The organism is Aquabacterium sp. A7-Y (assembly GCF_026153205.1).
Lineage (GTDB): Bacteria > Pseudomonadota > Gammaproteobacteria > Burkholderiales > Burkholderiaceae_C > Caldimonas.
The window spans coordinates 1-57,671 of the sequence record NZ_JAPFBW010000011.1 but is presented as its reverse complement, the minus strand read 5'-3'; the positions used below and the strand labels follow the sequence as shown (position 1 = coordinate 57,671).

Here is a 57,671-nt window from a genome sequence, read left to right as displayed (position 1 = left end):
GCGTCGGTCGGTCTGGATGAGGCCGCTTGGCAACAGGCCCTCGGGGCGCTGTGGGCCGGCGGGCGCACGCTCGACTGGTCGGTGTATTTCGAACGCGACGGCTTCAGGCGGCAGGTGCTGCCGACCTATGCCTTCGAACACCGCGATTGCTCGCGGCCGCAGGGACTGGTCAAGGGCGAACGCTCGGTGAGTGGGCTCGTCGAGAGCCTGTCGACGTGATGAGCCGACGCGGCGTGCACAAGGGAGAGGAACAAGGCAGTGCCCAATTTTCTTGAGCAGATCGAAGGTCTTTCCAAGCCGCAACTGGTGCAGCTGGCGCTCGGCTTGCGCGAGGAGATCCTGCAGTTGCGGCCCGACGAGTTCGTCGGGGCGCCACCCGGGTCCGGCATCGAGGCATCGGTCTATGAGCGCGCTTGGCATCCCGTGCCGCTGGCGCGCCATGCCGGACGGCCGGTGCGGCTGCTGCTCGTCACCGAGGGCGACACGGCGCTGCCCGCCTTGCCGGGCGGTGTGTCGGTGCAGCTGAGCCGCCTGCCCGTGGAGGCCCGCGGCGGCTGGGCGCCCCAGGCGCTGGCCGAGCGCCTGCGCGAGCAGGGCAGCTTCGACGCGGTGGCCTATCTGCCGGCCAGCCAGGCGGCCACCGGGCCGGGCTGGCTCGATCGCTGGTGCACGGCCTTGGCGCTGGCCGCTGCGGTGATCCGCTTGCCGCAGCCGCCGCGCCTGTGGCTGATCACACGCCATGCGCAATGGCTGCCCGGCGATAGCGCGCCGCTCGATCTGGCGCAGGCGCCGCTGGCCGGGCTGGGCAAGTCGCTGTCGCTGGAGCAGGCGGCGGCCTGGGGCGGCTGCATCGACATCGATGCGCAACCCGGGGCGCTGCAGCAGGCGGTCGATGAGATCGTCCATGGCGCCGAGGATGAGGTGGCCTATCGCGGCGGCGTGCGCCACGTGCCGCTGCTGCAGCGTTTCACCGAAACGCTGCCGGCGCCGCTGCCCTTGCGTCCGGAGGCCACCTACCTGGTGACCGGCGGCATGGGGGGCATCGGCAGTGTGCTGGTCGAGCACCTGCTGAAGCGCGGCGTGGCGCGCGTCGGGGTGTTCGGGCGCCGTGCTGCGGCTGCGGCGCCGGCACGCGCGGAGCTGCTGGCACGCTGGCGCACGGCGTATCCGCGTTCCCGGGTCGAACTGGTCGAGGCCGATCTGGCCGACGCCGCCGCCGTGGCGCGCGGGCTGGAAGTGCTGGGGCAGGGCGGTCCGCAGTTGCGCGGCATCTTCCATGCGGCGGGATCCAATGAGCCGCTTGGGCTGCCGCAACTGGACCGCGCGAGCATCGAGCGCATCATCGGCGCCAAGGCGCTCGGCGCGCTGCACCTGGACCGCTTGACCTCAGGGCAGGCGCTGGACTTCCAGGTTTACTTTTCTTCCATCGCCGGCAGCTGGGGCACGGCGTCGATGGCGCCGTATGCCATGGCGAACCGCTTGCTCGATGCCCTCAGCGCCGAGCGCAACCGCCAGGGCCGGACCACCCGCAGCATCGCCTGGGGCCCCTGGGCGCGGGTCGGCATGATCGTCAAGCAGAACCAGGGTGCCTTTGCCGCCCTGGGCCTGAAGCTGATCGAGCCGGCGCAAGGCCTGCAGCTGCTCGAGCGCCTGATGGCGGTCGAGCGGGCGCAGCTGCAAGTGGTCGATGTCGACTGGCGGCGTTATGCGCAGAGCGTGACGCCGGACAAACACCTGCGCGGCTTCGGCGCCCTGACGGCCGCAATACCCCGCCAAGCCGAGAGCGGCAGGGTACCGGCCGCCGAAGGCGACTTCTCGAGCAGCGCCGCGACCCTGGCCTTGCTGCGCGATCTGGCCGGCGACCTGGTGGGCCAGCGCCTGCCGCAGGCCGCCGAGACGCGGCCGATGCCGGAACTGGGACTCAGCTCCCTGCTCAGCGTGGAGCTGAGCCAGAAGATCCGCCAGCGCCTGGGTGTGGCTTGCCGGCCGACCGTGGTCTTCGACCACCCGAGCCTGAAGGCGCTGGCGGAGGACCTGGCGGCCAAGTGGTCGCAGGCGCGTCCCAAGCCGGCGCTCGCCGAGGCCGAGCCCCTGCCCGACGACGGTGCGATTGCCATCATCGGCATGGCTTGCGCCCTGCCGGGCGCCGATTCGCCGCAGCAGCTCTGGGAGCGGCTGGAGCAGGCGGTGCGCAGCGGCAAGGACCAGATCGATCCCCAGCCCGCGCACCGCTTCGATCTGGACCGTTACTGGGCGCCCGACGACACGCCGGGCAAGGCCTACAGCCTGGCCGGCGGCTACCTGGGTGACATCGCGGCGTTCGATCCCGAGGTGTTCCGTCTGTCGCGCCGCGAGGCCGGCTTCATGGACCCGCAGCAGCGGCTGGCGCTGCAGACCACCTGGCGGGCCTTCGAGGATGCCGGCATCGATCCTTCGACACTGCTCGCCGGCGACACGGCCCAGGCCCAGGCCCAGGCCCAGGCCCAGGATGCTGCGGTGTTTTTCGGCATCGGCCAGAACGAATACGGGCCGCTGTGCCGCTCGGTGATGGACGGCGAGCACACCGGGCTGATGCCCACCGGCCAATCGATGAACATCATCCCGGGGCGGGTGGCGCATGTGTTCGGTCTGCAAGGGCCGGCGATCGCCTGCGACACCGCCTGCTCCTCCTCGCTGGTCGCGCTGGACGCGGCGGTGCAGCACCTGCGCAGCGGCCGCAACACCCTGGCCGTGGTGGGCGGTGTCAATGCCCTGGTGTCGCCCGACACCTTCGTGCTGCTCGCCAAGGCGCGTGCGCTGTCGCGGCAAGGGCGTTGCGCGGCCTTCGATGCGCGCGCCGATGGTTATGTGCGGGCCGAGGGCTGTGTGGTGCTGGTGCTGAAACGCCTGGCCGATGCCCGGGCCGACCAGGACACGGTGCATGCCGTCATCCGCGGCAGCGCGGTCAATCACGACGGCCGCAGCAGCGGTTTGACGGCGCCGAGCGGCCGCGCGCAGGAGGCCGTGATGCGCGCGGCGCTGCGCGATGCCGGTGTCGCGGCGGAACAGGTGGCGCTGGTCGAGGCGCACGGCACCGGGACGCCGCTGGGCGACCCGATCGAATACCACGCCTTGCGGGCCGTGTATGCCGATGGCGTGCCGCGCACCGCGCCGCTGCAGCTGGGCACCGTGAAAGCCTTCATCGGCCACACGGAAGCCGCCTCCGGCCTCGCCGGGCTGCTCAAGCTGGTGGCTTGCCTGCGCCGGCGCGCCGTGCCGGGGCAGCTTCACTTCAGCACGCTGAATCCATACATCGAGGCCAGCGAACACATCGAGATCGCTGCGGCGTCACGGCCGCTCGGCGGCACCGGTCGGCTGCTGGGGGCGGTCAGTTCCTTCGGCTTCAGCGGCACCAATGCCCACGTGATCGTCGAGCGCGGTGACGAGGGCCCGTCGCGCGCACTGGCGCCGCGGCGCTTCGAGCCGGTGTTCTGCTGGTACACCGAACGCCCGCTGGCCGACAGCACCGGCCTGGCCCAGGCCTTCGGTCCGCCCCGGCAGGCGGGACCGGCTTGCTACGTCCGGCGCTGGCAGGCGGCGTCGGCCGAGCCGGGCGCGCCCGTGCGGGAGGTCCTGCTGTTGCGCCAGGGCGAGGGCGGCGAGCTGCACCAGCGGCTGCGCGAGGCCTTGTTGACGCGCGGCGTGCGGCTGGTCGAGGCGGGCCTGGACCAGCTGGCCGGCCTGCCAGGGCGCTTCGAGCGCACCGTGCTGTGCCTGGAGCCGCTGCAGCCCTTGTCCGAAGGCGGCATGGCGGCCTGGCTGGACGGGCTGGCGCGGGCCTGGTCGGCGCTGGGGACGGCCACGCTGACCAGCGGGCACCTGCTGCTTGTCGGTGGCTCGGACGGTTTCGCCGGCGAGGCTTCCCCGCACTGGTCGGCGCTGCTGGCCTGCCTCGCCAAGGAGCGACCCGGCTTCAGCGCCACCCTGGTCGAGTGCCAGGCCGATGCCGCCGCGCTGTTGTCGCGCCATGTCGAAACGCTGCTGAACACCCGCGAGCCGGTGTGTGTGGTGTCGCGCGAGGGCGTGGCGGTGCCTCGGCTGGCGCGCCTGACGCCCTCGGCCGCAGGCACCGATTTCCGTCTCTCGCCCGGGCGCAGCTATCTCGTCAGCGGCGGGCTCGGCGGTGTGGGCCTGTCCCTGATCGGCTGGCTGCTGGAGCGCGGCGCGCGCCACATCGTCAACCTCAATCGGCGTGCGCCCGACGCCGCACAGGCGGCGCAGCTGCAGCGCCTGGGCCAGGCGCATGGCGCCCGCATCGACACGCTGAGCGTCGATGTCGCCGACCTGCAGAGCCTGCGCCAGGCGCTGGCCGCCGGCCTGTCCGCAGCGCCGCCGCTGGCCGGGGTGTTTCACTGCGCCGCCACGCTGGATGACGGCTTGTTCGGGCAGCAAGCCTGGGAGCGGGTGGAGCAGGTGCTGCGCGCCAAATTCGTCGGCGCCTGGAATTTGCACCTGGCGACCTCGCACCAGCCGCTGGAGCAGTTCGTGGTGTTTTCCTCGCTGTCGGCCCTGCTGGGCCAGGCGGGCCAGTCGGCTTATGCCTTGGCGAATGCCTTGGCGGAGCGCCTGGTCGCACACCGGCGTGCCTGCGGCCGGCCTGGCCTCGCCATCCAGTGGGGACCCTGGTCCGGCGCCGGCATGGCAAGCCGCGCCGGGAGCGGGCTGGCGTCCAGTTATCGGCAACTCGGCCTGTCGGTGTACGGGGCGGCGGACTACCTGCCGGTGCTCGGGACACTGCTGGCGATGGGCGCCGACGAGGCGGCCTTGCCTGCAACGGTCGGTGTGTTCGGCATGGCGTGGGATCGATACCTCAGCCACACCCCGCCCACGCCCCTGTGCGCCGGACTGGCGCCACCGGCGCAGGCCGCGCCGCCGGGTCCGCCCGGGGGGGCGCTGGCGCAGCGCTTGTCCGGGCTGGCACCGGAGCGCCGCCTGCGCCAGCTGCGCGACAGCCTCAAGCAGATGGTCGCCGAGTGCCTGGGGCGGGCCGATGCGGCCGCCTCGATCGCCGATGGCGACGGCTTTGCCGAGCTGGGCATCGATTCGCTGCATGCGACGGTGCTGCACAAGAAGCTCGAAGGCGAATTGCGCAGCCCGCTGCCGCCGACCATCGCCTTCGATCGCCCGACCGCCGCCGCGCTCGCCGACTGGCTGGCCGAAGGCCCGCTCAAGCGCTGCTTCGCCGCTGTGCCCGCGCCGGCGGAAGCGGACGACACCCCGCTGCGCCAGCGCAGCGAAGAAGACCTGGCGCGCCTCCTGGCCGCTGAAATTGAACGCGTGGACCGACTGGGAGCCACATCGTGACCGAAGCCAGCAAAGACCTGCTGCTGCAATCCATCAAGACCATCCGCCAATTGAGCGACAGGCTGGCGCTGCATGAGCAGCCGTGCGATATCGCCATCATCGGCATCGCCTGCCGCTTTCCCGGCCAGGTGGACGGTGTCGACGCCTACTGGGATCTGCTGCAGGCCGGCCGCAGCGGTGTCGTCGAAGTGGGGGCCGATCGCTGGAGCAAGCGGCAATTCGTCGATCCCGACTACAACGCCGTCGGCAAGCTGGTGACGCCCTATGCCGGCCTGCTGCAGCAGATCTACGACTTCGATGCCGAGTTTTTCGGCTTGTCGGCGCTGGAGGCGGAGAACCTCGATCCGCAACAGCGCCTGCTGCTCGAGCAGAGCTGGCTGGCCCTGGAGGACGCGGGCTTCGACATCGGTGCTCTGCGTGGCAGCGATACCGGGGTTTTCGTCGGCATCGGCAGCCAGGACTACGGCATGGCCTTGCTCTCCGATGCCCGGCATGCCAATGCCTATGTGGCGTCCGGCAATTCGCTCAGCATGGCGGCCGGGCGCTTGTCCTACTTCTACGATTTCAACGGGCCGTCGCTGTCCATCGACACCGCCTGTTCTTCGTCGCTGGTGGCGGTGCACGAGGCCTGCAGCCGGCTGCGCCAGGGCGAGTGCCGGCTGGCGCTGGCGGCTGGCGTCAACGCCATCCTGACGCCGCATGCGGGCATCAATTTCTCCCGCGCGCGCATGCTGACCCGCGAGCGCGACTGCCATGTGTTCGATGCACGGGCCCAGGGTTATGTGCGCGGTGAAGGCTGCGGGGTCCTGGTCTTGAAGCGCCTGGCGGACGCGCTGGCCGACGGCGACCGCATCCACGCGCTCATCAAGGGCAGCGCGATCAATCACGATGGCCACAGCAGCGGACTGACGGTGCCCAACGGCAGCGCGCAGGAAGCGGTGATCCGCGCGGCGCTGCGGCGCGCCGGGCTGACGCCGGGCGACGTCAGCTATGTCGAGGCGCATGGCACCGGCACCCGCCTGGGCGATCCGATCGAGGCGCGCGCGCTGGCGGCGGTGTTTGCCGAGGGTCACGATGTCGAGCATCCGCTGCAGCTCGGCGGCGTCAAGGCCAACCTCGGCCACCTCGAAGCGGCCGCCGGCATCGCCGGCCTGATCAAGGCCGCGCTGGTGGTGGCGCGCGGCGAAGCGCCTCCCCAGCCCGGTTTCGAACAGCTGAATCCGAAGATCGAGTGGGACGGCGAGGTGTTCCGCATTGCCCGCCGGCCCAGTCCGCTGGTGCGCCGGGGCGAGGGCCCGCTGCATGCGGGCGTCAGCAGCTTCGGCTTCAGCGGCACCAATGCGCATGTCATCGTGGCAGCGCCGCCGTCGCCCTCGGCAGCGTCGAGCGACATGCCGGACCACGAGGAACAGGTGCTCGCGCTCAGCGCCCGATCGCCCCGGGCGCTGCGCCAGCATGCCGAGGACATGCTGGCCTATCTGGACGCCCGGCCGGCCACGGCCGTGTCGGCCCTCAGCCACACCTCGACGCGGCGACGGCTGGCTTTGCCCGAGCGCATCGCGGTCACCGGACGCGACCCCGCCGAGCTGGCCTCGCGCCTGCGGCGTGCGCTGGACAGTCGCACCGCGGCGTCGCCGCGTCGCCGCATCGTCTTGTTCCTTTCCTGCCATGACGATGCCGGGCGCCTGCACGCGCTGGCCGGCGCTAGGCCCACGGACGGCGGCGATCTCGCCCAGGCGCACCGCGGTCTGCTGCGCCAGCTGGCGGCCTTCGCGGTGTTCCCGGATCAGCTGGTCCTGCAAGGCATTGCCCCTGACCCGGTGCGCGCCTGGCTGGCCGGCGCCGAGGCGCCTGCTGCCGGGGCCTATGTCAGCGGCACGGACGAGCTGACCCTGCTCGAAGCCGATGGAAGCCGGCCTGCCGAGAGGGCGCCCGACGGGCTGCCTACCGAGGCGGGCGCGATCCTGCTGGGGCAGGGGACGCCGCCACTGCGGCTGCCGGCCGCGGCGGAGTTTCATGCGCTGGGCAGTCCGGCCGAGCTGCGGCGCGCCTTGGCCGCCCTGTTCAACGCCGGGGTGAACATCGACTGGTCGCCGCTGTACCGGCAGGCGCCTGCCGTCGTGGTCGACTTTCCGCGGCGCTGTTTCGAGCGCAAGACCTTCAAGTCACCGCGTCTCGAAACGCTGCTGAGGGCGCATGGCGGACCCGGGGACGAGCACCTCCATCCGCTGGTGCGCAGCAAGCTCGCGCAGCCGGACGGCCGCATCGCCTATGGGCTCGATCTCGCCTCGCCCTGGCTGGAGTTCATCGACCAGCACCGGGTGCGCGGGCGGCGCCTGCTGCCGGCCTCGCTGCTGATCGAGCTGATGCGGCGGCTGGCTGGCGACGCGCTGGGCCGGCCGCGGCCCCGGCTGGCGGCGCTCGGGTTCCATCACCCGGTCGATATCGACCTGCCCGGGCGCGACCACGTGCTGCAGGTCCAGCCGGGCCCGCAGGGCGCGGAGCTGAGCTGGTGGAGCCGGGCCGCTGACCTGCCGGAATCGGCCTGGACCCGCCACGTCAGCGCGAGCTGTCCGCCCGAGGCGGCAGCCGTGGCGCTGCCGCCCGGCATGCCGGCCCTGGCCGGCCACGGGCGCGCCCTCGACCTGGCGGCCTTGTACGCCGGCCACGAGGCCGCGGGCGTCGAGCTCGGCGCAGCGTTTCGCTGCGTCACCCACCTGCAGCGGCACGACGGCGGGCAACTGGAGGGCCACATCCGCTTGGCGGGCGAGACCAGCCTCGATGCCCTGCAGCGCATGGCGCTGGTGCTGGACGGCTGCTTCCAGGCCAGCGCCGGCGGGCGCGAGGCCGGCGACGGCATCCATCTGCTGGCCGCCATCGGCGAGGTGGTGCTGCCCGACGAGCTGCCGGACGCCTTGCAGGTGCGGCTGACCCGCCAGGACAGCGCCGACGGGTATCGCTTCGACATCGCCATTGCCGATGCGCAGCAGCGCCCGCTCGGCCATATCGCCGATGCGTTGTTCAGGCCCTTGGCCGACACACCGGCGGCGAACAAGACGGCGCTGTCGCCGGACTGCTTTTACGCCCAGCGCTGGCTGCCGGCCGCGTGGCCGGCGCCCGCCTCGATGGCCCCGCGGCCCGCGCTGGCGGCCCTCGCCGAGGTGCTGGAGCGCTGCGAACCGTCCACCACCTGGGCCGAGCGTTTCGGACTGGCCGAGTACAACCGCTACCGCGAGCGCGTCGAGCAGGTCTGCCTGGCGCTCATCTCCCAGGTGCTCGACGAGCTGCGACTGCCGGCCCGCGCCGAGGATGCCGCGCAGGCCATCGCGGGCAGCGGCGTGGTGGCGGCCCAGCAGCGCCTGTGTGCCCACCTGATGGCGGTGCTGGCGCGCCAGCCGGTGCCCGTGCAGGGGCCGGCGGACTTCGGCGCCCTGGCACAACACCATCCGCGCTTCGAGGCCGAAACGGCGTTCATGCAACGCTGCGGCAGCGCGCTCGCCGAGGTGCTGCGCGGACGGCGCGAGCCGCTGGATGTGCTGTTCGGCGGCGCGTCGATGCAAGGCAGCGAGGCCGTCTACATCGACTCGCCGATCTCGCGCGTGCTCAACGGACAGCTCGGCCAGCTGGTCGCAGCGCTGGGCGACCGCGGGCCCTTGCGCATCCTGGAGATCGGCGCCGGCACCGGCGGCACGACCCGCAGCGTGCTGGACGCCTTGCGCGGCATGCCGGTGGCGACGTATTGCTATACCGACATCTCGCCGCTGTTCCTGGAGCGCGCGCGCACGCTGTTCGGCGAGCACCGCTTTTTGGACTACCGCCTGCTCGACATCGAACAGCCGGTCGCCGCCCAGCATTTCGACCCGGGCTCCTTCGACATCGTCATCGCGGCCAATGTGCTGCATGCCACGCGCTCCATCGCCGACACCTTGCGCCATGTGCGCGATCTGCTGGCGCCGGCTGGCTGCCTGCTGCTGCGCGAGTGCATCAAGCCGCAGCTGAGCGCCGACATCAGCTTCGGCATGACCGAAGGCTGGTGGCGTTTCGAAGACCATGTCCTGCGGCCTGACTACGCGGTGCTGGCGCCGGAGCAGTGGGCGCAGCAGCTCACGGCGCAGCGCTTCGAGACGGTGCGTACCTTGCTGCCGCACCCGCTCAGCGCCGAGGCCTTGATCGTGGCCCAGGCGGCGCGCGGCTCGCGCGGCGAGCACTGGCTGGTGGTGCATGACGGCCCCGGCCGGCCCTGGGTCGAGCAGCTCCGGCGGCAGGGCGCGACCTGCATCGATTTGTCGTGGCAAGCCGCGAGCACGATGGACAGCGTGCCGGCCGACACGGTGTTCGACCACCTGCTGTGTTTGCCGGCCGCGCCGGGACACGAGGACACCGATCCGGTCGCGGCGGCGACACCGCTGTATGAATCGATGATCGCGGTATGCCGCCACTGGCTGGGCCACGAGGCCACCCGGCAGGCGCGGCTGTGGTGCGTGACCACGCAGGCCGAGCGCGTGAACGAAACCGATCGGCTGGCGGGCCTGGCCGAGTCGGTCATGACCGGCGTTATCAAGTGTGCGGCGCTGGAGTATCCCGGGCGCATCGGTGGTGTCATCGACGTGCAGGGGGAGCCGGGCGACATCGATCGCGTGCTGGCGCACATCCGCCAGCCCGGCGCGCTGCGCTACCTCGCGGTGCGCGGCGGCATGCCCTATGCGCCCAAGCTGCAGCCGCTGGCCCGCCAGCGTCAGGAGCCGCCCCCGGGCGAGTCCTTGCCGGCGGCCCCCGCGGACGGCACGGTGCTGATCACCGGCGGCCTGGGCGGCATCGGCTACGCGCTGGCCCAGGCGCTGGCTCCGCGGGTCGACACCCTGGTGCTGGTGAGCCGGCAGGCCTTGAGCGCAGCCCGGCTGGACCGCTTGCAGGCCCTGCGCGGGCAGCGGGCGCGGGTGATCGCCCGGGCGGCCGATCTGGCCGACGCCGGGCAAGTGGCGGCTCTGTTCGACGGGCTGCAGAGCGAGGGCCTGTCGATCGACCACCTGATCCATTCGGCCGGCATCGGCGGCGACCGCCTCTTGAGCGCGAGCGCCCCGGGCGATCTGCGCGAGGTGGTGACGGCCAAGCTGGCCAGCACCTGGCACCTGCACCGGCATGCAGCTCGCGACCTGAAATCCTTTCTGGTGCTGTCGACCATGGTGGGCTTGTGGGGCGCCCGACAGAAAGCGCACTACGTGCTGGCGAATCACTTCGCCGACCGGGTCGTGCAGTTGCGGCGGGCTCACGGGCTGGCGGCCTCGCTGGTGCAGCTCGGGCCGGTGGACAGCGGCATGCTCGACGCGGCAGGCAAGGAAGCCGCACGGCGCGTCGGCGTGCGCAGCTTCGATGTGCACCAGCTCGCGGCCGTATTGACCGGGCCGCTGCCCGGGGCCGAATCCGCGCTGCTCGACATCGACTGGCCGCGCTTCAAGCCCATCTACCGCTTCAGCTGGCTGGACGGCTTGTTCGAGCAGGTCGGTACGGCCGATGACAGCCCGGCGGGGGCGGCCGGCCGCCGGCAGGCCGCGGCCGACTTCCGCAGCGACTACCTGGCCTTGCCGCCGCCGCGCCGCGCCGCTTTCCTCGAGGCGCAGCTGTTCGGCGTGCTGCGCGAGGTGCTGGGGCTGGGCGGCGACCGGCTCAGCTATCTGCACACCGGCTTTCAGGATCTGGGCATGGATTCGCTGCTCACCCTGTCGTTCGCCGAGAAGCTGTCGGCCCACACCGGGCTGGCGGTGTCCTCGGTGGATGTGTTCGACAACGCCGATCTGGCCCGCCTGCGGGCCTGGGTCGCCACCCGGCTGGAGCCGGCCGGGGAGGGCGTTTTGCCCCAGGAGGTCCGCACCCAAGAGCCGGCGGCAGCCGGCGTGCAGGCCCCCAGCGTGGACGACATGGAACAGGAACTGCGGGCCATGCAAGCCCTGCTCGAGGATCGTTGATGGAAACGACACAACAGACCCAGGCCGAGCTGCTGGCGCGGCAGCACGAGATCATCCAGCAGAGCCGGCAGCACATCCAGGCGCTGTCGGCGCGCCTGGACCAGCCGATTGCCATCGTCGGCATGGCCTGCCGCATGCCCGGAGCGGACAGCCCGGCGGCCTTGTGGTCGCTGCTGAGCGAGGGACGCGAAGCGATTTCGGAGGTGCCGCCGGATCGCTGGGACATCGACGAGTACTACGGCCCGGTGCCCGGCACGCCGTACAAGACCTATGCACGTCGCGCGGGCTACCTGCCCGACGCGGACCGCTTCGATGCGAAGTTCTTCGGGATCTCGCCGCGTGAGGCGCAGCAGATGGACCCCCAGCAACGCCTCTTGCTGGAGGTCAGCCATGAGGCGCTGGAGCAGGCGCTGCTGCCCGCGGGCGCTTTGCGCGGTCAGCCGGTCGGCGTGTTCGTCGGCATCAGCTCCAGCGAATACGCGGTGATGAGCTTCAGTCCGGAGCGCGAGGCGAGCCAGGATGCCTACTCCATCACCGGCACCTCGATGAATTCGGCGGCCGGCCGGCTGGCTTACCACTACGGCTTCAACGGCCCAGCGCTGGCCATCGACACGGCCTGCTCGTCGTCGCTGGTGGCGATCTACCAGGCCTGCCGGAGCCTGGTGAACGACGAATGCCACACCGCGCTGGCCGGCGGGGTCAATGTCCTGCTGACGCCCGAGCCCAGCATTGCACTGGCGCAGAACAAGGTGCTCAGCGCCAGCGGCCGCTGCAGCCCCTTCAGCGCCGCGGCCGACGGCCTGGTGCGCGGCGAGGGCTGCGGCCTGCTGGTGCTCAAGCGGCTCAGCGATGCGGTGGCGGAGAACTGCCCGGTGCTGGCGGTGATCCGCGCCGGCCATGTCAACCAGGACGGCGCCAGCAGCGGGCTGACGGTGCCCAATGGCCACGCGCAGCAGGCCCTGATCGCGGCGGCCTTGAAGAAGGCCCGGGTGGCGCCGGCCGCCGTCCGCTATGTCGAAGCGCACGGCACCGGCACCTCGCTGGGCGATCCGATCGAGGCCAAGGCCTTGCAGCAGGCCTTGTGCGCGGGCCAGGACCGGCACGAGCCGCTGCGGGTGGGATCGATCAAGGCCCACATCGGCCATCTCGAAGCGGCCAGCGGCGTCGCCGGTGTCATCAAGGTCGTGCTGGCCTTGCAGCACCGGCTGCTGCCGGCGCAGATCAACCTCGGGCAGCGCACGCCGCATGTCGACTGGAACGCCGGCCTGGAGGTGGTGGATCGGCCGGTCGCGCTGCAGCTGTCCCCCGAGACGCCGTATTACGCCGGGGTCAGCAGTTTCGGCTTCAGCGGCACCAATGCCCACTTGATCCTGCAGGACGCCTGCAGCGCCGTGCCGGCACGCGGGCCGGCGCCACAGCAACCCGCTGCCGCGGCGCCGGTGGCGCGCTGGCTCACCGTCTCGGCCAAGAGCCCCACCGCGCTGCAGGCGCTGCTGGCGCGCCATCGCGACTTCTTTGCCCGCGAAAGCGCCTGGGCGGATGCCTGTGAAGCGCTCAACGCCGGCCGCACCCACTATCCCTACCGGGCCGGTTTTGTCGCCACCGACCGCGACACGCTGCTCCAGCAGCTGGACGCGGCCTGCCGGGCAGCCCCGGCCGAGCCGGTGTCGGCGCTCCCGGCGATGGCATGGCTGTTCACGGGGCAGGGCTCGCAGTATGTGCAGATGGGGCGGGCGCTGCATGACACGCAGCCGGCCTTCCGCGCCTTGCTGGAAGACTGTGACCGGGAGCTGGCACGCCACCTGGGTCACTCCATCCTGCCGGTGATCTGGGGTGAGGCGCCGTCGCTGCATGCCACCGGGCACACCCAGCCGGCGATCTTCTGTCTGCAATACGCGCTGTCGCAGTTTCTGCAGACGCTGGGCCTGCAGCCGCAGTTCGTGCTCGGCCACAGCATCGGCGAATACGCGGCCGCGGTGCTGGCCGGGGTATTCGATCTGCAGGATGCGGCGCGCATGATCGTCTACCGCGGCCGCTTGATGGAACAACGTTGCGCCAGCGGCCGCATGCTGGTGGTGTTCGCCGACCGCGAACGTGCCGAGGCGCTGGTGCGTGCCAGCGGCGGCGAGGCCGCGATCGCGGTCATCAACGGTCCCACCAACCATGTGCTGTCCGGCACGCCGGCATCGATCGAACGCCTGGCCCGCCTGGCCGAAGACAGCGGGCTGCGCTGCGTGCCGCTGAGCGTGTCGCATGCCTTCCACTCGCCGATGATGGCGCCCATGCTGGGCGAGTTCGAGCAGGTGGTGCGGCAAACCCGTTTCGCCCGGCCGCGCATCGGCTTCCTGTCGTCCGCCCTGGGGCGCGTTGCCGATGTCGAGCTGACCGACCCGGCCTACTGGGTGTCCCATGTGTCCGGCGCCGTGCGGTTCGAGCAGGCGGTGGCGGCGCTGGCCGGCAGCGAGGACTGGACCGCCGCGCCCGGCCGATTGGCGCTGGAGATCGGCCCGTATGAGCAGCTGGTCGGCATGGCCAAGCTGCTGCCAGGGGCCGATCGGGTGCAGTGGCGCGGCCTGCTGCGGCCGCGCGACGACCTCAGCGCCTTTGCGGACACCTTGCGCTGCCTCTATCTGTCGGGGCTGCCGCTGAACTGGCCACGCCCGGTGCCGCAGGATCCGCCGCGGCTGTCATGGCCCCTGCATCCCTTCGAGCGCGAGCGCCACTGGCTGCCCGATGTGCAGCGCGGCGCCAGCGCCGCCGACAGGGATTACTCGATCGACTGGATCGAGGCGACGCCGGCGGCGCCGGCCCGGCCCCTGGAGAAACGTTGGCTGCTGCTGGTCGAGGACGCGGCCTTTGCCGGCTGCCTGTCGCAGGGCCTGGCCGCGGCGGGTGGCGTGGTGCAAACGCTGTCCGTGGACCGGCTGCCGGAGGCGCTCGAGGTCGCCGGCATCGATGCGGTGATCTACAGCCCGAGCGAACCGGCGGGGCTGCCCGACCCGGAGCGCCTGCATGGATTTCTTCGGCTGGTGCAGCGGCTGGCGCCGGACCCCGGCGGCCCGGGCCCGCGCCTTTATTGCGTCGTCGCCAGCGGCAGCGACGCTTACCCGCCGCTGGCGTCTTGCCTGGCCAGCCTGTGCCGCTCGCTGCGTGAAGAGGAAGCCGGCCTGCCGCTCACGCTGATCGGTCTGGACCTTCGCCACGCCGCCGCCCCGCGCGCTGCGGCGCTGCTGGCCGAGATCGGCATCGAGCGGGGCGAGGACTGGGAACGCCGCTGGGTCGACGGCGAGGTCCAGGTGCCGCGCCTGGTCGAGCGTCGCGTGACAGCGCGGCCCGGCGCGGCGAGCGTGCGTGCCGATCGCAGCTACCTGGTCACCGGTGGCACCGGGGCGCTGGGTCGCTTGTTGGCCCAGGCGCTGATCGAGCTGGGCGCACGCGATGTGGTGCTGGCCGCACGCCGCGATACCGAGGCGGGCCTCGCGCCGCTGCGGGCCCTGGCGGCGGCGCAGGGGGCGCGCCTGACGGTCCTTCGCACCGACATGAGCGAGGGCGAGGCGGTCAGGCGGCTGTTCGAGCGGCTGGCGCGTGATCATGCGCCGCTGGCCGGTATCGTCCATGCGGCGGGCCGGCTGGCCGATGTGTCGTTCCGGCAGATGCAGGCCGCGGACTTTGCGGACGCGTTCGGCGCCAAGGCGGGCGGCGCGTGGTGGCTGGATCGCCTGAGCGCCGACTGCGACCTCGATTTTTTCCTGATGGTGTCCTCGATCGCCGCCGTGTTCGGGGCCGCCGGCCAGGCCAACTATGCCGCGGCGAACGGCTTTCTCGATGCCTTGGCCGTGCAGCGCCGGGCAGCGGGGCGCCCGGCGCTGAGCCTGCGCCTGGGCGCGGTGGCGGGCACCGGCATGGCCGCCGGCGAGGCGGCCCTGCGGCAGCTGCAGCGTGCCGGCGTGCTGCCGCTTGATCCGGCACGGCTGCGCAGCCGGTGTGTCGAGTGGTTGACCGCGGCGGAGCCGCTGCCGATCTGGGCCGGCTTCGACTGGCCCCGGATCCTGGCCCGGCAGGCGGTGGCGCGCCCTCTGCTGGCGGCCTTTGTGCCCCAGCCCGCCACGCAGCCGACGTCCGCGGCCCAGGCGCCGGCGCGTTTCGATCCCGACAGCGTCGGGCAGCTGCTGCGCGACACCCTGGCCTCGATCCTGGCGATGCCCGATCCTCAGTCCATCCAGGACGGCGACACCCTGCATGCGCTCGGCATGGACTCCGTCACCCTGGTCGAGCTGTGCGAGCGCCTGGCGCCCCGGCTGGGTTGCGAGGTGCCGACCCGGCTGCTGTTCGACTTTCCGCAGGTGGGCGCCTTGGCGCGGCAGCTTCAGCAGATGCTGGGCACCGGCCGGACCAGCCCGGCGCCCGGCGAGACAGCCCTCCAGCCGGCCGCTGCCGCCGACATTGCGGTGGTCGGCATGGGCTGCCGGTTCCCGGGCGGCGCCAATTCACCCGAGGGTTTCTGGTCGATGCTGCTGGACGGCCGCGACCTGATCGGCGAGATCGATGCGCTGCGCTGGAATGCGCCGCAGCTGGTGCAGCAGGGCGCCTTGGCCACCGCGCGGGCCGGTGTCATCGACGCAATCGATGTGTTCGACTGTGGCCTGTTCGGCATTGCGCCGCGCGAAGCGCACTGCATGGATCCGCAGCAGCGCCTGCTGCTGGAGGTGAGCTGGGAGGCGCTGGAGCGCGCCGGCTACGATTTCGCGGCCGGCCCGGTGCGCGGCGGCGTGTTTGTCGGGCCGGGGCCGAACGACTATGCGCGGCGTTTCTCCAGCGATGCCGAGGCGCTGTCGCACCATCACGGCACCGGCAATGCCTTGAGCGTGACCGCCGGCCGCCTGGCCTTTCTGCTGGATTGGCAGGGCCCTGCCCTGGCGGTGGACACGGCCTGTTCATCGTCGCTGATGGCGGTGCACCTGGCGCTGCAGTCGCTGCGCCGCGGCGAGTGCGACATCGCGCTGGCGGGCGGCGTGAACCTGCTGCTGTCGCCCGAGACCTCGGTGCTGCTGTCCAAGGGCAACATGCTGGCGCCGGACGGCCGCTGCAAGAGCTTCGACGCCGCCGCCGACGGTTATGTGCGCAGCGAGGGCTGCGGCATGGTGGTGCTCAAGCGCCTGGACGACGCGCTGGCCGACGGCGACTCGGTCCTGGCCGTGTTGCGCGGGTCGGCGGTCAACCAGGACGGCCACAGCCAGGGACTGACCGCGCCCAATGGACAGGCGCAGCAACGGGTGCTGCGCCAGGCGCTGGCCGATGCACGGGTGGATCCGGCGCAGGTCGAACTGCTGGAGGCGCACGGCACCGGCACCCCGCTGGGCGACCCGATCGAGATCGCCGCGGCGCACGCCGTCTATGTCGAGGACACCGGGCGCGCCACGCCGCTGTGGGTGTCCTCGGTCAAGACCAATATCGGACATGCCGAGACGGCCGCCGGCATCGCCGGGCTGATCAAGGCGGTGCTGTGCCTGCAGCACGGCATGATCGTGCCGCACCTGCATTTTCAGCGGCTCAATCCCGAAATCAGGATCGACGCGGCGCAGCTGCGCATTCCAGTCAGGGCGCAAAGCTGGCAAGGCGAGGGGCCGCGTTATGCCGCGCTCAGCTCGTTCGGCTTCAGCGGCACCAATGTGCACCTGGTGTTGCAGTCCGCGCCGTTGCCGGCTGCGCCGCCCGTGGGGGCCGAGCCGCCCGCCGGGCTGCGCATCTCGGCGGCCAGTGCCGCGGCGCTGGTGGACTTGATGCGGGCCTACCGGGACGCCTTGGCGGATCTGCCGCCTGAGCACTATCGCGAGTTCCGTCTCCAGACCTGGAGACGCGCCGAGCTGGGGCACACACGCGTGCTGGACGCGGCCACGCCGGCAGCCGCGGTTGCCGCCCTCGATGAAGCGCTGGCGCTGTCCGGGCCGGCAGCCGCGCGCAGGTCGAGCTGGCCTGCGTCCGGACGCGGCCGGGTGCCGACCTATGTCTTCGAGCGGCAGCGCTTCTGGATCGATCCGCCCGCTCCCGCGCCCCGGCCCGCGCTGCCGGGCCTGCGGCTGGGCCCCAAGGAGGCGCCGAAAGTCACGTACGTGCTCGACTATTCGGGCCAGCCGCCGTTCCGGCTTCAAGACCACCTGGTGCACGGACAGCCGGTGGTGCCCGCTGCCGCTCACCTGGCACTGATCATCGGCATGCTGGACGACCTGCGCGGCCGGCAGGCGTGGCAGCTGGTCGACGTGCTGTGCGAGGAGCCGCTGGTGGTGGAGGAGGCCGACAGCGGCGCGGTGCGCTACCAGTTTCGCCTGGCGAGCGACGGGGGCACACCCGGGTACAGCATCGAAGTGCTGTCCGATGTCCCGGGGCGCACACGCCGGCACCTGCGCGCCCAGGCGCGTGCCAGCACGGGGGGACCGACCGCGCTGGTCGCACCGCCGTCGCAGGGCGCGCTGGCCCGCATCGAGGGCCGGGCGTTCTACGAGCGCCTGTATGCGCCCGAGATCCGGCTGGCGGGCAGCTTCCGTGGCATCACGTCGATCGATCAGCATGTCGGGCACACGGTCGCCCAGCTCGCCTGGACCTTCCATCCCGAGGGCCGGGTCGTGCCGGGCGAACTGGATTCGCTGCTTCAGACCATTGCGCTTGCCACCCTGGCCGAGGAGCCGGAACGCAGCCACATGGGAGGCGCCACGATTCCCCTGGCGATCGAACGCCTGACGGTCGGGCCGCGAACGCAGGCCTCGGCCACCGGCCAGGGGGTCAGCGTGACACGCCTGGTGAAAGAGGATGCCCAGGCCTCGACCTTCGTGCACGACCTGACCCTGTCGGAGCCGGGCCGGCCGCCGTTCCTGAGCATCGAAGGGCTGCTGACGCGGCGGGTCGGCGAGCGCGACTTCAGCGCGCCCAGGCAGGCCGCGCCCTCGCCGTATTACCTGATCGAGTCGTGGACGACGCAGGCCGCGACGCCCGCTCAGCCGGCGTCCGCCGAGCCGGTGCTGGTGCGGCTCAACCCGGAGGACGATGGTGCTTCGCTGTGGCAGCCGTGGCAGGTGCAGACCGGTGCCTGGCTGGATGCCGGGGGATGCGACGACGATGCCGTGCTCCAGGCGCTCGGGGGACGCCCGGCACGCCTGCTGTATCACCTGCCGGCCGTCGCTGGATGCGAGGCCGACGCGCCGCCGTGGAGCGAACAGGCGCTGGCCCTGGTGGCGGCCGCGCGCCGGGCCTTCCGGCTCGGCGAGGTGTTGGCCGCTGCGGGCCACCAGACCGGGTTCTGGGTGGTGTCGCAAGGCCACGCCGATGTCGCCGGCCAAGGCGGCTCGCCGCTCTACGGCCTGGCGCAGGGTCTGTGCAAATCGCTGAGCCTGGAATGGCCCGGGCGGGTCGTGGGCATGCTCGACACCGACACGCACACGCTGCAGCGGGAGGTGCGGGCCCTGCTCACCGAATGCCGGGCGCTGCGCGGCGACTGGGTGGCGTATCGCGAGGGCCGGCGTCACGTGCTCCGGGTCCAGGAACTGGTGGCGCCGCCCTTGTCGCCGGGACAGGGGTTCCGGTGCCGCGACGACGGCGTCTATCTGCTGACCGGCGGTTTGGGCGACCTGGCGGTGGAAACCTGCCACTGGCTGGCCCGACAAGGCGCGCGACATCTGGTCTTGCTGGGTCGCCGGGCACTCGATGCCCGGCTGAGTGAACAGCTGGATCGCTTGCGCCAGGCCACCGGCGCCCACATCGACTACCAGGCCTGCGATGTCGCCGATCGCGCTGCACTGGGCGGCTTGTTCGAGCGGGTGCTGCGCGAGCGGGCGCTGCGCGGCATCTTCCATTGCGCGGGGGTCCTGGCCGATGGCGCTTTCGCGGCGCTGGACGACGCGCAGTTCCAGGCGGTGCTGCAGGCCAAGGTGCTCGGCAGCTGGAACCTGCACCGGCTCTCGCTCGGCCTGGAGCTGGACTGTTTTGTCATGTACTCCTCGCTGGCCTCGCTGCTGGGCGCGGCGGGGCAGAGCAACTATGCCGCCGCCAACGGTTTCATGGATCAGCTGGCGCAGTGGCGGCGGCATCAGGGCCTGCCGGCACTGTCGATCAACTGGGGCGGCTGGGACGAGGTCGGCATGGCGGCCAGGCAAACCTCGCGCAGTGGCGGCCAGGGTCTGCGCCGTCTGCCGGTGGCACGCGCCCTGGCCGACCTGCAGCGGGCTTTGCTCATGGACCCGGGCCGGCTCGGCGTGATCGATGTGGACTGGCCGGTGTTTGCCGGCCGGTGGCGGGACACGCCGCCTGCGCTGGTCGAACAGTGGGTCACCGCGCACGCGGCGCAGGCCCGGGCGACCCCGGACGCCCCGGCCCCAGAGGTGGCGGCCGAGCTGCGCCGGCTGCCGGCCCTGGCCCGGCCCGAGGCGGTGAAGCGGCAGCTGCGCCAGATCGCGCGCCAGGTCATGTCGCTGGACGCCAGCCGCGAGCTGCCGGACGACAAGCCCTTCCATGAGCTGGGCTTCGACTCGGTGATGTCCATCGAGCTGAAGCTCAGAGTGCAGGAGCTGTTTCGCATCCGGGTGCCGGCCAGCGTGGTCTTCGACCATCCGGACATTCACCGTCTGGCGGCCTACATCGCCCAGGCGCTCGAGCTGGAGGCGCCGCCCCCGGTGCGTCCCGCCGCGAGCCTGCCGGCCGAGGCGCTGGACGATCTCGACGAAGACCAACTCGCCGACCTGTTGGACAACCTGTTGTAGGGGAGCACGGACTTGAAGAACTACAAAGACCTGTTGAAAACCTCGATCCTGAAGATCCAGGAGAAGGACCGTCGCATTGCCGAGCTCGAAGCCGCGCGCGATGAACCCGTGGCGATCGTCGGCCTGTCATGCCGCTTCCCGGGGGCCGCCGATCCGGAGGCGTTCTGGGAGTTGATCAGGAGCGGCACCGATGCGCTGACCACGATGACCGACCAGCGCTGGAACATGGACGACTACTACTCGTCCCGCATCGGCGAGCCGGGCAAGATCTGCACGCGGCGCTTCGGCCTGCTGGACGCGGTCGACCAGTTCGATCCGGCGGCGTTCGGGATGTCCGAGACCGAAGCGGTGTATGTCGATCCGCAGCACCGCCTGCTGCTCGAGCAGGCCTGGTTCTGTTTCGAGCGCGCGGGCCTGGATGTCGGCCGGGTGCGGGGCGCCGATACGGGCGTTTTCATCGGGCAGATGAACAGTGACTATGCGCGCCTGATCAAAAGCACCGGCGACCTCAATCCCTATGTCGGCCTGGGCAACGCGTTGAGCGCGGCCGCCGGGCGGCTCTCTTATGTGTTCGGCCTGAAGGGGCCCAGCGTGTCGGTGGACACCGCCTGCTCGTCGTCGCTGGTGGCCGTGCACCTGGCCTGCCAGAGCCTGCGCATGGGCGACTGCTCGATGGCGCTGGCGGGCGGCGTGAACCTGCTGCTCAGCCCCGAGGCGGCGATCGGCGCCTCGGTTTCGCAGATGCTCTCGCCGAACGGGCGCTGCAACACCTTCGGCAGCGGCGCCGATGGCTATGTGCGCTCGGAGGGCTGTGGGCTGGTGCTGCTCAAGACGCTGGCGCGCGCCCAGGCCGACGGCGACACCATCCTGGCCGTGATCCGCGGCTCGGCGGTGAACCAGGACGGCCGCAGCCATGGGCTGAGCGCACCCAACGGCCCGGCCCAGATCGAGGTGATGCGCCGCGCCCTGGCGAGTGCCAAGCTCGATCCGGCCGAGGTCGGCTACCTGGAGGCGCATGGCACCGGCACGGCGCTGGGCGATCCGGTGGAGGTTCAGGCGATCGACACCGTGTACGGCCGCGCCGAAGGGCGCCAGGCACCGCTGGTGCTCGGCGCGGTGAAGGCCAACATCGGCCATTGCGAGTCCGCCGCGGGCATTGCCGGCCTGATCAAGCTGGTGCTGCTGCTGCAACAGGGGCAGCTGCCGCCGATCGCCCATCTGGGTGAGCTCAATCCGCATTTCGACGACCTGAGCGGACAGCTGCTGTTTCCGAAGTCCGGTGCCCAGCCGTCCGGCGTCGCGCGCCCGGGCATCGCCGCCCTGAGCTCCTTCGGCTACACCGGCACCAATGCCCACCTGCTGCTGAGCCGGCCCGAGGGCGCCGGCGCAGAAGCCGCCACGCCGCCTGCCGGCACGGCGCGGCAGGCCTTCTGTTTTTCCGCGCACAGCGCCACGGCGCTGCGCCAGCAGCTGCGGCAACTGGCGCAGCGCCTGCGTGCGAGGCCGGCAGCAACGCTGCCCTCGCTGGCCGCGGCCGTCAACCGGGTGCGCGGCCGGCTGGCCTATCGCCACGCCTTTCTCGCCGGGTCGATGGCGGAGCTGCTGTCGCAACTGGACGCCGGGGCTCAGGCCGACTTGCCGCCGCCGCCGCTCGACGGCCGGCCCTGATCCTGCGCTTTGGCGCAAGGGGCTCGGTGCCGGTCTCCGGCGGCGATGCAGGCTGGCGCTCCCGCATCGAGGCGGCGGCCGGGATCGCACTGGCGACCCTGGGCACGGGCGCCGGCCATCCGGCGCTGTCGCGCCTGGCGGCCCAGTTCCTGCACGCGCAGGAACTGCTGTCCCTGGAGCTGCAGCCGCAGGCCCTGCACGCGGCCGGGTCCGGAGCGCTGGCCGCGCTGGCCTTCGCCGAGGTCCTCACGATCGAGCAAGCCGTCGCGCTCGCCAGGGCACTCGATGAGTCCGCCCCCGCGGCACAGCGCCAGGCGCTGGTCGACGGCCTCGATCTGGCCGAAGCGCGCTTGCCGCTGCACTTGAGCGCCGCTGGCGCCTGGCAGGCGTGGCCGCAGGGCCAGCCGGACCGGATGAAACACCTGCTGGCCGAGGCGCTGGCGAGTGCGGCCGAGCCGGACCAGGGCCCGACCCTGCCCCACCAGGCGGTGTGGGAGCTCGACATCCTGCGCCTGACGGCCTTGGGGGACCCGCAGGCCGAGCGGGGCGACGACGCCTGGGAAGCTCTGAGGGTGGACTTGTTCAATCGCGGCTTTTCGCCGCGCTGGCCGGCCCGTGGCGCCGCTGCCAGGGACCTGCCGCCCCTGCTGCCGGACTATCCCTTTGACCGGCGCCGCTACTGGTTGCCCGAGTTTGTCACCGCACGGGCGGCCTCGCTGCCGCTGGTGTTCGGGGCCCTGCGGCACGGCGTGTTCGACACCGTGCTGGCCGAGCCGGACGGACGGCAGCTGTATGCCGGCGAGTTGTCGCTGGCGCGCCTGCCTTTCCTGGCCGACCACGTGGTCGCCGGCGAGCGGGTGGTGCCGGCCAGCCTCTACCTGGACATGATCGCCGAGGCCTGTGCCGGGCCGGACGGCGTGCCGGCGCGGATCGAGCGCCTGCGCATCCTGAGCCCCTGCGTGCTCGGGGAGGAGCCGCTGGGCGTGTACTGCCGCATGGGCGTGCCCGAGGGCGACCGGGCCGAGGTCGACATCTACACCCGCTTGCCCGGCCAGGAGGCGTGGCGGCACCACGTCAGCGCCCAGGTGAGGCTGCGCGCCGAAGCCGCACCCCGCCAGCATGCGCTGGCCAGCAAACGCGCCAGCTGCCCGATGCCGGTCGACCTGGAGCGGCATCGCGCGCAGGCGCGCCGGGCCGGCATCGACTATGGCCCGTCCTTCCAGGCCATCCGCGAACTGTGGCGTGGGCCGGGCCTGGCGCTGGCAAACATCGAATGGCCGGCCGCCTTGCCGCGCGACTGGCCCGGCCGCGGTCTGCACCCGGTGCTGCTCGATGCCTGTTTCCAGGCCATCAGCGCCGCGATCGGCGAGAGCGCGGATGCCGAGGAGGCGCCCCGGCTGTTCGTGCCGGCCGAGCTGCAGGGTTTGCAGGACTCGGGCCGGCGCCCCGCCGAGCTCTGGTGTTTCGTGCGTGTCCTTGGCGCGACCTGGACCAGCGACAGGCAGTTGCACGAGGACCTGCGGCAGCGCGAGACCCTGGCCGTCGAGCTGCAGGCCTGGGACGAACAGGGGCGGGAAGTCGTCGCCATCGAGCGTTTCGACGCCGCGCTGTACCGTCCTCAGAGCCGCCCCGCGGCCCTGGCCGCGGCCCCGCAGGAAGCCTGGCGCGACTGGCTGCTGGACAAACACTGGGTGCCGATGGCGCCCCGCGACGCCGGCCTGTCGCTCACGCCGAGCGCCTTGCTGGCCTTGGCACAGCCGCGCTTCGGCCCGGCGCGCCATGTGGTGGACGCGGCCGTGCTGCAAGGCTTCGATGAGCTGGCAGGCCGCTACATCCGGCAGGCCTTCGACATCCTCGGGGTCGCCGAGGCGGCCCGGCCTTCGGCCGATGAGCTGGTCCAGCGCCATGGCCTGGCGCCCACCTACCGTCGCCTGGGCCAGCGCCTGCTGGCGCTGCGCGACAGCTTGCCGGCGTCCGAGCGGACGGCCCCCGAGATCGAAGCCGGGCTGCGCCGCACGCTGGGCGAGGAAACCCGCGAGCTGGACCTGCTGGTGCGTTGCGGTGAGGCGCTGACCGAGGTGCTGCGCGGCCGTGTCCAGGCCCTCGACCTGTTGTTCGAGTCGGCCCACTCGCAGAACACCGAAGCGGTCTACCAGGACAGCGCCGGCAGCCTGGCGCTCAACGACCGGCTGGCCGCCCTGGTGGCGCAGGCCGCCGAAACGCTGCCGCCAGGCCGCCCGCTGCGTATCCTCGAAGTCGGCGGCGGCACCGGTGCCACCACCGGCCGGGTGCTGGCGCAGCTGCGTGGCCGCCCGGTCGAGTACGTGTTCACCGATGTGTCGGCGCATTTCCTGCGGCATGCGGAGGAGAAGTTCCGCGACGCCGACGGCGTCGAGCATCGCCTGTTCGATCTGCAGCGCGACCCGCGCGAGCAGGGTTTCGAGCCGGGCCGCTTCGACATCGTCATCGCGGTCAACGTCCTGCATGCCACCGCCGATCTGGCACGCAGCCTGGACCATGTCTCGCTGTGCCTGGCCGAGGGCGGCCTGCTGGTGTTGCGCGAACTGACACGGCCCCAGGCCTGGCTCGATCTGAGCTTCGGCCTGACGCCGGGCTGGTGGAGTTTCACCGACTCGACGCTGCGCGAGCAGGGGCCGCTTCTGGAGGCCGAGGCCTGGGAGCGGCTGTTGCGCGAGCGCGGCTTCGAGGCCCTGCTGGCCACCCCCGAGCCCGGACGCACCGAAAGCCTGTTTGTTGCGCGCAAGCCGGCGCGGCGCCCGGCCGGTCACTGGGTCGTGTTTGCCGACGCCGATGGGTGGTCGGCACAGCTGCAACAGGGGCTGGCGGAACGGGGGCAGCGCATGTCGCTGCTCACGCCGGACACTGACCGGCCGCTGCAGACCCACGACGACCTGTCCGGCTGGTTGGCCGAGGTCGAGCAGGCCCAGGGCCCGATCACCGGCATCGTCTACGCGTGGTCCTTGCGCCCGGCGTCCCTGCAGGAGCCCGACCTGGCCACGGCGGCCGAGCCCTACCTGAAATATCCGCTGCTGCTCTGCCAGGCGCTGCTGGCACCGCGCTGGCGCCATCTGCATGCCAGCTTCCTGACGGCCGGGGCGCAAGCGGCGAGCGGCGCGGTGACGCAGCCCCTGCAGGCGCTGCTGTGGGGGCATGTGTTTACCTTCGTCAATGAAAACGCGAGCTTCGCGCGCCTCATCGATGTCGAACCCGGCGCCATGCCCGATGCCGCGCTGCTCGATGCGCTGGAGCAGACCGAGGAGTGCCAGCTCGCGCTGCGCGACGGCCAGACCTTGATGGCGCGCCTGCGTCCGGTGCCCTTGGAGGAGGCCGCCTCGGGCGCCATCTCGGCACAGGCCAGCTACCTGATCACCGGCGGTTTCGGCGACCTCGGCCTGCAAACGGCGCAGCTGCTGGCGGAGCAGGGCGCTCGGCACCTGGTCCTGCTCGGCCGCAGCCGGCGGGTCGAGGCCGAAGCCGCTCTGAACGACTTGCGCCGGCAGGGCGTGCACCTCCATGCGCTGCAGGTCGACGTGAGCGATGAGCCGGCGCTGCAGGCAGCCCTGCAGGCGGTGCTGCCCACGCTGCCGCCGCTGCGCGGCGTGGTGCATTCGGTCGGTGTGCTGGACGACGGTGTGATCGAACAGCAGAGCTGGGAGCGTTATCTGCGGGTGCTGCGACCCAAGGTGTTTGGCGCGATTTACCTGCAGCGCGCGCTGGCGGCCTGCGAGCTGGACTTTTTCATCATCTATTCCTCGGCCGCGGCGGTGATGGGCAATCCGGGGCAAGCCAACCATGCCGCGGCCAATGCCTTCCTGGACGCCCTGGCCTCATACCGGCGCGGCCTGGGCCGTCCGGGCCTGGCGGTGGGCTGGGGGGCCTGGTCGGACATCGGCGCCGCCGCGGCACGCGACATCGGCGCGCGCTTGAGCGCCAGCGGTTCGGTGGCCGGCACCATCGCGCCGGCCTTGGGCCGGGCGCTCATCGCGCGCCTGTTCGGCTGTGCCAACGTGCAGTTGGCGGCCTTGCCGCTGAACCGCGGCCAGCGGCTCGACGCGCAGCGCCAGCCGCAGGTGCAGCGCCTGCTCGCCGAGGTGCTGCGGGACGCCGGGCCGTTGGCGCCGCAGCCGGCGCGCGCGGCGGCACGCGACGTCCTGGCCGAGCTGCAGGGCAAAAGCACGCCGGAACGCCGGCGCCATCTCGAAACGCATCTGCAGCAGCGCGTCTCCACCTTGTTGAAACACCCGGGCCCGATCGATCTGCAGGCCAGCCTGTTCGAGCACGGCCTGGATTCACTGCTGGTCATCGACCTGCGCGGCCTGCTGGAGAAAGACTTCCGGCAGAGCTTCGAATCGACCTTGCTGTTCGACCATCCCAGCATCGCCGCCCTGGCCGATTTCCTGCTCAAGCGCCTGCCGGAGACGCGCCTTGAGGCGCCGGCAGCGGCCGTGGCCCCCCGGTCCGGCCCAGCGGCGGACGAGGACAACGCGATCGCGGTGGTGGGCATGGCCTGCCGCTTCCCCGGCGGGGCCAACACGCCGCAGCAGTTCTGGGAGCTGCTGAAACAGGGCGTGGACACGGTGAGCGCCATTCCGCCCGAGCGCTGGGACCATGCCCGGTACCACGACCCCGAGAAGGGCAAACCCGGCAAGGCCTATGTCGACGAGGGCTGTTTCGTCGACACGGTGGACCAGTTCTACCCCGAGCGCTTCGGCATCGCCGGCATCGAGGCGGAACTGATGGATCCGCAGCAGCGCCTCTTGCTCGACGTCAGCCAGGAGGCGCTGGAGAGCGCCGGCCTGGACCCGACGGCGCTGGGCGGATCGGAGACCGGCGTGTTCATGGGCGTGATGACCCAGGACTACCTGCAACTGACCCAGCATGTGCGCGAGCATGCGTTTTACGTCGGCACCGGCAGCGCCAACAGCGTGGTGGCCGGCCGCATCTCGCATGCCTTCGGGCTGATGGGCCCCAGCATGACGGTGGACACGGCCTGTTCGTCCTCGCTGGTCACGGTGCAACTGGCCTGCGCCCACCTGCGTTCCGGCGCCTGCGACACGGCACTGGCCGGCGGCGTCAGCCTGCAGTTGTCGCCCGAGCCGCTGGTGCTCGAATGCGCGGGCGGCATGCTGTCCCCCAGCGGACGCTGCCGCACCTTCGATGCGGCGGCCGACGGTTTCGTGCGCGGCGAGGGCTGCGGCGTGGTGGTGCTCAAGCGCCTGGCCGACGCGGTGGCGCAGGGCGACCCCATCCTCGGCGTGATCCGCGGCGCCGCGGTGACCCATGACGGCCGCGCCGGTGGACTCACCGTGCCGAACGGCCTGTCGCAGCAGCGGGTGCTCGACAAGGCGCTGCGGGATGCGGGCGTCGATCCAGCCGAGGTGAGCTACATCGAGGCGCACGGCACCGGGACCCACCTCGGCGACCCGATCGAGCTGAACGCGCTGCAGTCGGTGTACGGCAGGACGCCGCGCGCCGGCGCCCTGCACATCGGCTCGGTCAAGACCAACATCGGCCATGCCGAGGCGGCGGCGGGCGTGGCCGGCCTGATCAAGGTGCTGTTGTGCCTGCAGCACCGCATGCTGGCGCCGCACCTGCATCTCGAGCAGCCCAATCCCAACTTCGACTGGGCGCGCAGCGACCTGGCGGTCGTCGACGGCCTGCGCCCGTGGGAAGCGCCGCAACCGCGGCGGGCCGGCGTCAGCTCCTTCGGCCTCAGCGGCACCAATGCGCATGTGGTGCTGGAGGAATATGTCGAGCCGCTTCGGTCCGAGCCGCTGCCGGCCGGCTTCGTGCCGCTGGCCGTGCTGTCGCAGGTCAGCCGCGAGCAGCTGGCCAGCGACGCGGTCCGTTATGCCGAAGCGCTGGCCGACGGCTCGCTGTCGGTGGCGGACGTCGCCTATACCCTGAGCAGCTCGCGGGCCGGCTACCCGGTGCGGGCGGTGTGCCGCGCCGGGTCGATGGCGGAACTGCTGCGCGGCCTGCGGGCGCTCGCGGCCGGGACTGCTGCCAGCTTCGAGACGCCCGCCGTGCGGCCGCCGCTGGTCTGGCGCCTGACGGCGCAGGGGCCGCTGCGCTGGGCCGGGTCTGCGCCGGCCTACTACGACCAGTACCCGGCGTTCCGCGCGAGCGTCGATGCCTGCGTCGACGCCTTGCGCGCCCGGGGCCACCGGCTGGAGGCGCGTGCGCTCTGCACTGGTGAGGCCCTGGTGTCCTTGCCGCGGCTGCGGGCCGGTCTGCTGGGCCTGGCGTACGGCCGGCTGCTGCTGGCCCTGGGCCTGCAGCCGGAACGTTTGTATGCACAAGGCGTGATGCTGTTCTGTGCGGCGGCCTTGAGCGGCGCGGCGGACCTCGAGACCCTGCTCGACGGCCTGCTGGCCGACGACGTTGCCGGCTGGCGCGCCGCGCTGCAAAAGGTGCAAACGGCTTCCGGGGAGCCGCGGCTGAGCTTCGAGCCCACGCCGGGCTGGCCCGAGGAACTCCGGCCGGCCTGCGAAGCCGCCTTCCCGGCCGGCGCTGCCGCCCCGCAGGGCCTGTCGCTCGATCTGTTCGGCGGCAGCCTCGCACCGGAGCAGGATGGCGAGCTGTCCACGCTGCTCTGTGCCTTGCTGGAACACGGCCAGCGAGTCGACTGGCAGGTCTATTTCGCCCCGGCCGGGGCGCGCAAGGTGGTGCTGCCGACACGCCGCTTTCCGACGCGGCGGTATTGGGTGCCCGGCCATGACGCGAGCCCTGCGGTCGGCCAGGCCGGCACGGTCGGGCCGTTGGTCCTCATCACCGGCGACCTGACCTCGGCACGTGACGGCCGCCGCAGTGTCGAGTTCGAGCTGGACGCCGGCCGTTTGTCCTTCCTCGACGAACACCGCATCGGTGCCGTCAATGTCCTGCCGGCCGCGGCGACGCTGGCCTTGGTGCTGCAGGCCGTGGGCCGTGAAGGGGCGCCGTGGCCGGTGGTGCTGCAGGAGGTGCGTTTCCTGCGACCGCTGCGTTTCGAGCAGCGGGCGCAGGTGCAGCTGGAGATCGGCGCCGACGGCCGGGGTGAGCTGCATTACCGGCTGCCTGACGAGAGGGCCTGGCCCTTGTTCGCTTCGTTCACCGGACTCTCGCGGGGCGGCCCGCCGCCTGCGGGTGACGGCCTGCTGCAAGCCGAGCTGCGGGCGATCCGCGACCGGGCCAGCTTCCGTGTGGAAGGCAGCAGCTTCTACGCGGCCTCTCTGCCGCAGGACCTGCGGCTCGGCGACTCCTACCGGCGCATCGAGCAGCTCTGGCGCGACGGCCCCTGCGCGGTGGCGAGGATCCGCACGCTGGCGAGCGATTTCGTGCTGGATCCGCGCGTGCTCGACGCCTGCCTGCAAAGCGTCAATGTGCTGGGCGACAGCTTGGGCCGGGAGCCCGACGGGCTGTTTCTGCCGGCCTCCCTGGGGCGGGCGGAGCTGGCCGGCTGGCCGACGGGCAAGCACTTCTGGTGCCTGAGTCGCCACCTGCCCGAGGCCAGCGGGCCGACCGAGCTGGTCTATGAGCTGGCGGTGTTTGACGAGCAGGAGCGGCTGTGCGCCCGCTTCGAGCAGGTGAGTTTCAAGAAGGTGCCGGCGCCGCAGGCCGAGGGTCGCCTGCTGCACCAGCTGGCGTGGCAGGCGTCGCCGCTGCCGCGAGGTCCGGGGGAGTCCGGCGCTGCCGTGCCGGTGCTGTGGGTCGGTCAGGAGCGGCCGCTGCTGTCGCGCGTGCCGGCGGCCCTGGGTGCCGCTGCGCGGCGCATCGCAAACGACACAGCGGCGTCGGGGCCGGCCGGTCTGCGACAGCTGTTGCGCACCGAGCTGGAGCAGGCGCCCCACGCCCAGGCACTCGTGTATGCGGACCTGCTGGACGAGCCGGACGCCCAAACCGTGTCCGCCGAGGCCTGGGTGGAGCAGATCCAGGCCAGGCTCTGGACGCTGGCGCAGTGGCTGATGGTCGCCAGCGACAGCGGCTTGAGGGTGCTCGTGCTGACCCAGCGTTGCCAATCGGTCGCGGCCGGAGAAACACCGCTCTCGGCGGCCGGCCATGCCGCCGCCGCCCTGGTGCGCACGGCCGCGCTCGAGTTCCCCTCGCTGCGCGCGACCCTGCTCGACCTGGACCGGCCCGAGGATCCTGCCTGGCTGGCCGAGCTCACGGCGGCGTACGCCGGGCCGGTGTTCGCTTATCGGCAAGGCCAACGCTATCAGGCCGGGTTGCAGCCGATGCCGTCGCTGCAGCCCGCCGGACTGTCCGCCGTGCTGCGTCGGGGTCGAACCTATGTGGTCTCCGGCGGTTTGGGCGAGATCGGTTTGCTGATCGCCGAGAAGCTGGTGGAGGAGGGTGCCGAAGCAATCGCCCTGCTGGCCCGCTCTGCGCGGCGGGAGACCGCGCCGCGCCTGGAGGCACTGCGGCAACGCGGCTGTCAGGTGCGGCTGTTCCTCGGCGACATCGGCGATCGCGACAGCCTGTGTGAGCACATGGCGCAGATCGAGCGGGACATGCCGCCGGTGGCCGGCATCGTGCATGCCGCGGGGACTCTGTCGGACGCCTTGCTCAGCCAGCAGAGCCCGGCGCATTGGCGGCCGGTGCTCGGCGCCAAGGTGCAGGGTGCGCTCCACCTCTTCGAAGCCGCGGCTTCAATGAGCCTGGACTTCTTCGTGCTGTGCTCTTCGATCGTGTCCATCGGCGGCTCGGTCGGGCAGGCCAACTATGCCGTCGCCAACGCCTTGCTGGACTGCCTGGCGCAACGCTGGGCGGCGCAGGGCGTGCCGGCGATGAGCATCAACTGGGGCGCCTGGGCCGACACCGGCATGGCGCGCCGGGCCGAGGCCAAAGGCGTCGAGCTGCCGCAGCGCCTCGCAACCGACCAGGCCCTGGCCGCACTGCTGCGGCTGCTGGGTCAGCCGCTGGCACAAGTGGCCTGCTTCGAGGCCGAGGAGAAGCCCGTGCTCGACGCGCCGCCGGCCGTGGCCCGGACGGAGGACAGCGCACTGCCGGCGGACTTCGCGGCACTGCCCGCGGCCGAGCAGGCCGAGCGAGTGACGGATGCGATCCGCCAGCGGCTGATCGGCTTCCTGAAGATCGAGGCCAGCCAGGTGTCCGACGAACGGGCCTTCTTCGACCTCGGCATGGACTCGGTCACGGCGGTGGACTTCAGCCGCCATCTCGGCGAGGTGTTCGGCGTCGACCTGCCGGTGGACACCATCTTCGACTATCCCAGCGTGCGCAGTCTCGCCCGCCACGTGCTGCGCCTGCTCGGGATCGAAACACCGACCCGACAGCCAACGACGGCAGCACAGATGCCAGGGATGGAAGCGTCGTTGATGTCCATCGACGACCTGTCGACGATGCTCAAGCTCGAGCTGGGCGAGAACTGATCCAGACCCCTTTTTCATTCAGTCATTCAGGGATAGCGGTCCATGCAAGATATCCAACAGCTGCTCAGCAAGAGCGTGAGCGAGATCAAGCGCTTGAGGGAGGTCAACCGCAAGCTGGAGCACGAACGCAGCGAACCGATCGCGATCGTCGGCGCGGCCTGCCGCTACCCCGGCGGCATCGGCTCGACGCAGCAGTTGTGGCAAGCGCTGTCCGAAGGCCGCGACTGCATCGAGCGCATGAGCGATCAGCGCTGGCCGATGCAGCGCTTCCTGAGCGACGACCCGCATCAGCCGGGCAGCATCTACAGCGACGCGATGGGCCTGCTGGACGGCATCGACCGTTTCGATCCCGCCCACTTCGGACTGAAGCTCGACGAGGCCCGGCACATCGATCCGCAGCACCGGCTGCTGATGGAGATGGTCTGGGAAACCATCGAAGACGCCGGCCATGCGGTCGAGAGTTACGCGGGCAGCCGCACCGGCGTCTATGTGGGCATCATGAGCGACGACTACGGCCAGCTGCAGGGGCCGCTGGCGGCGGCCAACTACTACATCGGCGCCGGCATCGCCAAGAGCTGCGCCGCCGGCCGGCTGGCCTTCACCTTCGGCCTCGAAGGCCCGGCGCTGGCGCTCGACACCGCCTGCTCGTCGTCCCTGGTGAGCGTGCACCTGGCGGTGCAGGCGCTGCGCCGCGGCGAGTGCGACGCGGCGCTGGCCGGCGGGGTCAACCTGATCCTGTCGCCGCAGGGCACCGTGGTGGCCTGCCGTTCGCAGATGCTGTCGCGCAGCGGCCGCTGCCAGACCTTCGACGCCGGCGCCGACGGCTATGTGCGCTCGGAAGGCTGCGGCCTGGTGTTGCTGAAGCGGCTGAGCGACGCGCGCCGCGACGGCGACCGCATCCAGGCGCTGATCCGCGGTTCGGCTGTCAATCATGACGGCCGCAGCCAGGGCTTGACGGCGCCCAGCGGCCAGGCACAGCGGCGTGTCATCGCCGCCGCCCTGGCCGACGCCGGGGTGGCGCCTGCCGAGGTGGACTTCGTGGAATGCCACGGCACCGGCACCGCGCTCGGCGATCCGATCGAAGTGCGTGCCATCCAGGCCAGCTACATCGAGGGCTGCCAGGAGCGCAAGCCCTTGTGGGTGGGCGCGCTGAAGTCCAACCTCGGCCACATGGAGTCCGCCGCCGGTATCGGCGGTCTGCACAAGGCCATGCAGGTGGTGCGCCACCGGCAGGTGCCGAAGAACCTGCATTTCCGCGAGATCAACCCGCAGATCAAGGTGGACCAGCAGCGGCTGCGCATCGCCGCCGAGCCGGCCGGGCTGGCGGACAGCGGCCGGGTGCTGGCCGGCGTGAGCTCCTTCGGCTTCAGCGGCACCAACGCCCATGTGATCCTGGAGTCGTACCAGGACGAGCCGGCGTCTGCCGAGCCGGGGCAGCCCGTCGGGCTGTTCCGCCTGGCCGCGGCATCGAGTGCCGCGCTGGTCGAATACGCCGGCCGCTACCTGCAGCTGCTCGAGCGCGAGGGCGCGATCGACCTGCCGGCCCTGTGCCGCACCGCGGCCACCGGGCGAGGCGAGGGCGCGTGCCGCATCGCCTTCACCGTGGACCGCCTGGACGACCTTCGAAGCTGCCTCGAAGAGTTCGTCGAGGTGGCCGGTGGCGACCCGGCGATGCCGGCGGCCACCGCGTTTCCCAGCCTGTGGATCATCGGTGGCCAGACCGATGTGGACTGGACGCTGGCGCGCCGCCTCTACCACGGCCGCGTGTTCTACCGCGCCGCGGTGGCACGGGCCTACGCCTGCCTGGAGCCGCGTCATCCCGACGGTCTGGCCGAGTTCCTGCGTCTGCTGGAGGGCGGCGCAAGCACCGAGCAGGTGCTGCCGCATGCGGTGCACCGCTGGGCGCTCGCCCAACTGCTCCTGCATGTCGGTCTCAGCCCGCGTCGTGTCGCCGGTTTCGGCTTTGGTGAATATGTCGCCGCGGCGGTCGCCGGCCTGCTGACCGAGGAGCAGTTGCTGGAGCTCCTAGTCACCGGCGCGGTGCCCGCGGCCGTGCCGCTGGGCCGAAGCCGCTGTGAGTTCGTCAGCACCCTGGCGCCCGGGGCCGCGCTGCCGGCGGGGTGGCAGGGGCGGGCGCCTGTGCCGGCGGTCACGGACGACACGGCACTGCTGAAGGACTTCGCCGCGGGCGCGGGCGCCGGTGGCTTTGCCCGCATCGAGCTGGCCCAGGGCCTGGGGCTGCAATTGAGCGGCGAGCCGCACGACCGGGTGTTCCGCTGGGTGCACGGCGACACCAACCGCGATACCCGGCGGCCGCTGGAAAGTCTGTTGGCGCAGTGCTACATGGCCGGCCTGACACCGGATTGGGAGCGGGTCTTCGAGGACCAGCCGGTGCGCCGCATCGGCCTGCCCGGCTATCCCTTCCAGCGCGAACGGGTCTGGACCGACTGGGGCTATTCCTTTGACGCGAGCTTGCCGTCCACGGTCGGACAGCCGGGCCTGACGCGCCCCGCGCGGCGCGGCGCCGCCGTGGCCGGGCAGGGCGGCGAGCCGGTCGATCACCCCATCCTGACCTCGATGTTCGCCTGCCCCTCAGGGGCGCGCAATTTCTCCGGCGAGCTGTCGCTGACGAGCCTGCCGTACCTGGCGGCGCATCGGGTGCTCGGCGAACCGGTGGTGCCGGCCAGCGTCTACATCGACCTCATCCTGGCAGCCGGCCGCTGCTGCTGGCCGGGCCAGCCGCTGCTGATCGAAGAATTGCAGTTGCTGCACAAATGTGTTCCCGGCATCGAACCGGTCGAGGTCTACTGCCATCTGCGTCCGGCCGAAGGGGTGGTGGAGGTGCACAGCAGGGCCGGCGCGGGCGGCGCCTGGCAGCAGCATGCGAAAGCCCGGCTGAAGACACTGTCGCAAGCGCCCCAGCCGGCCGCCACCCTGGCCGCCTATCAGACGCTGTGCGACACCAGCATGGCGGTGCGCCGGTACTACCAGACCTTGGCACGGTCCGGCTTGAACTACGGCGCCGACTTCCAGGGCATCTTCGAGTTGTCCAGCGGCCCTGGGCACGCTCTGGCGAAGATCGCGCTGCCGCCCAGTGTCGATCAGTCCCTGGCCGGCTACCTGGCCCATCCCATCCTGCTGGATGCCTGCCTGCAGGCGATCGCCGCGGCCTCCGGGCCGCAGGCGGACAGCGGCGTGTTCGTGCCGTCGCAGATCAAGGGCATCCGCCTGTACAAGCCGCTGCCGGACATCCTGCGCTGCCTGGTGGAAGTCAGCCCCATCGAGCCGGCCGGGCCGGCCGGCGGTCCGCGTGCCAGCTGCGCCGCGCTCACCGTGCTCGACACGCAGGGCGAGTGCGTGATGAGCATCGATCGTTTCGAGACCACACGCTACCTGGCGCCGGCCGCGCGCCCCGCCGAGGACCCGGCGGACTGGTTCTACGAGAAGCGCTGGGTGCCCGATGAACGCTTCGATGCCGCGGCCGCGGATCGGCCCGCCACCACACCGGTTCACTGGTTGCTGCTGTCGGACCAGCGGGCTGCCTGCGACGCCCTTGAAGCCCACCTGCTCTCGCAGGGCGATCGCGTGACGGTGGTGTGCCTGGACGACCCGGCCAGGCCGGGACGCCTGAAGATCTCGCTCGCTTCGCCGGCCGACATGGAGGGCATCTTCGAGGTGGCCGAAGCCAACGCAGGTCCGGTGGATGCCGTGATCTATGGCTGGTCACTGGCCAAATTCGACCCCGCGGGCAGCGACGACCCCACACCGCTGCTGGACCGTTGTGCCAAGTACCCGCTGTGGCTGTGCCAGGCTGTCCTGCAACCACGCCGACGCGGCCTGGACCTGAGTTTTCTGACCCGCGGCAGCCAACCGGCCGGCGATGCCGCCGTCACCCAGCCGCTGGCGTCCCTGCTGTGGGGCCATGTCACCAGCTTCGTCAACGAAAACGGCCTGCAGGCCCGTCTGGTGGATCTGGACCCGGGCAGCGTCGACGACAGGGCCGAGTCGGTACGGCTGGCGCGCACGCTGCGGGACCGCGAAGAAGGCCAGTTCGCGCTGCGGAATGGCCGGCGCCTGCTGGCGCGCCTGCAAGCCGGCACGCTGCGGGCCGACCGTGCGGTCGGCATCGACCCGTCGGCCAGCTACCTCATCACGGGCGGATTCGGCGCGCTCGGCCTGGAAACCGCGCGCCAGCTGGTGCGCCAGGGCGCGCGCCACCTCGTGCTGACGGGCCGCCATGCCGACCGGCATGGCGAGCATCCGGTGCTGGACGAGATCCGTGCGGCCGGCGCGCACATCCATCCCTTGCAGGCCGACATCGCCGACACGGCCGCCTTCACGTCCCGGCTGGCCGAGTTGCTGCAGAGCCTGCCGCCGCTCAAGGGGGTGGTGCATTCGGCGGGTGTGCTGGCCGACGGTGTGATGGCCCAGCAGACCTGGGAGCGCTACCTGAGCGTCTTCGCCCCCAAGGTGACGGGCACGCTGAATCTGTACCGGGCGGTGCGCGGGCAGCCGCTGGACTTTTTCATCCTCTATTCATCGGCGGCGGCCTTGCTCGGCAATCCCGGGCAGGCCAACTATGCGGCCGCGAATGCCTTCCTGGACAGCTTTGCCTGGTACCTGCGCGGCATCGGCGCGCCCGGCCTGTCGATCAACTGGGGCGGCTGGTCGCAGATCGGCATGGCGGCCGGCCAGGAGCACCACCCGCGGGGGCGTCAAGACGCCTTGCTGGGCTTCATCCGACCCGAGCAGGGGGCGCAGGTCATCGCGCGCCTCTTCGCCAGCTCGCAGGCGCAGCTCGCGCTGCTGCCGCTGCGCCTGGAGGCCGCGGGCGGTGACGACGGAAAAATGCCCTACCTGCGCCGCTTGCTCAGCGACTTGGCGCACGACACGCAGGCGCCGGTGCGGCCGGCAGCTGCCCCGGCGTGCTCCGACAACCGGGAGCGCGGCCACGACGTGCTGGCGAGCCTCGGTCGCGTGGCGGGCCAGGCCCGGCGTACGCTGGTGCAGCACTACCTGAACCAGGTGATCACCGAGTTGCTGCAGCGCTCCGGCACGCTGGACGACCGCGCCAGCCTGTTCGATCTCGGGCTGGATTCGCTGCTGGGCATCGACCTGCGCCAGCGCCTGGAAAAAGACCTCGATTGCAGCCTGGCGTCGACCCTGCTGCACGACCATCCCACCCTGGCCGCGCTGACGGACTTCCTGTTCGAGCAGGTCGTCGGACAAGGCGCAGTGGCCGCACAGCCGTCGGCTTCCCCGGCCGACCGGGCGGATCGCACGGTCGCCCTCGAAGCGGCCCGGCCCGCGCTGCCGACTCCGGCCGCGCAGCCGGCCACCGCGCGCGCCGCAGTCCCGGTGGGCGCGCCTCAGGACCGCGACATCGCGATCGTCGGCATCTCGGGCCGCTATCCCGGCGCGCCGGACCTGCAGACCTTCTGGGACAACCTCTGCCAGGGCCGCGACGCCATCACGCCGGTCCCGGCCGATCGCTGGGACCATGAGGTGTATTTCGACCGCCGCAAGAACACGCCGGGCAAAAGCTATAGCGCCTGGGGCGGTTTCATCGAGGGGGTGGATCAGTTCGATCCCGCGTTTTTCAACATCTCGCCGCGCATGGCCGCTTTCGTCGACCCGAAAGAGCGCCTGTTCCTGGAGACCGTGTGGCATCTGATGGAGGATGCCGCGTATACCCGCGAGCACCTGCGCCAGGCCTACCGCTCGAAGGTCGGCGTGTTTGTCGGTGCGATGTACCAGTTGTATGGGGCCTTTGCCGGCGACGACGCCGAACGGGCCGCCACGGCGCTGTCCTCCTACAACGCCATCGCGCACCGGGTCTCGTACTTCTTCGATCTGCGCGGCCCCAGCGTCGCGGTGGACACGATGTGCTCCTCCTCGCTCACGGCGGTGCACCTGGCCTGCCAGGGCTTGCTCGACGGCGATTGCGAGCTGGCGATCGCCGGCGGCGTCAACCTCACCCTGCACCCGGACAAATACGTCGGGCTGAGCCAGGCGCAGATCGTCGGCAGCCATCCGGACAGCCGCAGCTTCAGCGACGGCGACGGCTTCCTGCCGGCCGAGGGGGTGGGGGCGGTGCTGCTCAAGCCGCTGGCCCGGGCGCGTCAGGACGGCGACCGCATCCTGGCGGTGATCAAGGCCTCGTCCATCAACCATGGCGGCCGTTCCACCGGCTTCTTCGCGCCCAACGCCGATGCACAGGTGCAATTGATCGAGGACAACTTCCGCAAGGCCGGGATCGACCCGGCCAGCATCAGCTATGTCGAGGCGGCCGCCAACGGGGCGAGCCTCGGCGACGCCACCGAACTGCGGGCCTTGAGCCAGGTATTCGCCCAGGCGGGCGTGAGCCGGGCGACGTGTCCGATCGGTACGGTCAAGTCCAACATCGGCCATCCCGAAGCGGCCTCCGGCATCGCCCAGCTGACCAAGGTCATCCTGCAGCTGCAGCACCGCACGCTGGTGCCTTCCATCAAGGCCGAGCCGCGCAACCCGAACATCGATCTGGCACAGACGCCGTTCCACCTGCTGGAGCGCTGCACGCCCTGGCCGTCGCGAGGCGAACAGCCGCGCCGCGCCACCGTCAGCTCGTTTGGCGCCGGAGGCGCGAACGCCCACCTGATCATCGAGGAGTTCAGCGTCGCACCCAGCGAGGCGGATGTGGCGGCGCCCGCCGCGCCGTGCTCCGAAATCGTGGTGCTGTCGGCGCCCACGGACGGGCAGCTGGAGGCGGTCGCGCGGCGCCTGCTGGTCTACCTCGATCAGATCCAGGCCGGCGTCCCGGGGCCCGACCGGCGTTGGCCCACGCTGGCCAATATCGCCCACACCCTGCAGACCGGCAGGGAGGCCATGGATTGCCGCCTCGCCTTGCTCGTGGGCGACCTCGACGAGTTGCGGCTTGGCTTGCGCCAGTTCCTGAGGACGCCGGCCGGACCCGCCGCGGGCGAGCCACCCGTGCTGATGCACCGGGGCAACCTGCAGGAGCAGCTGGAGATCCGCAACCTGCTGTCCGGCAAGGCAGGCGCCGCGATGGCACAGGTGCTGGTGGCCGAGGCTCAGCTGGAGAAGCTGATGCTGCACTGGGTGCAGGGCGGCACGGTGCCCTGGGAGGATCTTCGGCGCGGGCAGGCGGTGCAGCACCTGGCCTTGCCCACCTATCCCTTTGCGCGCTCGCGCTACTGGCTCTCCGGCAGCGTTGCGGGCAGCGCGGTGCAGCCGCCGCTGCCCGTCAGCGAAGGCGCCGGGCATTGAGGCTGTTGGACGCATTTTTCCAAGGACCCTGTTCATGTCACTTTTTTCGCCCCTTCAGCTTGGCAACGTCACCTTGCGCAACCGCATCGCCATCTCGCCGATGTGCCTGTACTCGGCCCAGGACGGGCTGCCGGGCGACTGGCATCTGGTGCACCTGGGCAGCCGCGCCATCGGCGGTGCCGGGCTGGTGATCGCAGAAGCCACCGCGGTGTGTCCCGAAGGGCGCATCACGCATGGCTGTACCGGCTTGTGGAACGAGGCGCAGCAGGCGGCCTGGGGGCGTATCGCCGCCTTCGTGCGTGCACAAGGCGCCGAGCCCGCCCTTCAGCTGGCCCACGCCGGGCGCAAGGCCAGCACCGATCTGCCCTGGCGCGGGGGCCGCCCGCTGTCCGTCGAGGCCGGCGGCTGGACGCCCAGCGCCCCCAGCGCCCTGGCCTACGACAGCGGCTACAACCTGCCGCGCGCCCTCGATGAAGCGGGGATCGAACAAGTCATCAGCGACTTCGCCGCGGCGGCAGGCCGGGCTGCGGCGGCAGGTTTCAGCGTGCTGGAGATCCATGCGGCCCATGGCTACCTGTTTCATGAGTTCCTCTCGCCGCTGTCCAACTGCCGTGACGACCGCTACGGCGGCTCGCTCGAGAACCGCGCCCGCCTGCTGCGCAGCGTGGTCGCCGCGGTCCGCCAGCAATGGCCGCTTCCGCGGCCGCTGCTGGTGCGCCTGTCGGCCACCGACTGGGCGCCCGGTGGATGGGACATCGATGAATGCGTCACGCTCGCGCGCTGGCTCAAGGAGGACAGCGTGGACCTGATCGACACCTCCTCGGGTCTCAACATCGCCCACGCCAAAGTGCCCGTCGGCCCGGAGTACCAGGTGCCCTTTGCCGCACGCATCCGGCGCGAGGCCGGGGTGGCCACGGGCGCGGTGGGCCTCATCACCTCCGGCCGCCAGGCCGACGACATCCTCAGGCGCGGCGATGCCGACCTGGTCCTGCTGGCCCGCGAATCGCTGCGCGATCCGTATTTCCCGCGGCGTGCCGCGGCCGAGCTGGACATCAAGATCCCCGTCCCCGAGCAATACCTGCGCGCCTGGTGAAAGCGCCATCCCGTCGTGAGGAAACAGCATGCTTAGGTCCGATTCAACACCGCACGCTGCCGGCGGCAGCGAGGATCGCCTCGCCATCATTGGCGTGTCGGGGCGCTATTGGCTTTCAGACGACACCGTGGCCCTGTGGAACCCTTTGATGGACACTGCCGATGCGGAGCCATTCGCGCACCCGGCCGAGCCTTTCGACCCACAGTTTTTCGCAGCCTCGTCCGGCTTGCACGCCGCCCTCGATCCGCTGGCCCGGTCGTTCCTGGAAACCACCTGGCACCTCCTTGAAGCGGCCGGTCAGACCCGCGACAGCCTGAAGCAGCAGTACGCCAGCGACGTCGGTGTTTTCGTCGGCCCCTGGCAGGGCTTGTTCGAGGGCATCGCCGGCGCGACGGCAGCAGCGCCGCCCCTGCAGGCCGACATGGCCGAGCTGGTGGCGCAACATTTCCAGTGGAGCGGCCCGCGCGTGGCCGTCGACAGCGCGGCCGCACTCAGCACGCTTTGCCTGGCCGGACGCAGCCTGCTGGAGGGGCGCTGCAAGCTGGCCGTCGCTGCCGGCATTGGCGACGCGCCGCAGCCCCTCCCGGTCGACGACCCGCCACGCAGCGGCTTCTTCCAGCCGGCGCACGGTCTGGGGGCCGTGCTGCTGAAACCCTGGTCGCGGGCGCTCGCCGACGGCGACAGCGTGTTGGCGGTGCTCGACGCCAGCACCGGGGCACGGCTGAGTCCCGACCCCGGTCCCCCGTCGGTGACAGGCGCTGCGGCACCCGCGTGCCGGCCCGAGATCCTCGTGCTGTCGGCCAACACGCCGGTCGCTTTGCGCCTGCTGGTGCGTCGGCTGCTGCAGCACCTCCGGCGCCTTCCCTCTGGCGCCAAGGTGGCCTCGCTGGGCGACCTGGCCTACACGCTGCAGTCCTGTCGCGAAGAGATGAACTGCCGGCTGGCCCTGGTCGTGAACAGCCTCGAGGATCTGGCGTACAGCCTCGAACCAACACTGGCTCAGCCCGAGGTCGTCACCACCGGGGTGCGCAAAGCGATGGTTCTTGCACCATCGGGGGCGCCCGTCACCCTCTATCAGGGCGACCTGCGCCACAGCGCCCCGGTACGCAGCCTGCTGTCGGGCAGCGCCGGCGATGCGATGGTGCAGGCCTTGCTGAGCGACGGCGACCTCGAGAGCGTGGCCTTGTACTGGGTCCAGGGCGGACGGGTCGACTGGGCAGCGCTGCGCGCCGGCCAGCGGCTGCGCAAGCTGCCCTTGCCGCTGTATCCCTTCCTGCTGTCGCCGTCCGAGCGGCAATGGCTGGAGGCAGACCCGGCGGCGCCACAGGCGACCAGGGCGTCCCCGCAGGCGGTGGAAAGTGCGCTCACGGCGATCTGGTGCGACCTGCTCGGGCTCGACCGCATCGGCCGGCACCAGAACTTCTTCGAACTCGGCGGCGACTCCCAACTGGGCATGCACTTGATCTCACGGGTGCGAGATGCCCTGCAAGTGGATCTGCCCTTGAGCACCCTGTACGAAACGCCCACCCTGGCCAGGATGGGCGAAAAAATTGCTTTCCTGGCGCCATCGCTCGATGCCGCAGGAGCCGAGCTGGACTATGAGGAGGGAATCATCCTCTAAGCCCCCCAAAGCCTGCTTCTTCTCCTGCCTGCGTGTTCCCAGATGAAGGACTTCCCGTGTCAAAACAGCCCCAACTCCTCCGTGGTATCCGTGTCGTCGATTACAGCCACTTTCTGGCCGGCCCCTATGTCTCACGCTGCCTGGCGGCGCTGGGGGCCGACGTCATCAAAGTCGAGCGTCCCACCTCGGGCGACGCGGGGCGAGCCCATCCCTATTTCATCAAAGGGCAGAGCGGCTACTTTCTGCAGCAGAACATGGGGAAGAAGGGCTTGTGCCTCGACCTCAAGGATCCGCGCGGCCTGGAGCTGATGAAAAAGCTGGTGCGCGAATCCGACGTGCTGGTCGAGAACTACCGTCCTGGCACCTTGCAGAAGCTGGGCCTCGGTTATGCAGAGCTGTCGGCGCTGCAGCCCGAGCTCGTGTACTGCTCGGTGTCGGCCTACGGCCAGACCGGCGTCGACTCGAAGCGCGCGGGCTTCGGCCTGATCGCAGAAGCCAAAAGCGGCGCGATGGACCTGATCGGCCGGCCCGGCGAGATGCCGCCACTGTTCCGCATGCCGATCGCCGACATGTACGCCGGGGCGCACGGCGTGGCGGCGATCTGTGCGGCCCTCGTCGGCCGGCATGCCACGGGTCGCGGCCAGCACATCGACATCTCGCTGTACGACTGCATGCTCTCGATGCACGACTACGCGGCTCAGTGCTACACGCTGAGCGGCGGCAAGGACGTCGTGCAGCGCAGCGGCCACTACCTGCCTCAATCGACCGTCTATGGCGTCTTTCCCGCCCGGGACGGCTGCCTGGTGATCGCGGCGCAAGTCGACGACATCTGGAAGCGGCTGGCCGATCTGATCGGCGGCGAGCGCCTGGCCAGCGACGCGCGTTTCGGCAACGCCGCCAGCCGCAACGCACACGCTGAAGAAGCGGTGGCCCTGGTCGAGGCCTGGACGCGCAACCGCAGCGTGGAAGAGTGCCTGGCGGCGCTGGACCAGGCCGGGGTGCCCGGCGCCCGGGTGCAGAACATCGAACAGGCGCTGGCCGATCCGCACATCCAGTCGCGCGGCATGCTGATCGAGCAAGACCATCCGGTGCTCGGCCGGATCACGCTGCCCAACGTGCCCTTCAAGTTCTCCGACGTGGAGGCCCAGGCCTTGGGCGTGGCGCCGCTGCTGGGACAACACAACCGCGAGATCGCCTCCCAGCTGGGCTACTCGTCTGCCGAGATCGGCGCGATGGAACGCGACGGCGTTCTGTATGCGGAGCCGGCCGCCCTCACCACCGTCACAGAGCCGGAGCCCGAGCCCGCATGCTGACCATTCCCCGATTGCTTTCAAACCTGCAGGCCCGGGGCATCACGCTGTCGCTGTCGAAGGGCGAGCTGGCCTATCGGGCTCCCAAAGGGGCGCTGACGCCGCTGGACCGCGACCAGCTCGCCACACGCCGCGCGGAGCTCATCGCCTACCTGGCGGCTCAGTCGGCACGCCTGCGCGGACCGATCACGCTGCCCAGGTCGGCGCCGGTGCAGCCGTCGCTGCTGCAAGAGCTGTGGTGGACCTGGTATGGCAGGCCGCCACGGCAGCTCAATCAGGAGCGCCTGCCGCTGATCAAGATGTACCGCGGCATCAGCGTGGCGCGCCTCAAGGAAACCATCCACCAGCTGCTGGTACGCCACGACACGCTGCGGTCCTCATTCCGGGAAGAGGACGGCCAGCTGCGGATTGCGCTGAATGCGCCGGAAGCCTTTGTGGTCGACGTTGAGGAACTGGGCGCGGTCGTGCCGCCGGCCGGTCTGGAAGACGAGCTGAAGGCGCGCGCGACAGCCTACTCGGAGCAGCAGCTGCCGCTCGACGGCCCCTGGCTGTTGCGCGCCAAGGTGTTCGTCATCTCGCCGAACGACGTCCTGCTGGTGTTCGTTTTCCATCACATCATTGTCGACGCGGCCTCCTTGCTGCTGATCCTCGCCGACCTGGAGGCGCTGTTGTCGAATGACGCAACGCCGGCCTCCCTGCCGGCGGCGCTGCAGTTCACCGACTATGCGGCCTGGGAGCGGGCCTGGATGGACAGTCCCGAACGCCAGCCGCTGATCGACTACTGGGCGCGGTGGCTGCGCAGCCAGTCCGCCCTGGTGGCGCCCCTCAGCCGCAAGACGCTGGAGTGGCGTCCCGGTCTGAAGATCGACCGCAGGTTCTCGTTCACGTCCAGGGTGCTGGGCAAGATCAACGCCTATGCCGTCAGCCAGCACACCTCGCTTTTCAATGTGCTGCTCACGGCCTTCGGCCTGGCCTTGGCACGCTGGTCCGGCGTCGACCGCTTCCCGATCCGCTGTGTCGGGGACCTGCGCACCTCGCCGGAGCTGGCGCGTATCGTGGGCTACATGGTGTGCAGCGATGCCGTCGAAATCTCGGCGCCGCGTGATGGCGACTTCGTCGAGATGCTCAAGGCCAACGAGATCGAGTACCACAGCGCACTCACGCTACGCGTGCCGACCTTGCTCCGGCATCCGCTGCGTGCAGGAGGGCAGGGCATCGAGGATCCACGCCATATCGCCGCGACGATCAACATGTTCTCGGTGCGCCTGCCAGCGGCCTCTGGCGCCCCGGATCCTGCGCCAGAGGCCCGCGGCGACGACCCCTGGCCGCCCCCTGTGACACGCGGGCCCGGAGAGCCGTGGCCGATCCTGCTGCCGTCGATCTACCTGCGGCTGATCGACTACGGCGACAGCCTTCAGGGCTCGCTGGAGCTCAATGACGAACTGCTCCAAGCCGCCGAGCAGGACGCGCTGCTCGACACCTTTTTCAGCGTGATCTCGGAACGTCTGTTGCGCTGAGTCCGCGAGCCCAACGACCCCATGAGGACCCCATGAAAGCCATCTTGAGCACCCGCCCCGGCGGCCCCTCGACCCTCAGCCTGAACGACGTGCCCGAGCCGGTCCCCGGCCCCGGTCAAGTGCGGGTGCGGGTGGCCTCCTGTGCGATCAACTACCCGGATGTCCTCATCATCGAAGACCGATACCAGGACCGGCCGCCCAGGCCCTTCGTGCCGGGATCCGAAATCGCCGGCCTCATCGACGCGATAGGCCCGGGGGTCACCGGGCTGCAGCTCGGGCAGCGTGTCTTCGGCGCCACCGGCAACCGGGGGGGCCTGGCTGAGAAAGTCCTGCTCCCGGCCGACGACTGCCATATCGCTCCTCCCGAGCTGCCGCTGGACGAGGCGTCAGGCCTGCTGCTCACCTATGCCACGGCCCTTTACGGTCTGAAGAACCTGGCGCGCCTGCGGCCGGATGACTGCTTGCTGGTGCTGGGCGCGGCCGGCGGCGTCGGCCTCGCGGCGGTGGAGCTCGGCAAGGCGCTGGGTGCGCAGGTGGTGGCGGTTGCCTCAACGCCAGAGAAGCTCGAGGTCGCACGTCGCCGCGGCGCCGACGCGGGTGTGGTCTGCCCGCGCGGCCCGCTCGACCGCGACGCGGCCCGGGCCTTCAAAGACCAGCTGAAGGCGGCATGTCCTCCAGGGGGCGCGAACGTCATCTGCGACCCCGTCGGCGGGGACTACGCCGAACCCGCCTTGCGCGTCATTGCGCAGGGTGGTCGCTACCTGGTGATCGGCTTCACGGCCGGGATCCCGAAGATCCCGCTCAACCTCGTGCTGCTCAAGGCCTGCCAGCTGATTGGCGTCTTGTGGGGGCCTTTCACCCGCGACGAGTCCGCGGCGCATCGCGACAACGTCCAGGCGCTGCTGACGTTCTATCGCGACGGAAAGATCAAGCCCCTCATCTCTGAACGATTCCCGCTCGAGCGCAGCGCCGAGGCGCTGGCACGGCTGGCCGAGCGCCGCGCCGTCGGCAAGATCGTCGTCACGATGGGGGCGTCCTAGGCGTCAGACAGCTGCCTGAAGTGCTGCATCATGCGGTCGGGCTGAGCCGCCCGGCCGGTGAACAGCTCAAAGGCCCCGGCGGCCTGGAACACCAGCATGCTGGCGCCGCTGAGGGTGCGGCAGCCCATCGCCCGCGCGGCGCCCAGCAGGACCGTCTCCAGCGGAGCGTAGACCACCTCGGCGACCCACATCTCGGGACGCAGCCAGTGCAGCGGCATGGCCGATCCCGGGTATTTGCGCGTGCCCAGGGGCGTCGAGTTGACGATGCCGTCGGCCGAGGCAGCCGCCGTGTCGGCCGCTTGGACCGCGCGCACCGTCTGACCGGCAAAGCGCGACGCCAGCGTGTCAGCCAAGGCCTGGGCGCGCTCATGCGTGACATCGACGATCGTCAGCTCGCGCACGCCGAGTTCGAGCAGTGCGAAGGCGGTTGCGGCACCCGCGCCGCCGGCACCGAACTGCAGCACGTGCTGCAGCGCCACCCCGGGCAAGCCGTGGCGAAAGCTGCTGGCGAATCCGCGTGCATCGGTGTTGTAGCCGATACGCCGACCCGCGTCCAAGCGCACCGTGTTCACCGCGCCGATGACCTGGGCCTCGGGGCTGAGCTCGTGCAGCAGCGGAATCACCGCCTGCTTGCAAGGCAGCGTGATGTTGACGCCTGAAAAGCCCTGGCCTTCTACCTCGCCGAGGACATCCGCCAGGCCCTCGACGCCGACCCCGCGCTGATCGAGGTCGATCAGTTCATAGCGGCAGGAAATGCCTTGCGCGGCCGCCTCGGTTTCATGCAGCGCCGGTGACCTCGATTGAGAGATGCCGGCCCCGATCAAGCCCAGCCGATAGGCCGGGGCGGTCTCAGTCGCAGGCGCTGAAGACGACGGCTGTGAGGCGAGCAGCGTCATGCGTCCCCCGTCGTGCGCATCGAGGCGAACACCTCCTGGGTCGCCTGAAAAACATCGCGTGCATGGGCCTCCGGGCTCGATGAGCCGTCGCTGGGCACTTCCAGGGAAAGGGCTGTCCCTTCAGGCAGTTCGGCCAGAAATTCTCGCAAGGGCAGGCCGCCTCGGCCGGGTGGCAGGCGACCGGAGCGGGCCTCCTGCAGCAGCGCCTCTGGCGTCAGGGGCGCCGCTGCAGCGGCGTCGCACAACTGAACACAGCGGATAGCACCGGCCGGCGCCCGGTGTACATCACGGGGAGAGCCGCCGGTGCGCGCCAGATGCAGCAGGTCGATCAGCACGCCACCGTTGGGCTTGCCCGCGGCTGACACCACACCCAGCGCATCCTCGAAGCGCTTCACCTGGCGCCAGGCCATGTACTCCAGTTCGACCCGCATGCCATGTGGTGCCGCCAGCTCGCACAGGCTCGCGAAGTTCGCGGTCAGCCGTGAGACATCGGGATCGTCGCCGCAGACACTCAGGCGCTGCGCACCCAAGGCGCTGGCGGCGTCGAGCAGCCCCGTCAGCTCGCGGGCGTCGAAGTGCTCACCGATGCCGATGAACTCGACGTCATTGACATGGATGCCCTCATCGCGCAGTCTTTGCTGCATCTGCCGCGAAGCTGCGGTGCCGGCGGGCAGTTCATAGAAGGGTGATCCGGCAAAGGCTGGATAAAGGCGCAAGCCGATGGCGCGATAGCCTATGCTGGCGGCCAGGCTCACCAGCTGCAAAGGGGGGACCTCCAGCACGGTGAGATGGGCGAGAGCCAAGGCAGGGGTGAAAGCAAAGTCCATGGTCGTGGCGCCTGTTCGACGGTGACGAGTCAAGGGGCAAGAGCAAGCTCGCAATATATCGGCCACACCGTCAACTCGTCCAGGTCCCATTGGCTTTCGTCGAGCCGGTTGCAGCAGCGGGAGCTTCGGCTAATACTGGGGCATCGAGCGGTCAAGCTGTTCTCCTGCACAGATGGGTAGGGGTGCAAGCTCAGTTAAATTTCCGCCGCTCGGCCTCGGGACGCATCCACTGCATCACCACGGTCCCACTCACTCCAACCGAAGGCGCTCACAGACGTGTCGCCATTGCGATTCACAAAGGCGAACGAGATGCCCGTTGACGGTGTTCTGAACAGCGCTGAGACCCAAAGTCTCAACGGACGCTTGCGCGAGGCGCTGAAGATCTCGTTGCCGATCATGGTGTCGCAGTTCATGCTGATGGCCGGCGGTTTCATCAGCAACCTGATGCTTTCGCGCGTGGACGAAACCTCGTTCGCCGCCGGCCTGCTGATCAACTCGGTGCAGATGTCGCTGGTGACGGTGATCTTTGGTGTGCTCTATTCGCTCAGTCCTCTGATCGGCCGTGTCATCGGTGAGGGCCGCCAACTCGAACGCGTGGGCCAGCTGTTCCTCGCCGCCTGCTCGGTGGCCTTGCTGGTCTGCGTACCGACGATCCTGCTGCTGTACTTCGCGCGGCCGATCCTGACGGCCCTGGGGCAGCCTGCGGCCCTGATCGAAGCTTGCGCGAGCTACTTCCACATCTATCTCTGGTCGGTGCCGGCGGTGGGCTTGATCTCGGTCTGCGTGCAGGTGCTGCTGGGCGTGCTCAAGCAGGGTGTGGTGTTGCTCTACAGCGTCCTCAGCCTGCTGGTGTCCACTTTGCTGAGTTATCTGTTGATCTTCGGAAAGTTCGGGTTCCCCGCCTTGGGCCTGAACGGATGGGCCTGGGCCGTCTCCATCACCGCCTGGCTGGCCGCGCTGGTCCTGACCGGCTTCATCCTGCGGCATCCGGGGCATCGCGTTTACGCGCTGACCACACTGCAGCGCCACTCGCTCAGGCAGAGCATGGGCAGCATCGTGCGCATCGGCCTGCCGATCGCGGTGCAGATGGGCAACGAGATCTTCTCCTTTCTCGTCACCACCCTCATGGTGGGCTGGCTCGGCGTCGAGGCGCTCGCCACCCAGCAGGTAGCCACCCGTTACCTGCTGATGCTCGTCATTCCGATCATCGGCCTTTCGCAGGCCGTCACCGTGGTCACCAGCAAGCACTTCGGTGCCGGCCGGCTGGGTGAAGTCAAGCTCACCGGGCAGGCTTATGTCTGGATGGGCGCGCTGTACTCGCTGATCGTGCTGGCCGCGTTTGCTCTCGCTCCGGACGCCTTCGTCAGCGTCTTCATCGAGAACCGTCCGGAGAACGCGGCCATCTACCAGACCCTTGCCGTCCTTCTGGTGCTGATTGCGATCGGGCAGATTTTCGATGCGGTGAGGAACATCCTCACCGGCGCGCTGCGCGGATTGCAGGACAGCAAGTTCCCGATGCAGCTGAGCATCGTCATGATCTGGGTGATCGGCGTGCCGCTGGCCTATCTCATGGGCTTCACCTGGAACTGGGGGCTGGTGGGCATCACCGTGGCACATGACATCGTCATGGCCATCGGCTGCGCCATTCTGTGGTGGCACTGGAAGAACAAGTTCAAGAGCACCCCCTGAGCGCTGTTGCTGCTGAACGGCGGTGCATCAAGGGCGGCGGCGGAGCCGGACCCCAAGAGGTTCGGCCCGGCGGCGCGACAACTCGGTACTGAGGGCGAGACCATGTTCCGTAAGTCAATCCTGGCAGGCATCGTCGCGTGCCTTGCAGCCCAGCACACGATGGTATCGGCGCAGCCAGCGCAGGCACGGCGCGATGTCGAGTGGCGCAGCTATGCGGCGAGCAACGCTTCCAGCAAATACGCCCCGGCCAACCAGATCCACGCCGGCAATGTCGGCGCTCTGGTCGAGAAATGGGTCTGGGACTCGCCGGACAACGCCTTCGTCGAGGCCGCCAACGCCGAGGGCACGAAGCTGCTATGGCCGCATGCCTACGAAAGCACGCCCTTGATGGTCGACGGCAAGCTGTATGTCAGCACCTCGCTCAGCCAGGTCGCGGCCATCGACGCGAGCAGCGGCCAGACCTTGTGGGTCCACAATCCGAAAAGCTACCTGTCGGCGGACGGCAGGAACTACGTTTATCCGCCGAACATCGGGCTGGTCCAACGCGGTGTGGCGTACTGGCGGCGACACAAGGAAGAGCGCATCTTCTTCGCCACCGGCAACGCCAACCTGATTGCACTGGACGCGAAGACCGGGCAGCTGGAGCCAGGCTTTGGTCAGGGCGGTGTGGTCGACCTCAAGCAGGGGCTGCGCTTCCCCGTGAATCAGGCCCTGTACGGCATGAGTTCGCCGCCACTGGTCTGCGGCAACGTGGTGGTGGTCGGTTCTGTCGTGCTCGACTTTCCGCTGCAGACGCCGATGCCCGTCGGCGATGTGCGTGGATACGACGCGGCGAGCGGACGCCTGCTCTGGACCTTCCACACGGTGCCGCAGGAAGGCGAGAAGGGCGCCGACACCTGGACGCCCGAGGCCCGCGCCGTGACGGGAGGCGCCAATGTCTGGGCGCCGATGAGCTGCGACGACAAGACCGGCGTCGTCTACATGCCGGTCAGCACACCGACCAATGATTACTACGGGGGCAACCGGATCGGCCACAACTGGTTCGCGGACAGTCTGGTCGCGGTGCACGCCAGGACGGGCAAGCTGATCTGGAACTACCAGCTGCTGCACCACAGCCTGTGGGACTACGATCCGCCGGCCGCGCCCAACCTGGTCGAGATGCGCCAGCACGGCCGCCTGGTCAAGGCCGTGGCGCAGATCACCAAGCAAGGTTTCGTGTATGTGTTCGACCGCGCCACCGGCCGACCGATCTGGCCGATCGAGGAGCGTCCGGTGCCGCAGTCGCTCGTGCCGGGTGAGCAGACATCACCCACGCAGCCGTTCCCGACCAAACCCTTGCCCTTTGACCGCCAGGGACTCAGCGACAACGACCTGATCGATTTCACGCCCGAGCTGCGCGAGCGCGCGCGGGCCACCATTGCGCCCTATGTCCATGGCCCGCTCTACACGCCACCGGTTGAAGACCGCTCCGCCACGCTGGGCAAGCGCGGCACCCTCACCGTGCCGGGCGGTGTGGGCGGCGGGAGCTGGACCGGTGCGGCCTTCCATCCGAAGACCGGAATCCTGTACGTGCCTTCGGTGACCAAGCCGGCGGTCATCCGGCTGTGGCGGTTTTCGAACACCCTGGCGGGTTCCTCCGACATGCTCACGATGGCGGACGGCCTGCCCATCACCAAGCCGCCCTACGGCCGCCTCACCGCCATCGACCTGAACAGCGGCGACCACCTGTGGATGCGCCCGGTCGGCCGGGGACCGGTGAACCATCCCGAACTGGCCGGACTGGGCCTGAAGGACCTCGGCTGGGACCGGCGTAGCTTTTTCCTGGTCACCGACACCCTGCTGTTCGGCGTGCAAGAGGGAATCATCGCACCCAGTCCGGTGCAGCTCAGCGAGCTGACCGTCTTGTTCAGGCTGAAAAACGATGACGCGTTCCTGTGGGCGATGGATCCGCGCACCGGTGAAAAACGGCTCGAGCTGCCGATGAAACACGGCAACGCGACCGGCTCGCCGATGACCTATCAGGTCAACGGCCGGCAGTTCATCGTCGTCCCGGTCGGCGGTGCCGGCCATCCGGCCAAGCTGGTCGCTTACGGCTTGCCTTGAACCACTCCGTGGAGACACATTCCGTGCAGACTTTCTCGACCCCTACCACGCTCCAGACCGACTTGTCGCTGCTGCTGCGCGCCCTGAACACGCGTTTCAGCCAGGCCAGGGAAGCCATCGATCCCGGCCGGCTCAAGCAGATCCTGGGGCATCCGCATCTGTCCGAGTACACGCCCCGGCAGACCTTGCGCGGCCTCGACAAGTGCGTGCCGGCCTGCGGGCGTTATGCGCAGACGCTGTTCACCCGGACGGTCTTGCAGGACCACCACTACCAGCGCGAGCAGATGATCGCCAACTGCGAAGAGATCTTCGAGGCCCTGGCCGCCGAGAATCCGGTGGCCGTTGCCCAGGAGCTGCCGCGCGTCGATTTCAAGCGCATCACCACTGACGAGTTTTTCGAGACCTATGTGCAGCGTCCCCATCCGGTGGTGATCGAGAATGTCGGCCACGATCCGAGCATGTACCAGCTCGATGCCCTGGTGGCCCGCTATGGCGACGACATCGTGCCGATGATGCGCATCGACAACGGCCAGAACTACGATGGACCCTTGTCGGACCTGCTCGAAGGCAAGTCCTACCTGGCCAACAGCGACCGCTTGTTCGTCAACCATCCGGAACTGGTGGACAACCTCTACTCCGCGAAGTTCACGGACTACACCCGGATGACGCGGATCTCCTCGCAGCTGTTCATCTCGAACGGCGGTGCCGGCAGCCCGTCGCACTTCGGCAAGATCGCCAACACCTTCTATCAGCTCGAAGGCATGAAGAAGTGGAGCCTGGTCGATCCGGCCTTCCTCTACCTGGTGTATCCGCTGCTGCTGCCCGGCGATGCGGTCACGGCGCTGCACTGGCAGGACGAGACCGACCATGAGCGCTGCCCCCTGTTCCGCTTCTGTCCGCGCTACGAAACCGTGCTGCGGCCGGGCGACGTGCTGTGGAATCCCTATTACTGGTTTCACTCGGTGAAGAACATCACCAAGCGCAGCGTCGCCGTGGCCGACCGCTGGTTCGGTACCCCCGGCAAGGACTTCCAGAGCCCGCTGCCGCTGTACGACCTGGCCACCACGCTGTGTCCGCAAAGCGTCGACATGGACACCTACATCCAATGGATGATGATTCAACAGAACATCACCAAAAAGCAGATCCCGTGGTACGAAAAAGTCTCGCACGGTCGTCGCTACCAGGCCTTTGATTCAGCCTACAACGCCGCCGCATGGGGGCTGCAGCCGCCGGACCTGAGCAAGGGCGTGTTTCATCACCCCGACTGAGGGACGCGCCATTCGGGGCTCATCCCGGGAGCGATCCAGACGATCGAAGAGGACATGACAGTGAAACCATTGAAGCGCAACTACATCGGCCTGGGCACCAGTCCGCATGATCCCTCGCTTGCCATTGTCGATTCACGCGGCCAGCTGGTCTTCGCCGAAGACACCGAACGTTATCTGCAGAACAAGCGGGCCTGGTGCAGTCCGCCCGACGACTTCATCCGCATCGCCAAGCTGCTGAAGGAATACTGCGAACCCGATGCCGAGTTCGTCATCGCCAGCAGCTGGCGCTCGGCCTTCTTCAAGCGGCTGCAGTTTTTCTCGTTCGGTCCGTTCAAAGGCTTGATCAAGAGGAAAATCGGTGCCGAGAACTACGACATGCTGCGCTGCATCGCCAGCTATGCCAACGTACGCCACGGCATCAACACCGAAGCGCATTTGCAGCGGGTCTTCGGGCGGCGCCCGGTCATCCGGCGTGAATACGAACACCACCTGACCCACTCGGCGGCTGCCTGCTACAGCAGCCCCTATGCCGAAGCGGTCAGCGTGGTGATCGATGGCCTGGGCGAATCCACGTCCTGCAAGATGTTTCACTTCCGCAATGGCGGGCACCTGCCCATCTCCCGCAAACCCTCGGAAGGCAGCTTTGGCCAGTTCTACAGCTTCCTCTGTGAACTGTGCGGCTTCGATCCGATCGGCGGCGAAGAATGGAAGGTCATGGGCCTAGCGCCCTACGGCGGCAAGAACGATCGCTACTATGGGCTACTGCGCAGCCTGCTGAGGATCGACGGCCTGCGGATCCGTGAAGGCAGGCACAGCGCTGCGGCGGTCCGGCAACTGCTCGAGCTGCGGCGCCGGCCGGACCAGCCGGCCATCGAGTTCGCCGATCTGGCCTATACCGGGCAGCTGGTGTTCTCCGAGTACGTTGACGAACTGCTGAGCCATGTGCACGCCTTGAATCTTTCCGACAACCTGGTGCTGTCGGGCGGCTGTGCGCTCAATTCGGCCTATGTCGGTCAACTGGCTGGCAAAGGCCCCTTCAAGAACAGTTTTGTGTTTTGCGCTCCGGCGGACAACGGCAATTCGGTCGGTGCGGCCTGGCTGGCCTACCATCAAGATCACCCGCAAGCCTGGACGCCCCGGACTCAGGTGCAATCGCCTTACCTGGGCAGCCGCCTGTCGACCGACATGCTGGACAAGCTGCTGCGCTACGGCGGCTTGGAGCCGATCAAGACCGGCGGAGGTCCCGAGTTGTACACGCAGGTGGCCGAGGAACTGAGCAAAGGCAGGATCGTCGCCTGGGTGCAGGGCCGTGCCGAGTTTGGACCGCGCGCCCTGGGCAACCGGTCGATCCTCGCGGACCCGCGGCGGCGCGACGTCAAGGAATTGATCAATGCCAAGGTCAAGTTCCGCGAAGAATTCCGACCCTTCGCGCCGTCGATCCTGGCCGAACACGGCGACGAATATTTCGAGAACTATCGCGACACGCCCTACATGGAGCGGGCGCTACGCTTTCGACCCGAGCAAGCCGCGCGCGTCCCCGGTGTCGTTCATGTGGACGGCACGGGCCGCCTGCAATCGGTCAAGCGTGAGCTCAACGAAAAATACTATGAGCTGATCAAGGCCTTCCACGGCCTGACCGGCGTGCCCATCCTGCTCAACACCAGCTTCAATGTCATGGGCAAGCCCATCGCGCATTCGGTCGAAGACGCGATCGCGATCTTTCTCACGAGCGGCATCGACCTGCTCGTGCTGGACAACTACATCTTCAAGAAGCGAGCCCTGGGGGCGCTGGCGGATGTCGACGCAGCGGCCGGCAGGAGCCCTTCCACCGAGGACCTCAGCCGGACGCCCCAAGCCGCCGTGGCTTAACTCGCGGCCCGTTCGCGCGCCTGCTGCAATTTCTGCCGCAGGCGCGTTTTTGCCTCGGGATCCTTGGGCTGGACCCAATCGCGGCCGATTTTCTCCCAGTCCGGGTCCTTCGGATCCAGACCCAGGTCGACGATGTGAGGTGCCTGGGCCAGAAAACACTGGCCTTTGTATTGGAGAAGATAAAAGCCACGATGAGAATCGAGGTAGGCTTTTGCCTCTTCATAACTCGGGCACCACACGTTCAAGTTGAACTCGCTGGCGTTGAACTTGTAGAGCTCGGTGTCCTCGGCGTCGTCCAGGCTTTTATCTTGCTCACGCAATTGCTGAGTCAGTTCCGCCCAGTTGCCGCGCCCTTCTTCGTAAGCGATCAGGTCGAGGTATTTGGTGAGCGAAAACGCGCCCAGGCGCCTGAGTGCGGCCGATTCACTGTCGGTCGCCAGTTCGCCCATCCGCCTGAACCTCTGAACAATCTCTTCAAGCGCTGCACTCGACGGATCTTCAGTCAAGGACTGCTTCGTCGTCTTTTGCAGTCGGCTTGCCATAAGACGGTATTTGTCAATGCTGGTCACGGATTTCATGATGGTCAGTCGCTTGCCGAGGTTTCAGAAAAAAGTCCGACAAGGGTACCTCTGCAGCGGGAGGATTGTCACGAATGCCCCAGACGGAAGGCGGTCGAATTACAGCCTGCACGAAAACCGTGATCAGCCCTGCGGGGATCGCACCGCGATGCTTGCGACCCGGACGTTCAGTCGAACACCGGCGTCTCGACGCCGAGCACCTTGTGCAGCTTGGGACTGGTGGTCGTGTACTGCAGGTGGATGCGCTTGTCGGGAAAGACGTGGCTGGCCGCCGCGAAGGCCGCCAGCGCGGCTTCGTGGAAGCCCGACAGGATCAGCTTCTTCTTGCCGGGATAGCTGTTGATGTCGCCGACCGCAAAGATGCCGGGTGTGCTGGTTTCGAACTTCTCGGTGTCGACCACGAGCTGCTTGCGCTCCAGGTTCAGGCCCCACTCGGCGATGGGCCCGAGCTTGGGCGACAGACCGAAAAACACCAGCAGGATGTCCAGCGGCACGACCCGCGTCACGCCGTCGCTGCCGGTGACCTTCACGGCGGTCAGGCGTTGGTCCCGTTGTTCGATACCGGTGATCTCGCCGATGATCAACTGCATCTCATAGGCCTCGCACAGCTCCTTCATCCTGGCGACGCTGGCCGGCGCGGCACGGAAGCTGTCGCGCCGGTGAACCAGGATCACGCTCTCGGCGCGGTGTGGCCCGTCCTGGGCGAAGGCCAGCGTCCAGTCCAGCGCGGAGTCGCCGCCGCCGACGATCACGAGGTTCTTGCCAGCGAAGCGTGCCGGGCTCTTCACACGGTAGAAGACCTGCGTGTCCTCGTGCTTCTCGAGCCCGTCGACCTTCAGCGTGCGGGGCTGGAAAGAGCCGACACCGCCGGCGATGAACACGGTCTTGGTCAGGAAAGTGGTGCCTTTGGAGGTCTCGATCAGAAAACGGCCGTCGGCCTGCCGCTGCAGCACGGTGACTTCCTGTCCCAGGTGGAAGGTGGCGCCGAAAGGCTCGATCTGCTTGAGCAGGTTGTCGGTCAGCTCCTGGCCGGTGCACACCGGCACGGCCGGGATGTCATAGATGGGCTTGTCGGGATAAAGCTCGACACACTGGCCGCCGGGGGCGGCGAGCGAGTCGATGATGTGGGCCTTGATCTCCAGCAGACCCAGCTCAAACACCTGGAACAGCCCGACCGGACCTGCTCCTACGATGACGGCGTCAGTTTCGATGCGGCCGCTGTGCGAGGCCGCGGTCTTGGTGATCTCTTCATTCGGCTGTAGTTCCATGATGTTCAATGGGCAGCGCTCAGCCGCCTGAGAAGGGTTAACGAATCAGCTCAGCGAGCTTGTCGCTGCGGTCTTTCCACACGTCGGCATCCGGCAGCGCGTCCTTGCGTTTGCGGATGCTCGGCCATTGCGCCGCCAGTTCTGCGTTGAGGTGGATGAAGTGCCGCTGTGCCTCGGGCACGTCCTCTTCCGGGAGGATGGCATTGGCCGGGCACTCCGGTATGCAGACGGCGCAGTCGATGCACTCGTTGGGGTCGATGACCAGGAAGTTCGGCCCTTCGCGGAAGCAATCCACCGGGCAGACCTCCACACAATCGGTGTACCTGCAGCGGATGCAGGCTTCGGTGACAACGTGGCTCATACGGGTACGGGTCCTGAAGGGTTGGAGAGTGGCGAATTCACCAGCAAGGCACCGCTGGTTCGATGACTGACCGCGTCGACCATGATCAGCGCGCCAGCGACGCCGTTGTCCTGGTAGGACTCGACCGGCAGCGGCTGCTGCGTTTCGATCAGCACATGCCCGATGTCGTTGCCGTTCAACGCGTGCGCTTCGGTGGCCTGCAGGGTGTGGATGTCCAAGCGGCTCTCGATGCTGCTGATGCGCGCCTGCACCCAGCGGTTGCCATGGCGTGCCCAGTATTTGCGGCCCACCACGGCCGGCTCGGTGTCCAGCCAGGCCAGCGTGGCGGAGAAGCGGCTGCTTTCCTTGATCGACTGCGGCGAGGCGATCCAGTCACCCCGCGAGACGTCGAGGTGGCGGTCCAGCACGATGCCGGCGGATTCGCCGGCGACGCACCGGGTCACCACCTCGCCGGCCCGGCGCACCTCGGCGACCGTGGCGATCTGTCCGCTCGGGAACAGCTGCACGGCGTCGCCCGGCTGCACGCTGCCGTGCGCAATGCGGCCCCAGACGGTGCGCGGCTGGTTGCCGGTGCCTTCACCCTCGCGGGCGACGTATTGGACGGGCAGCAGCAGCGGGCCGTTCCTGCGCTCCTGCGAGGCCGGCAGCGACTCCAGCAACTCCAGCAGCGAGGGGCCGCTGTACCAGCTGGCCTTCAGCGCCGTGGTGACGTTGTCGCCGCGCAGCGCCGAGACCGGGATGATGCCGGCCACGCCGAGGCCAGCCTGCTCGGCAAAACCCAGCAGCGCATGGCGCACCGCTTCGAAGGCCGGCGCCGGCTGCTCGACGGCGTCGAGCTTGTTGACCGCAAAGACGATGCTGGGCACGCGCAGCAGGTGGGCCAGCAGCGCGTGACGGCGCGTCTGCGCCAGCAGCGCGACCGGGCGGGTCGCGGTGTCGAGCTTGGTGATGTCGACCAGCACCACGGCGGCATCGCTGCCGGCGGCGGCCGTCACCATGTTGCGGGTGTACTGCTCGTGACCGGGGGCGTCGGCGATGATGAACTTGCGCGTCTTGGTGGCGAAGTAGCGGTAGGCCACGTCGATCGTGATGCCCTGTTCACGCTCGGCCTCCAAGCCGTCGGTCAGCAGCGACAGATCGACGGGCTGGCCGGCGGCGCGCTTCTCCAGCGTGTCGAGCTGGTCGGCCAGGATGGCGCGGCTGTCGAACAGCAGGCGGCCGATCAGCGTGCTCTTGCCGTCGTCGACGCTGCCGGCGGTCAGGAAGCGCAGCGCGCGGTGGTCGCGCTGCGGTGTGGCGGTGGGGGCGGTGCACATCAGAAATATCCTTCTTTCTTGCGGCGCTCCATCGAAGCGTCCGAGGTGCGGTCGTCCATGCGCGTGGCGCCACGCTCGCTGACAGTCACGGTGAGCGTCTCGGCGACGATCTCGGCCGGGGTTGCGGCCGGGCTCTCCACCGGGCAGGTGCAGGTCATGTCGCCCACGGTGCGGAAGCGCACCTGCGCGGTCTCGACCGTCTCGCCCGGCTGCACCGGCGTCACGTCGGTCAGCGGCACCAGCAGGCCCTTGCGGCGGATCACCTCGCGCTGGTGCGTGTAGTAGATGTGCGGCAGCGGGATGTTCTCGCGGGCGATGTAGAGCCAGACGTCGAGTTCGGTCCAGTTGCTGATGGGGAAGGCACGCATGTGCTCGCCCGGCTTGATGCGCGTGTTGAAGAGGGTCCACAGCTCGGGACGCTGCTCCTTGGGCTGCCATTGGCCGAAGCTGTCGCGGTGCGAGAAGATGCGTTCCTTGGCGTCGGGCTTTTTTCCGTCGTCGCGGCGGGCGCCGCCGATCAGCACGTCGAAGCGTGCTCC

The 57,671-nt window shown here is 69.7% G+C and carries 23 protein-coding genes (1 of these 23 running past the window's edge); 16 read left to right on the top strand and 7 right to left on the bottom strand.

The genetic code is table 11. The features are described 5' to 3' along the window. The 12 genes from OOT46_RS11825 to OOT46_RS11770 all read left to right on the top strand — a co-directional run. Nucleotides 1-219, top strand: partial view of an SDR family NAD(P)-dependent oxidoreductase gene (locus OOT46_RS11825; protein ID WP_265403807.1) — the 3' portion only. The gene continues 6,285 nt to the left of window position 1, outside the view; only the last 219 of its 6,504 coding nucleotides appear in the window; its start codon lies off the left edge, out of view; the stop codon is at nt 217-219. A 39-nt stretch (nt 220-258) separates the two neighbouring features. Further along, nucleotides 259-5,343 (top strand): SDR family NAD(P)-dependent oxidoreductase, encoded by a 5,085-nt coding sequence (locus OOT46_RS11820; RefSeq protein WP_265403806.1) that lies wholly within the window; start codon nt 259-261, stop codon nt 5,341-5,343. Next, nucleotides 5,340-11,306 carry a type I polyketide synthase gene (locus tag OOT46_RS11815; protein WP_265403805.1) on the top strand — a complete coding sequence of 1,989 codons (5,967 nt, stop codon included), beginning with the start codon at nt 5,340-5,342 and terminating at the stop codon, nt 11,304-11,306. Before OOT46_RS11820 ends, OOT46_RS11815 begins: the two co-directional genes overlap by 4 nt. Continuing rightward, nucleotides 11,306-20,053, top strand: a complete 8,748-nt coding sequence (locus OOT46_RS11810) for a type I polyketide synthase (RefSeq protein WP_265403804.1) — start codon at nt 11,306-11,308, stop codon at nt 20,051-20,053. The genes OOT46_RS11815 and OOT46_RS11810 overlap by 1 nt, the downstream gene beginning before the upstream one ends. Before the next feature lie 12 nt (nt 20,054-20,065). Continuing rightward, complete coding sequence (locus tag OOT46_RS11805) at nt 20,066-21,721, top strand: type I polyketide synthase (protein WP_265403803.1); 1,656 nt, start codon at nt 20,066-20,068, stop codon at nt 21,719-21,721. Nucleotides 21,722-21,747: 26 nt separating this feature from the next. After that, nucleotides 21,748-31,110 carry an SDR family NAD(P)-dependent oxidoreductase gene (locus OOT46_RS11800; RefSeq protein WP_265403802.1) on the top strand — a complete coding sequence of 3,121 codons (9,363 nt, stop codon included), beginning with the start codon at nt 21,748-21,750 and terminating at the stop codon, nt 31,108-31,110. 42 nt (nt 31,111-31,152) lie between these two features. Next, nucleotides 31,153-38,376 carry an SDR family NAD(P)-dependent oxidoreductase gene (locus tag OOT46_RS11795; RefSeq protein ID WP_265403801.1) on the top strand — a complete coding sequence of 2,408 codons (7,224 nt, stop codon included), beginning with the start codon at nt 31,153-31,155 and terminating at the stop codon, nt 38,374-38,376. 34 nt (nt 38,377-38,410) lie between these two features. Then, nucleotides 38,411-39,469: an NADH:flavin oxidoreductase/NADH oxidase gene (locus OOT46_RS11790; RefSeq protein WP_265403800.1), complete on the top strand. Its 1,059-nt coding sequence runs from the start codon at nt 38,411-38,413 to the stop codon at nt 39,467-39,469. A gap of 148 nt (nt 39,470-39,617) precedes the next feature. After that, nucleotides 39,618-41,090, top strand: a complete 1,473-nt coding sequence (locus tag OOT46_RS11785) for a beta-ketoacyl synthase N-terminal-like domain-containing protein (RefSeq protein WP_265403799.1) — start codon at nt 39,618-39,620, stop codon at nt 41,088-41,090. A gap of 56 nt (nt 41,091-41,146) precedes the next feature. Further along, nucleotides 41,147-42,403: a CaiB/BaiF CoA transferase family protein gene (locus tag OOT46_RS11780; protein WP_265403798.1), complete on the top strand. Its 1,257-nt coding sequence runs from the start codon at nt 41,147-41,149 to the stop codon at nt 42,401-42,403. Beyond that, nucleotides 42,397-43,917: a condensation domain-containing protein gene (locus OOT46_RS11775; RefSeq protein ID WP_265403797.1), complete on the top strand. Its 1,521-nt coding sequence runs from the start codon at nt 42,397-42,399 to the stop codon at nt 43,915-43,917. The genes OOT46_RS11780 and OOT46_RS11775 overlap by 7 nt, the downstream gene beginning before the upstream one ends. A 32-nt stretch (nt 43,918-43,949) precedes the next feature. Next, the gene (locus OOT46_RS11770; protein WP_265403796.1) at nt 43,950-44,957 is read left to right on the top strand and encodes an NADPH:quinone oxidoreductase family protein; all 1,008 of its coding nucleotides are present in this window, start codon (nt 43,950-43,952) and stop codon (nt 44,955-44,957) included. Here the strand turns inward: OOT46_RS11770 and OOT46_RS11765 are convergent. Both OOT46_RS11765 and OOT46_RS11760 read right to left on the bottom strand, forming a co-directional pair. Beyond that, nucleotides 44,954-45,853 (bottom strand): shikimate dehydrogenase, encoded by a 900-nt coding sequence (locus OOT46_RS11765; protein ID WP_265403795.1) that lies wholly within the window; start codon nt 45,851-45,853, stop codon nt 44,954-44,956. The genes OOT46_RS11770 and OOT46_RS11765 overlap by 4 nt on opposite strands. Further along, nucleotides 45,850-46,680, bottom strand: a complete 831-nt coding sequence (locus OOT46_RS11760; protein ID WP_265403794.1) for a sugar phosphate isomerase/epimerase family protein — start codon at nt 46,678-46,680, stop codon at nt 45,850-45,852. Before OOT46_RS11760 ends, OOT46_RS11765 begins: the two co-directional genes overlap by 4 nt. Before the next feature lie 309 nt (nt 46,681-46,989). On the opposite strand from OOT46_RS11760, the gene OOT46_RS11755 reads away from it, so the two are divergent. The 4 genes from OOT46_RS11755 to OOT46_RS11740 all read left to right on the top strand — a co-directional run bounded on the left by OOT46_RS11755 (nt 46,990) and on the right by OOT46_RS11740 (nt 53,609). Next, nucleotides 46,990-48,369 (top strand): MATE family efflux transporter, encoded by a 1,380-nt coding sequence (locus OOT46_RS11755; RefSeq protein ID WP_265403793.1) that lies wholly within the window; start codon nt 46,990-46,992, stop codon nt 48,367-48,369. Between the two features lie 102 nt (nt 48,370-48,471). Further along, the gene (locus OOT46_RS11750; protein ID WP_265403792.1) at nt 48,472-50,472 is read left to right on the top strand and encodes a PQQ-binding-like beta-propeller repeat protein; all 2,001 of its coding nucleotides are present in this window, start codon (nt 48,472-48,474) and stop codon (nt 50,470-50,472) included. Between the two features lie 8 nt (nt 50,473-50,480). After that, entirely contained in the window at nt 50,481-51,740 is a 1,260-nt protein-coding gene (locus OOT46_RS11745; protein WP_265403791.1) for a cupin-like domain-containing protein, read from the top strand. A 60-nt stretch (nt 51,741-51,800) separates the two neighbouring features. Continuing rightward, complete coding sequence (locus OOT46_RS11740) at nt 51,801-53,609, top strand: carbamoyltransferase (RefSeq protein WP_265403790.1); 1,809 nt, start codon at nt 51,801-51,803, stop codon at nt 53,607-53,609. Here the strand turns inward: OOT46_RS11740 and OOT46_RS11735 are convergent. From OOT46_RS11735 to cysD, 5 genes are all read right to left on the bottom strand, one after another. Continuing rightward, complete coding sequence (locus OOT46_RS11735) at nt 53,606-54,187, bottom strand: hypothetical protein (protein WP_265403789.1); 582 nt, start codon at nt 54,185-54,187, stop codon at nt 53,606-53,608. The genes OOT46_RS11740 and OOT46_RS11735 overlap by 4 nt on opposite strands. A 167-nt stretch (nt 54,188-54,354) precedes the next feature. Beyond that, nucleotides 54,355-55,455, bottom strand: a complete 1,101-nt coding sequence (locus OOT46_RS11730; protein ID WP_265403788.1) for an NAD(P)/FAD-dependent oxidoreductase — start codon at nt 55,453-55,455, stop codon at nt 54,355-54,357. A gap of 37 nt (nt 55,456-55,492) precedes the next feature. Next, complete coding sequence (gene fdxA, locus OOT46_RS11725) at nt 55,493-55,816, bottom strand: ferredoxin FdxA (protein WP_265403787.1); 324 nt, start codon at nt 55,814-55,816, stop codon at nt 55,493-55,495. Next, nucleotides 55,813-57,132 carry a sulfate adenylyltransferase subunit 1 gene (locus OOT46_RS11720; RefSeq protein ID WP_265403786.1) on the bottom strand — a complete coding sequence of 440 codons (1,320 nt, stop codon included), beginning with the start codon at nt 57,130-57,132 and terminating at the stop codon, nt 55,813-55,815. The genes fdxA and OOT46_RS11720 overlap by 4 nt, the downstream gene beginning before the upstream one ends. Further along, nucleotides 57,132-57,671: sulfate adenylyltransferase subunit CysD (gene cysD, locus OOT46_RS11715; RefSeq protein ID WP_265403785.1), on the bottom strand; the 540-nt coding region annotated here is incomplete at its 5' end. The genes OOT46_RS11720 and cysD, both read right to left, overlap by 1 nt.

Coding starts and splice junctions, on each gene's coding strand:
- OOT46_RS11735 (WP_265403789.1), bottom strand. CDS start 54,187: ATGAAATCCGTGACCAGCATTGACAAATACCGTCTTATGGCAAGCCGA.
- OOT46_RS11775 (WP_265403797.1), top strand. CDS start 42,397: ATGCTGACCATTCCCCGATTGCTTTCAAACCTGCAGGCCCGGGGCATC.
- fdxA (WP_265403787.1), bottom strand. CDS start 55,816: ATGAGCCACGTTGTCACCGAAGCCTGCATCCGCTGCAGGTACACCGAT.
- OOT46_RS11730 (WP_265403788.1), bottom strand. CDS start 55,455: ATGGAACTACAGCCGAATGAAGAGATCACCAAGACCGCGGCCTCGCAC.
- OOT46_RS11755 (WP_265403793.1), top strand. CDS start 46,990: ATGCCCGTTGACGGTGTTCTGAACAGCGCTGAGACCCAAAGTCTCAAC.
- OOT46_RS11785 (WP_265403799.1), top strand. CDS start 39,618: ATGGACACTGCCGATGCGGAGCCATTCGCGCACCCGGCCGAGCCTTTC.
- OOT46_RS11765 (WP_265403795.1), bottom strand. CDS start 45,853: ATGACGCTGCTCGCCTCACAGCCGTCGTCTTCAGCGCCTGCGACTGAG.
- OOT46_RS11760 (WP_265403794.1), bottom strand. CDS start 46,680: ATGGACTTTGCTTTCACCCCTGCCTTGGCTCTCGCCCATCTCACCGTG.
- OOT46_RS11750 (WP_265403792.1), top strand. CDS start 48,472: ATGTTCCGTAAGTCAATCCTGGCAGGCATCGTCGCGTGCCTTGCAGCC.
- OOT46_RS11810 (WP_265403804.1), top strand. CDS start 11,306: ATGGAAACGACACAACAGACCCAGGCCGAGCTGCTGGCGCGGCAGCAC.
- OOT46_RS11795 (WP_265403801.1), top strand. CDS start 31,153: ATGCAAGATATCCAACAGCTGCTCAGCAAGAGCGTGAGCGAGATCAAG.
- OOT46_RS11720 (WP_265403786.1), bottom strand. CDS start 57,132: ATGTGCACCGCCCCCACCGCCACACCGCAGCGCGACCACCGCGCGCTG.
- OOT46_RS11770 (WP_265403796.1), top strand. CDS start 43,950: ATGAAAGCCATCTTGAGCACCCGCCCCGGCGGCCCCTCGACCCTCAGC.
- OOT46_RS11790 (WP_265403800.1), top strand. CDS start 38,411: ATGTCACTTTTTTCGCCCCTTCAGCTTGGCAACGTCACCTTGCGCAAC.